This window comes from Homoserinimonas sp. A447 (assembly GCF_054489325.1).
Window position 1 is genome coordinate 454,982 of record NZ_JBTMWW010000001.1, and the last position, 53,431, is coordinate 508,412.

Here is a 53,431-nt window from a genome sequence, read left to right on the forward strand (position 1 = left end):
GGTTCGCAGCGGCGGATCCACCCCGACGCGTGCCGATACGGACGCCGACGTGGTCAACGAGGTGCGCCCGGGCGTCTACGTCTTCAATGACGCGCAGCAGGTGGAGCTCGGCAGCTGCTCGTGGGACGACGTCGCGCTGACCGCCCACATCACAGTGGTCAGCAGGCGCGGCCAGGACGTGATCGCGGATGCCGGCAGCAAGGTTCTGGGGGCCGACCAGCCTGCGTGGGCAACCGGTGGCGGTCGGCTGCCTGAGTTTCCGGATGCTCGAGTGGTGGCCCTCTCCGAACACCACGCGACCATCCGCTTCCCGGACGGCGCAGCGATTCCCGAACTCGGCAGCACCCTGCGAGTCGCGCCGAACCACGTCTGTGCGGCCGTGAACCTGGCCGATCAGCTCGTCGTCCTGCAAAATGGCGCCCTCATCGACACCTGGCGGGTCGCAGGCCGTGGCGCCAACACCTGACCGCTCCCTCACGGGTCGAGCGCCCATGTTGCTGGTTGAGTAGCCCGCGAGCGAAGCGAGCGGGCGTATCGAAACCCCGTCCGGGCAACCCAAGCCCGGATTTCGACAAGTTCAATCAGCGAGGCCCGCCGCAAGCCGACCGAGGGCGATGTGTCTCAGCTTTTCGAGCGCTCCTGAACTGTCGAAGTGGCCCAGGGTTACCCGAGCGCGATTTTGACGAGCTCAATCAGCGGGGGCGAGGTCAATCAGCGGAATTCAGCGTCTTGTACTGCGATCCAACTCAGCGTACCGTTTACATGTAAACATTCGGAGCAGACATGACAATTGCAGTGCGGCTTTCGCCCGAACAGGAACGCCGGCTCGATGCGCTCGCGGCACGCACCGGACGCACTCGCTCGTTCTACGTGAAGGAAGCGATCGAGACCCATCTTGATGAACTGGAGGAACGGTTCTGGGCCGACGAGGTCATCGACCGGTGGGAAGCGTCTGATCGAAAGACGCGACCGCTGAGCGACCTCAAGGCAGAACTCGGTCTATGAGCGAACGACGGCCATCGGGCTCCTGGCGAATCGAAACCACCGCCGAGTTCGACCGATCGATTCGAAAACTCGATCGGGCCGTCGCGCGCAGAATCATTGACTACCTTGAGGCAGTGCAGCAGCTCGATGATCCGCGTCAAAGAGGCAAAGCGCTGACGGGGGAGAAACGCGGGTACTGGCGATATCGAGTCGGAGATTTTCGGGTTCTTGTCAGTGTCGAAGATGAGCGGATGGTCGTTTTGGCCATCGGCGTCGGGCACCGTTCCGAGGTGTACCGCGACTCGAACTAGGGTTCGGCTGAAAACGTGATCAGGTGGGAGGCCGCAGCCGGCCTATCCCCGGCAGGAACCGGCCGACGCGCGCCGCGTACTCGCCATATTCCGGGTGCTCTCGCGCGAGCATCCGCTCCTCCCACCGGGTCTTGACCGACAGCACCACGACGAGGGCGCCCCAGGCGGCGACGTGCCAGACCGACCTGCCGAAGAGCGCGAGTCCGAGCCCACCGACCATGAGCCCGGTGTAGATCGGATTGCGGACGAGACCGTACACGCGATTTGTGACCAGCCCCGCCTGCGCTCGTGGGATCGGGCTCGGCGTCAGCACCGGCCCGAGGCCGAGCACGCCCAGGGTAACGAGGATCGCGCCGGCCGCGTCAAGCGCGATCGAGGTCGCAACGGTGGCCCCGTTGATAGGCCACAGCGAACCATGGGGAACAAAGACGAGTGCCGCGAGCAAGACCAACTGCGCGGAAACCAGTCCAAAAGCTAACGCACGTCTCATGGACTCAGGTGCTGCCATGCTCGGCCTCTGAAGGAAGTTCGACCGCTGACCTCAGGCGATTCGTCACTGAATCGTCCCGCCACGACACCTCGATTGCGCCGGGGTGCTGCCCCGTGCTGAACGTCGTCGCAGCTCCCGGTTCAACGAGTGAAGCCGCCGATCTCTCGCCGATCGTGACCTCGCGGGCCGGAAGCGAGCCCAGGTTCCGCAGCCGGTAACTGTTCGGCACCGTGCGGGCTTCGACCACCCAGTTCACCTCGCGGCGACCCAGCAACGCACTCAGTTCAGGTAACGATGACTCTGTGAGCAGGGTGTCGGCTGCCACGCCCCTGCGTCGCGCAATGAGCTCCACGGCTGCCGCAATTCGCTCGGTAGCGTCGGCGCTTTTCGCGAGAGCGGATGCTGCGTCCGCCTGCGCATCCGCCGCCATAGCCTCGGCGGCGCTCGACCGACGGTCGGCCCGGGCAGCACGGAAGAACCCGATCGCGCCACCGAGCAATCCCAGCGCGCCAAAGATCACGCTCACGATCTCGAACGCTGTCATGCCCGAATCGTAATGCCGTCACCTGTTCGGCGCAGAAAGTGTCTGCCGGCTTCCGCGGTGAACATCAGCCCGGCTCGACCTACCATGGGAACGGCTGGCAATGACATGAAGAAACTCTGCGCGGTACTCGTCGGCCTCGGCCTACTGGTGGGGGTTGCTGCGTGCGCTCCCGTGCCGGCCGCGCCCGAGGGCGACGGCCCGGTCGTCGCGTTCTACGGCGACTCGTACACCTCAGGGATGGGTGCCAGCGACCCATCGAAGCGCTGGTCGACGATCATCTGCGAGCAGCGCGGCTGGGCGGAGTTCAATCCGAGCGTTGCCGGGCTCGGATTCGTGAACTACCGCACGGTGGTGGGTGACGGAGATGTGCCCAGCCTCATCATCGAACAGCGCCCCAGCATCGTCATAGTGACGCTGGGTCTCAACGACACCTTCAGTTTCGAGTTCGCTGCTGCCGACATCAAGCACAACATCGAGGACGACTTCGAACGGCTCAGCACGGAGCTTCCGGATGCCCGCATCATCGTCGTCGAACCGTTCTGGCACGACGGTGAACCGCCAGACTCGCTCGACAAGATAGCCGGTTGGCTGAGGGACGCCGCCGCCGACATCGACGCGGACTACATTGCCGGCGCGTCTGGTTGGCTGCATGGGCATCCGGAATGGATTTCGTGGGACGGCCTGCATCCGAACGATGAGGGTTACGCCGAACTGGCCACCCGCATGGATGAGGAGCTGACGAGGCTGGGGATATCCAGCGACAGTGGGTAGGTTGGCTGGCAACAGCCCTGACCGTCAGAGAGGACGACATGGTTACCGTCGCCGAGAACATGGTTTCTACACTGCAGGCAAGCGGGATCAGGCGGGTCTACGGCATCGCCGGCGACTCCCTGAACGGATTCACGGATGCCCTGCGCACCAGCGACATCGAGTGGATCAACGTCAGGCACGAAGAAACCGCTGCATTCGCCGCGGCGGCTGAAGCCGGCCTGACCGGGGAGCTGGCGGTGTGTGCCGGCAGTGCCGGCCCAGGCAATCTGCACCTCATCAACGGCCTGTTCGACGCCCAACGATCCAGGGTTCCGGTGTTGGCGATCGCCGCCCACATTCCGAGCGACGAGATCGGCAGCGGCTACTTCCAGGAGACTCACCCGCAAGAGCTGTTCCGCGAATGCAGTGTCTACGTCGAGCACGTGTCGAACGTGGACCAGATGCCGCGGGTGCTGCGCATCGCCATGCGCGCGGCATTGGAGAAGCGCGGAGTGGCGGTAGTGGTGCTGTCCGGTGACATTGCCCTGGCCGAAGTGCCGGACAACCGGGTGGATACTGTCACGGCTACCGAATCCGAGGTTGTGCCCGTAGAACGGGAACTCTTGCGCGCCGCCGAACTGCTCAACGCCGGCAAGAAGGTGACGATCCTCGCGGGGGCCGGTGTGGCTGGTGCTCACGATCGACTGTTGGCCATCGCCGAAGCGCTGAAGGCTCCGGTGGTCCACGCGCTGCGCGGCAAGGAACACATCGAGTACGACAACGAGTTCGATGTCGGGATGACCGGCCTGCTCGGCTTCGCATCCGGTGCCCGCGCGATGGAGGGCTGCGACACTCTCCTCATGCTCGGCACCGACTTCCCGTACCAGCAGTTCTATCCGGATGCCACGACCATCCAGATCGACATCCGTGGCGAACAGCTGGGCCGGCGCACGCACCTGGATCACGCGATGGTCGGTGGTGTCAGGGAAACCATCGACGCCCTGCTGCCGCACCTGCAGACGAAAACCGATCGCACGCACCTCGATCAGATGCTCGACCACTACGACAAAACCCGCCGCCAGCTCGATGAACTGGCCACCCCGAGCCGGGACACCAGGCCGATCCACCCGCAATACCTGGCCAGGCTGGTCGACGAGACGGCGGCGGATGATGCCGTCTTCATCCCCGATGTCGGCTCACCGGTGATCTGGGCCGCCCGCTACCTGACCATGAACGGCAAGCGGCGGATGATCGGATCCTTCAATCACGGCTCGATGGCATCCGGCCTCATGCACGGCATCGGCGCCCAGGTGGCGTACCCGGGGCGGCAGGTCGTCGCGCTCGCCGGCGACGGCGGCCTGACCATGATGCTGGGTGAGCTGCTCACGCTCGTGCAGTACAAACTGCCCGTCAAGCTGGTGGTCTTCAACAATTCTTCGCTGAACTTCATCGAGTTGGAGATGAAGGCGGCCGGTTTCGTCACCTGGGGCACCGGCCTGGAGAATCCGAGTTTTGCCGCGCTCGCCCAGGCGATGGGCATCCATGCCGTTCGGGTGGAGGAGTCGTCGCAGCTTCCGGCGGCACTGAAGGAAGTACTCGATCACGACGGCCCGGCCCTCATCGATGTCGTCACCGAGCGTCACGAGCTGTCGATCCCGCCGTCGATCACGGCCGAGCAGGTCAAGGGTTTCGCCCTCTACGCCTTCCGCACCGTCATGTCTGGCCGCGGCGACGAGCTCATCGACCTGGCCCGCACCAACCTCCGGCAGATTTTCTGATCGAACCGGAAGCCTGTCCGGGCGCGTGCTAGAAGCCTCCGCAGAGGTGGCTCCACTGGTTGCCGGCACCCGGACCCCACTGAAGGAGGTCCACCGTCGACGAACCGCCGTTGAACCCGTAGACGTATTTGGAGTCGCTGTCGGGGTCATCGACGGTGATGGTGGCAATGTCGCCGGCTCCGAGATCCACCATGGAGCCGACCACGGCCGTGGGGAAGGCGGCTATCACCTCGGCGTGTGTACTGCCGAGGCCGACTCCCTCGGCGTTGCGCGGGTACGGCGCCGTGGAGGTGGTCATCCCCGGCATTGTGTAGAAGAACAGGGCGCCGACAGCGATGTTATCCGGGTCCATGAAGGCGAAGGTGTTGGCCACCTCGGTGCCCCACACCATGCCGTAATAGGGGCAGTCGGGAATTCCCGCCACCGGGTGCGACAGTTGGGCGCTCATCTCCTCCCAGGTACCGAGATCCGCCTCATAGAAATAGGTGAAACCGTAGTCGGCTCGCTCTTCGACCGGGTCGGCCGCCGGCGTCGGTGTGGGAGCTGCGGGAGCCGGAGGCAGCACTTCCGGGGGCGGAACCGGTGTGGGCGTGCAGCCGACCAGGAGAAGTGCGGTCGCTGCGGCCGCGATGCTGAGTTTGCCGAACCTGTTCATGGTGACTCCCTGATCATCGATGTGACTCTGATAGTGCGACGAAGGGAGTTGCGGGTTGGGTTGACAGCGGGCTGCTCAATCAGCGGAGCTGGGCGCGTTCCCTGAGATAGTCGCGCACAGTGGTATCCGTGGTCAGCGAGATTGCCTTCTCATAGGCGGCGGATGCTTCGCCGCGACGACCGGCGGACGCCAACAGGTGCGCGCGGGTCGCCCACGCCGGCTGGAAACGGTGCACGGCTGGGTCGTCGATGGAGTCCAGGTACGAGAGACCAGCCTCTGGCCCGTCGACCTGGCCGATCACGGCAGCGAGTGACACGTGTGCGCCGAGGGACGGGGCGATTGAAACCAGTGCCTCGTGCAGCTTACGCAGCGAGACCCAGTCGGTCACCCCGGACGCTGCACGGGCGCAATGCACTGACTGGATGGCCGCCTCCAGCTGGAAGCGGCCGATGCTGCCGAGCTCGTGGGCCCGCCGCAACCACGCCTCACCTTGGGCGATGAGCCCGGCGTTCCATTTCGTGGTGTCCTGTTCATCGAGGGGGACGTGCCTGCCGTTGACGACCCGCGCATCCGCCCGCGTCAGCGACAAGGCGATGAGCGCTGCCAGGCCGAACGCCTCGGCTTCATCACCGAGCAACTCGGCCAGGGTCGCAGCGAGGTGGAGCGCCTCCGCCGAGAGCGATTCTCGCATCGTCTCGCCGGAGACCAGCATCCAGTCGATGGAGTACGCGCCGTACACCGCCTCCAGCACGGCAGGCAGGCGAGCCGGCATGTCCTGCCGGGTGGGAACGCTGAATGGAATCCGGGCGTCACGGATGCGCCGCTTGGCCCGCACCAGGCGCTGCGCCATCGCCGACGGAGGCATCGCGAACGCCCTGGCGATCTGGGCTGCCTCGAACCCGAGCACCGTTTGCAGCATCAGGGGAGCGCGAACGCCGGCATCGATCGCCGGGTGGGCGCAGACGAACATCAGCTCGAGCCGCTTGTCGGGGATGGCGTCGAGATCGAACTCATCGAACACGGCGGGCTGCAGGTCACCCAGCACAGTCGACCTTCGCTGGGCCGCCGACTTGAAGACGTCGCGGATGCGGTTGCGGGCCACCGTGAGCAACCATCCTTCCGGGTTGGCGGGCGCACCGGAAACGGGCCAGGTTCTCAAGGCCTGCTCGAAGGCATCCGCCAAGGCGTCCTCGGCCAGCCGGATGTCACCGGTCGGCGCGGCAAGAAGCGCGAGCAGTCGCCCGTACGACGCACGGGCGACCCGCTCGACCTGCTCGTCAGCGATCAAACTCGCCCTGCCACTGGCCGTCCTCGAAGATCAGCGCAGACGGGCGCACCTCCACCACCCCGTACTGTGCCGCGGGGCACTTCTCCGCCCAGGCGAGTGCGGCATCCAGGTCCGGGACGTCGATGACGAACGTGCCGCCCAACTGCTCCTTGGTGTCGGCGAACGGGCCATCCTGAACCTTCAGGCTGCCATCACGCATGCTCACGGTGGTGCTCTTCGCAACCGACTGCAGCACCTCCGCCGAAATCAGCGCGCCGGACTCATTGAGGGACTTCGCGTAGGCGTCGAAGGCGGCCATGCCCTCGGCCAACGCCTCCGGGCCTAATTCGGCCTCGGTCATCTCGGGGTAGTTGAGCAGAAGCATGTAACGCATGGGATTTCCTTCCGTCGTAGGTAACGTACTCGGCCACAGTGGGTGGCCGACATACCCCAATGACGAATGAGCGGATGCCCGATCGACAGTTCCGCACAATGATTGCAACCGGGCAATAGGCTGACCGCATGATCATCGTCGCCACACTGGTCGTCTCCCTCGCCGCAGCGCTGCACGTGGGCATCTTCATCATGGAGAGCATCGCCTGGACGCGCCCCGCCATCTGGAAGCGCTTCGGCCTCGCCTCCCAGGCGGATGCCGAAACCACCAGGCCCCTCGCCTACAACCAGGGGTTCTACAACCTGTTCCTCGCCATCGGCGCGATCGTCGGCGTCGTGTTCTTCGGTGCTGGCTGGGAAGCTGCGGGTACGGCGCTCGTCGTGTTCACCATGGCCAGCATGGTGGCGGCGGCTGTCGTGCTGGTGAGCACAGGGCGACGGTACATCGGTGCCGCGTTCACCCAGGGGACGCTGCCGTTGATCGGGTTGGTGCTGATACTGCTGGCATGAGCGGTTTCGATACGCTCGCTGCGCGAGCTACTCAACCCACAGAACATCGTTTGCTGCGCGAGTCGCTCAACCCACCGATACCAATGCGGCGGAGAGTCGGCGGTCCAGCTCTATCGCGTCGGGGGCGGCGCTGGCTACGAGCACTGCCTCCTCGGCCAGTCTCATCACCGCGGTATCCGGAAACTGCTCTGAGACGGTGGTGGTCGGCGCCTCATCGTGCGCCGGATCCACGATCAGCACCGACCCGAGGGCCCGTCGCCCACCGGTGACCACCGAACTCTGCCATCCCGGCGCGCCCGCACCCACCGCGACCTCCTGGTCGTAGAGCGCCTCACCGCCAAGAGTCACCCGCAGACGCTGGCGGAGCGCTCCCGGCAGTTCAGCTTCCCGGCCGAGCAGCAACTCCTCCCGAGCGAACAACCGCGCCCCCGGCTCCAACTCGATGCGGGTGACGGATGCGTGCCGGCACCCCTCAGCCGCGATCTGCCGTCCCGGCATCCATACCAGCGTTCCCATGGCCGCCACCCTGATGGTGACCTCGCTGCTCGACTCCAGCCCGTGCGGTCCGGGGAGCAGCAGCGTCGCAGACACGGCCCTCACCATCAGCATCGCCCCGCCGCCTACGCGCACGTCGATGCGCAACTGGTCGCCACCGAGCGGACCGGCCGCGCCGGCCGCCAGCCTCACGCTCGCAACGCTGCGCGCATCCGCCCCCCACCGCGCGACAACGTCGGGAAACGGCTCGCGCGTCTGCCGGAACATCAACGGTGCCTGGGATCGCATCCAACTGATGCGGGTGCGCAGCAGGCCGTCCTCGTCGGCGAGACAGTCGGCAGCCACGCCCGCGTATGACCGCATCAGCGATGTTCGGCCAGGCGATCCCGAACCCAGTCGGCCACCGCCGCTGCAGATGGTTCCTCGGTGAGGGAGGTGAACAGCACCGGCAGCTCACCTCGCTTTGCCTTCGCGTCGCGGTCCATGACCCCCAGGTCGGCGCCAACGTACGGCGCCAGGTCGGTCTTGTTGATGACCAACAGGTCGGCGGATGTCACACCGGGGCCGCCCTTGCGCGGCACCTTGTCCCCACCGGCCACGTCGATGACGAAGATCTGGTGATGGATCAGCCCGCGACTGAAAGTGGCGGTCAGGTTATCGCCGCCGCTTTCGACCAGGATCAGGTCGAGCGGCGGCAGCTTCTCCTCGAGCTCCTCGATCGCCTCCAGGTTGGTGGAGATGTCGTCGCGGATGGCCGTGTGCGGGCACGCCCCGGTCTCGACTGCGGTGACCCGATCGGCCGGGAGCACACCGTTGCGCAGCAGGAAGTCGGCATCCTCCGTGGTGTAGATGTCATTGGTGACCACTGCGATCTGAAGATCCTGCAGGGTTCGGCAGAGTGCCGCCACCAGGGCGGTCTTACCCGACCCGACCGGCCCTCCGATCCCGATCCGCACCGCCTGCCGGGGGCCGGCCGCGAGCGGTTCCTCCTCGTCGACGTGAATGTGGTCCGGGGTGGCGCGGAGGGTATTCGCCCCCTCGTGGCTCTCCTCGAGCTGGATGATGCGGCCATCCGGATGCTCGTGGCCGTGACCATCGTTTTGCTCGTGCTCGTGCTCGTGCTCGTGCTCATGTGACGGATTAACTGGCAAAGAGACGCACCTCCCAGGTGGCATGGACTTCGGCGAAGATTTCGAGCAGGAACCCCGCGCGAGCGGGCAGCTCGGCGGGTGGAGCATCGCGATAGCCGGCGGCTTCGTCAGCCACCTCGGCAACCTGGGCACCCAGCCGGGCGAGGGCGGCATTCACCTGGAATGGATCCAGCCCGAGCAGACGGATGGCGGCTGTCGCCGGCCCGGCAATGGACTCGTACGCCGCCAGGTAGGCGGCATCCCTCGAGGTCAGGCCGGCTGCGGCGGCGACCGCGCCGAACGCGACCGGCTGGTGCAGGCCATTGCCCGGCAGCGACGCGATGCGCTGAAGCCCTGCGTGCGGCCACACGGTGCCGCCGACGCGCAGCACCGAGCGGCCGAGCCGACGGGAGACCGTGCGGAGCGTTGGGGATGGCGTGCGGGCGTTGAACTCCGTGTCGAGGGGGAGCAGTGCAGCCGTGACATCGGCGCCGTCCGTTGCCGTCTCCGCGAACATCCGGCAGGCAGCGCCGGCGAAGGCAGCCGCGACCAGGCCGACGGTCGTCAGGCGACCGCGCAGGAAGCCCTCCAGGGCTGGGACGTCACCCAGGGCATCCGTCACCGCCGCCGCCTCGAAACCCCCGGAGTGGGCGTGACCTCCCGTCGGGAAGCGCCCATCAGCCAGCAGCAACAGCGCGGCCAGGGCGCCCGGGCGGTCGTCGACAGGCTCCGTGCGGCCGGGGGTCGACGGTTCCGTCAGCGTCGTTCGCATCAGAACAGGAAGTATCTCTGCGCCATGGGCAGTTCGACGGCGGGTTCATGCTCGATCAGCTCGCCGTCGACCGTGACGCCGTAGGTGTTCGGGTTGACCTCGATGTGCGGCATCGCGGTGTTCTCCGGCAGGTCCTCCTTGCTGCGCCCGCGCACATTCTCCACCGCCACCAGCTTGCGGTTGATGTCCAGGCGATCGGCCAGCCCGTCCTCAATGGCGGCGGGGGCGACGAACGCGAACGACGTCGCCGCTGCGGCACGCGAGCCCACGCTGAAACCCAGCCGCTCCATGACCGGCTGCGGTGTGGGAATCGACGCGTTCGGGTCACCGAGGGCAGCAACAGCGGCGACCCCGCCCTTGAAGACAACGGTGGGGCGGATGCCGAACAGTGCCGGTTGCCACAGCACCAGGTCGGCCAGCTTTCCCGGTTCCACCGATCCGATCTCGCGCTCCAGCCCATGCGCGACCGCCGGGCAGATCGTGTACTTGGCAACGTACCGGCGGGCGCGCAGGTTGTCGGCGCGGTCGTCGCCGGGGAGCGGTCCACGCAGGGCTTTCATGCGGTGGGCGGTCTGCCAGGTGCGGATCACCACCTCGCCGATGCGTCCCATCGCCTGGGCATCCGACGACATGATCGAGATCGCGCCCATATCCTGCAAGACGTCCTCGGCGGCGATGGTGCCCTCACGCACACGGCTCTCGGCGAAGGCCAGGTCATTCGGCACCTGCGGGTTCAGGTGGTGGGCCACCATCACCATGTCGAGGTGCTCATCGATGGTGTTGTGGGTGAACGGCCGGGTCGGGTTCGTGGAGGCCGGCAGCACGTTCGGCTCACTGGCGATGCGGATGATGTCGGGGGCGTGCCCGCCTCCGGCACCCTCGGTGTGGAACGAGTGGAAGGTGCGACCGGCCACCGCCGCCAGCAGGTCCTCCACGAACCCGGACTCGTTCAGGGTGTCGCTGTGCACAGCGACCTGCACACCCGACTCGTCGGCCACCTGCAGGCAGGCGTCGATCACCGCCGGGGTGGCACCCCAATCCTCATGAACCTTGAAGCCACCGACCCCGCCGCGCAGCTGTTCCCACATCGACTCGTGCGAAGTGGTGTTGCCGCGCCCGAGGAACAGCACGTTCAGCGGCCATGGCTCCATGCTTTCGAGCATCCGCTGCATCCACCAGGAGCCGGGAGTCGCCAGAGTCGCCTTCGACCCTTCCGTCGGCCCTGTCCCGCCGCCGACCACGGTCGTGGTGCCGGCCTGCAGGGCGACGGCCAGCATTTGGGGCCCGACGAAGTGCACGTGGGTGTCGACGGTGCCCGCGGTGAGGATGAGGCCGTTTCCGGACATCACCTCGGTAGACGGGCCGATGACCAGGTTGGGGTGCACGCCCGACATCGTGTCCGGGTTGCCCGACTTGCCCAGGGCGACGATGCGTCCATCGCGCACACCGACATCCGCTTTGATCACGCCCCAGTAGTCGAGCACAACCGCACCGGTGATCACCAGGTCGGGGGTGCCCTCCGCGCGGGTGGCGTTGGATTGCCCCATCGACTCCCGAATCGACTTGCCGCCGCCGAAGACCATCTCCTCGCCGTACCCGCAGCGGTCCTCCTCGACCTCGATGATGATGTTCGTGTCGGCCAGGCGGATGCGGTCGCCGGTCGTCGGGCCGAACGACGCGATGTACTCAGCGCGGGGGATCTGTGGCATCGAGTTCTCCTGAACACAGTCCGCGCAGCCCCCGCACGATCCGCTTGCCCCCAATGGGAATGAGTTCAACTTCTTCCGCCGCCCCCGGCTCGAACCGCAGCGACCCGCCGGAGAGCACATTCAGCCGCTTGCCCCACGCGGCCTTCCGGTCGAACCTCAGGGCGGCGTTCACCTCGGCGAAGTGGTAGTGCGAACCGACCTGAACCGGTCGATCCGCCGGGTTCTCCACGCGGATCCTCGTCACCTCGGCGTCCACGTTGATCTCCACCGGATCCCGCCCGAAAAGGATCTCACCCGGGATGATGGGCTCGTAGGCGCTGATCTTGGCATCGAAGAGTCGGCGGGGTGACTGGCGTTCGTTCATTCCGGGCCGGCGCGGCTGGCTCGAGCTGCCGACGCCGGATGATGGATGCTTCACCTTGTGGTCGTACACAACCCCGCTGTCGTATCCCGGGTTGTCGCTGGGGTGCGAGGCATCCGTTTTCGGGCCGCGGTCGCCCGTCCGGTTCCTGCCGAACGGATTCTCGGTGACCCTCATGGGATCGGCCCCGTCACGGTGACCAGCTTGGTTCCGTCCGGAAACGTCGCCTCCACCTGAACCTGGGCCAACATCTCCGGAACGCCCTCCATCACGTCGTCCCGGGTGAGCACCTCCCGGCCGGACTCCATCAGGTCGGCCACAGTCTCGCCGTTGCGTGCGCCCTCCAGCAGGTAGGCGGTGACGATGGCGGTAGCTTCCGGAAGGTTCAGCTTCAACCCGCGGGCCTTTCGCTCCATGGCCAGCTTGGCCGCCAGATAGACCATCAGGCGCTCTTGCTCGTGCATGCTCAATAACATCTGCGTGCTCCAGAGTTTCAGCACAGCCGTCCTACGGCGGCGTGTGTTGGCGCGAGCGTACCCCCGGGATGGGGACGGGACAAGGAGTGCGAACCTCAGTTCGGTGCCGGAGAACGACCGTCGAGTTTGGCCAGCTTCCAGTAGGCGAGCGAACCCAGCCAGGTCAGCAGGAACAAGCCGACAATCATGAAACCGAAATATTCGAGCTGGAGCGAAGCGATCCAGGCGAGGGGTCCGGCATCCGCCCGGATGTTCACCGCCAGCAATCCGAGCAACGCCACCCCACCGACCAGGTAGGCGATGAGCACGGACAGCACGGTCACCGTCAGGTTGTAATACACCTTGCGCACCGGGCGGGCGTAGGCCCAGGCGTACGCCCGGTTCATGAAGATGCCGTCGATCGTGTCGAAGAGGGTCATGCCGGCAGCGAACAGGATGGGAAGCACCAGCACCACATACCATGGCGCGGCCAGCGCAGCACCACTTCCGATGACGAACAGCCCGATGGTGGTGGCCGTGTCGAAGCCGAGGCCGAACAACAACCCGACCGGGTACATCTTCCAGGGCTTGTCGATGCGTCGGGCCAGTGGGCCGAGCACCCGGTTGACCACTCCGCGGTCCTGCAGCTGCTCCTCGAGTTGCTCCTCACTGAAGTCGCCTGTGCTCAGCCGTCGGAAGGTACGCCAGATCCTGGTGAGGGAGAACAGGTTCACGGTGCCGATCAGCAACAGGAAGGCGCCGGAGACAATCAGCCCCCAGGTGCTGGTGACGGCCGCGAGGGCGGAGCCGTCGTCCGAGAGCTGTTCGGCGAGTCCGTTGAGCCCCGCCGCCAGCAGGCCGACGGCGACGAGTACCACGGTGGAGTGGCCGAGCGCGAACCAGAAGCCGACCGACATCGGCTGGCCACCCTCGCTCACCAGCTTGCGGGTGGTGTTGTCGATCGCGGCGATATGGTCGGCATCGAAAGCGTGTCTGGCACCCAGGGTGAAGGCGGTGAAGGCCAGTCCGAGACCGAAGGTCTGATTGTTGCCCAGCCCGAAGTCACCGGGCAGCACCACGATGAAAAACAACCCCCAGCCCAGCGAGAGCAGCAACGTGATGACCACGGCCATCCAGAGAACGCTCCGCCGGGCGGAGGAAGGAGATCGAACCGAACTGGGTGCGGACATTCCTGCTCCTCGAATTTCACCCCAGCATAGGTAGGCGATCTGTCGCGTCACACCCTCTCCGCGCACTTTGCCGTCTGGGTCAGCGGTGGTGAACAGCACGACGTCCACGCGCACCGATCGGAGGGTCGCTTGTGAAAATGCGTGGGCGCAGCTCCGATCGGCTAGCGTCTGGGTTCCTCGCGAGGCGGATCCGTACGCGCGCCAGCGAACCTTGCGCGTCATGCGACGAGTCGGTGCTGTCTGGGCAAGCTCGACTGGTTGCGACAAACTCAATCGTCTTTAAGTACTCGACCTGGCACGTCAACCAACTCCACATCACGGAGGGTGCCGGCATCCGCCACCGCGGTCAGGTAGGTGCAGGCCGGCTGGCGTCGCCGGTCGGTGGGGGAGCCGGGGTTCAGCAGTCGCAGCCCGCGTGGCGTCATGGTGTCCCACGGGATGTGGCTGTGCCCGAACACCAGCACGTCGGTGTCCGAAAATGCCGCATCGCACCGCGCCTCACGCCCGGCTGCCGAACCAGTCTCGTGCACCACAGCGAAGCGGATGCCGTCAATCACCGCGCGCGCGACCTCCGGCAGCCGTGCCCTCAGCTCCGGCCCGTCATTGTTGCCCCAGACCCCGACCAGCCGTGAGGCGCGCTGCTCCAACTCGTCCAGGAGCGTAAGGTGCACCCAGTCCCCGGCGTGGACAACCGCATCCGCGTCATCGACCGCCCGCCATACCTGCTCGGGCAGTTGCCGGGCACGCTTCGGCAGATGGGTGTCTGCGATCAGCAGCAGTCGGGTGGGCATGCGTCCATGCTCATCTCGTCGGGGGGCCAATGCAAGCGCGGCTAGGGTGTATGCGGCCCCCACTTGCAAGGACTCCCATGACTGCCACTGACCGCAACCGCGCCGAACACACCCGCTATAGGCCGGACCCCTCGGTACTGACCGCACTCCGCTCTCCACGGCTGCTGACCCGCGAAGTCCTGGCCGGCCTCGTGGTCGCGATGGCCCTCATCCCCGAAGCCATCTCCTTCTCCATCATTGCCGGCGTCGACCCGCGGTACGGCCTGTTCTCCTCGTTCGTCATGGCCGTCACCATCGCCTTCCTCGGCGGCAGGCCGGCCATGATCTCGGCGGCGACCGGCGCCGTCGCCCTGGTTATCGCGCCGGTCGCCCGCGAGCACGGCATCGAGTACTTCCTCGCCACAGTGATCCTCGCCGGCCTCTTCCAGATAATGCTCGGACTGGTCGGTGTCGCCAAGCTGATGCGGTTCATCCCGCGCAGCGTCATGGTCGGGTTCGTCAACTCGCTCGCCATCCTGATCTTCATCGCCCAACTGCCGCACCTGATCGGCGTACCGTGGCTGGTCTACCCGCTGGTGGCCGGCGGCATCCTGATCATGGTGGTCATGCCGCGCATCACCAAGGTGGTTCCGGCTCCGCTCATCGCGATCGTGGTGTTGACCGTCATCACGGTGACCATGGCCGCCGCCGTGCCGACGGTCGGCGACGAGGGTGAACTGCCGAAGAGCCTGCCCGAGTTCTTCATCCCCACGGTGCCGCTCACCTGGGACACCTTCGCCATCATCGCGCCCTACGCACTCGCCATGGCGCTGGTCGGCCTGATGGAGTCGCTGATGACGGCCAAACTGGTCGACGACATCACAGACACGCACTCGAACAAGACCCGGGAGTCGTGGGCCCAGGGCGTCGCCAACGTGCTTTCCGGCCTCTTCGGCGGTATGGGCGGCTGCGCCATGATCGGCCAGACCATGATCAACGTGAAGGCGTCCGGTGCCCGCACCCGCATCTCCACCTTCCTGGCCGGCGTCTTCCTGCTGATCCTCGTGGTCGGTCTCGGCGACCTGGTCGCCATCATCCCGATGGCCGCCCTGGTGGCCGTCATGGTGATGGTGTCGGTTCTCACCTTCGACTGGCACAGCATCCGCTGGTCCACGTTGAAGCGGATGCCGAAAAGCGAGACCACGGTCATGGTCGCCACCGTCGCGGTGGTCGTTGCCACCAACAATCTCGCGATCGGCGTGATCGTTGGTGTGCTTGTGGCGATGGTCGCCTTCGCGCGTCGGGTCGCCCACTTCGTCACCGTCACGCGAACCCTGCCCGACGACGAGGTCGTACCGACCGCGTACTACACGGTCAGCGGCGAACTCTTCTTCGCCTCCAGCAACGACCTGACCACCCTGTTCGAGTACGCGGATGACCCGGAGCGCGTCGTGATCGACATGTCGCAGTCCCACGTGTGGGACGCCTCGACGGTGGCAGCCCTCGACGCGATAACCAACAAGTACGAACGCCACGGCAAGCGTGTGGTCCTGGTCGGGATGAACGAGGCGAGCACCTCGATGCACGGTCGTCTGGCCGGCAACCTCGGCGGGGAGAATTAGGCCCGAACTCAGGCCGAAGTTACGCCCGGTTTCGCCGTGTGACGTAGTGTTCCGACGCCGTCTGGGCACGTTCGGTAGCGTCGCCGCATGACACTTCTCGAAACCTCCACAAACCCATCCACCGTTCCAACAGTTGCCGCCGCCGAGCGTGCCGACAGGCTCACCGATGCGGGTGCCGCGTGGGCGAACCGGATTTCCGCCGACCCGAAAACGGCCCTGCTCACCTACCGGGTGAACGGCTCCGGCGTCGGCTCAGTGGCGACAGCGATTACCGCGGGCAAGCATGCCTTCCTCGTCGATGAGCCGGATGCCCTCGCCGGCGACGACGTTGCCGCCAGCCCGGTCGAGTTCGCACTCGGCGCGCTCATCTCCTGCCAGGTCGTCGTCTACCGGCTCTACGCCCAAGCACTCGGCATCCAGGTGGACGACATCGATGTGAAAGCCGAGGGAGACCTCGACGCCAGGCGCCTCTTCGGCATCGACAACTCTGTTCGCCCGGGCTTCAGCGCCGTGCGGTTGGCCGTGACGATCACCGGGCCGGAAACGGATGCGCGCTACCAGGAGCTCCGCGAAGTCGTCGACGCCCACTGCCCGGTCTTCGACCTGTTCGCGAACCCGACACCGGTCAGCGTCACCGTCGCCAAGGGCTGAGCCCCCGCGCGGCCCCGGTCCAGCCCCGGTGGCGGAGGTTAGGTTGGACTAATGCCGAGCACCCAGCATCCGCTCCCGGTCTGGGCCGGCCGCTCGGTAGTGCTGGTCGGCATCATCCTGGTCGCGCTCAGCCTTCGCCCCGCGGTCGGAGCCCTGTCGCCCATCTTCGGCGAGATCGACGCGGACCTGCCGCTTACCAGCATCCGCATCGGACTGCTCGGCACACTGCCTCCGCTGCTCTTCGCCATTTTCGGCCTCCTGACACCGCTGCTGAGACGGCGGATGCGCCTGGAGACACTGCTTCTCGTCGCCCTGGTGGTGATGACGCTCACGCATGTCTGGCGGGGGACATCCGGCAGCTACCTGAGTCTTGCGGTGGCAAGCGGCGTCGCCTTCGCCGCCGTCGGCGTCGCCAACGTCGTACTGCCGCCCATCGTGAAGAAGTATTTTCCTGACCGCATCGGCGGAGTGACGTCACTGTATGTCACTTGCATGACGTTCTTCAGCATGGTTCCGGCGCTGGTGGCGGTGCCCGTCGCCGACGCGTTCGGCTGGAGGGTGTCCGTCGGCATGTGGGCCGCCCTGGCGGCCGTGGCCGTCATCCCGTGGATCGCGCTGGTCCGCCGCCGCGAACCGCGGAGTGCGGACTCCGCCGAACGTGACGACGTCGCCACCCCGGCTCTGGTGGGAAGCGTCTGGAGTTCCCGATTGGCCTGGGCGCTCGCGGTGTTCTTCGGCATGACCTCGATCAACATCTTCGGCATGTTCGCGTGGCTCCCGGAGATCCTGCTGGACGTGACCGACGTCACCCCGGCAACCGCCGGCGCGCTGCTCGCGGTGTACGCCGGCATGGGTGTTCCGCTGGCGGTAGTCGTTCCGGTTCTGGCGGTGCGGCGAGGCAGCGCCGGTCCGTTGACCGTTGCCGGGTGCCTCCTCTACGCCGGCGGGTATCTCGGGCTGCTCCTCGCCCCTGGTGCGCTGACCGTGCTGTGGGTGGTGGTCGCCGGCCTGGGTGCGATGCACTTCCCGCTCGCGCTGGTGCTCATCAACCTGCGCACTCGCACCCACCAGGGCGCGATCGCGTTGAGCGGATTCACGCAGGGAATGGGCTACCTCATCGGTGCCCTGGGCCCGGTGATGCTGGGTATCCTGCGCGACCTGACCGGAGGGTGGACTGTTCCGATCCTCTTCCTGATCAGCACTGTCGTGGGGATGGCGATCTCCGGCGCAGTCCTGCTGCGTCCGCGGATGTTCGAAGACGAGTGGGCCATCTTCAAGAACCGAGGCGGCACGTCTTAACGCTGTAGGTTCAGCGCGACCGCCAGCACGACCAGCACCAGGCTGCCGAGCCCGAGAGCGCCACGCAGCACGGCAGCCGAGCGCGAACCGCGAAGCACAGCGGATGCTTTCGCCGCATCATCCGGAGCGGCAAGGGCTTCGCGTCGCAGTCTTCCCATTCGCCCTGCCTGGGCGATCGCCGGGATGCTGGCGGCGATGAGCGCCACGGCTACCGCAAGTGCGGCAATGACAGTGGTGTTCGGCTCGAGAATGGTGAGCACAGTGGCTGGGACGAGGATCAACGCCATCGCGATGGCCGCCACCACCGCATACCGTCGGCCCAGATCGCGGAACAGGGCCACCCGCCCGGCCGCCTGGAGAGCCGCTTTGCTGCTGCGCGACACGACGAATACCGTGGCGAAGCCGCCCACCCAGGCACCAACGCCCAGCGTCAGCACCGAAATCAGGAGTTGCTCCACGCGCCCAGTGTATTGCGGCGCTCCGGGTCAGCCGGCCAGCTCATCAGGAGACTGGATGTTCTGCCGCGCCTTACACCCATGCCGCCCCCGCGTCTTTATCAAGCGTGTTGTTGTCGAGCCGATCACGACGTTAGCCAGCGCATCTGAGTGCTCCATGGAATCCTCGCGTAGCCGCCATCGCCACGCGTACACTCGCCCGCGAGTGAAGGGATGACGGCATGTGGGTTGGGGCGATCGAGTTCGACATCCTGCTCGGCGACGTGCACTCGCTTAAGGAGAAACGCTCCGTGGTGCGGCCGGTGATCGCGGAGGTGCGCCGACGGTTTGAGGTGAGTGTCTCCGAGGTGGGCAGTCTCGACCTGCACCGTCGAGCAGCGATCGGTGTCGCCGTTGTCGCCGCTGACGGCTCGCGCGTGGTGGAGGTGCTCGACCAGGTTGAACGGATGATCGCCGAACGGCCCGAGATCGACCTGCTGTCGGCGCGGCGCACCATCCACTCCAGCGACGACTGAATCTGGTCGGGGTATTGACCGCTGGCCGGTGGAGGCGTATCTTCTTGTTATCAACCAATTGGTTGATAAAGCGATAGGTTGATAATGACTGAGACGGACGCCTCTGAGGCCCAGCTGGACCGGGCCTTCCTGGCGCTTGCCGACCCGGTACGACGCAAGATCGTCGCCCGGCTGTCGACCGGTCCCGCGACGGTGAACGAGCTCGCCGAGCCGTTCCAGATCACCAAGCAGGGTGTTTCCAAGCACATCCAGGTGCTCGAGGCAGCCGGGCTGATCAGCAGGAGTCGTGACGCGCAGACCCGCCCGTGCCACCTCGAGCCGCTTGCGCTGGAGGCACTCACCGAGTGGATCGACACCTATCGCCTCGTCGCCGAGGGCCGATTCCGGCGCCTCGACAGCCTGCTCGAAACGATGAAGGAGAAGGAAAGATGACAAGCACCAACCCCACCACCATCACCATTCCCGACGGACTGCCGTTCATCGACATCGTGCGTGAGTTCGATGCGCCGAAGGATGCCGTGCGCCGCGCCTACCTGGACCGGGACCTCATCGCCCAATGGCTTGGCCCACGCGGCTACGAAATGGAAGTCAATGAGTGGAATGGTGAGACCGGCGGACGCTACCAGTACACGCACCGCGACCCGGAGGGCAACGCCTACGGATTCAGCGGCGTCTTCCACTCGGTTTCCGGCGACACGCTGGTTCAGACCTTCGAGTTCGACGGATGGCCGGGGCACGTGAGCCTCGAATCCGTCACGTTTGAAGACCTGGGCGACGGGCGCACGCGCATCGTCAACCACTCCGCCTACCAGTCGGTCGAAGACCGGGACGGGATGGCGGAGTCCGGCATGGAGAAGGGCATCAACGAAGGGTACGAGCGCCTCGACGAGTTGTTGAAGAGCAGCTAGCCGGCGTCTTCGGATGCGATCGCCCGTTCGATCGCATCCACTGACGCCGCCACGTCGTCGGCATCCGTCGACCAGTTGCTGACCGAGATCCGCAGCACATCGCGGCCGGCCCAGTGCGAGCCGGACATCCAGGTGGTGCCGTCGGCCAGCAGCCGCGCGGTGATGCTGCGGGTTCTCTCGTCGGAGCCGAAGCTCAGGCACACCTGGGTGAAGACGACGTCGTTGAGGACCTCGACCCCGGGAAGCCGGCCGAGCGTTTCCGCGAACTCCTGGGCGATCTCCACCATGCGGTCCACCATGCCGACCACCCCGGTGCGTCCGAGAGCGCGCAACGCCGCCCAGACCGGCACGCCGCGAGCCCGCCGGGAGAACTCCGGCACCTTCTCGAACGGGTCGCCGGGGCCGCTGTCGTCGGTCACCAGGTAGCTGGTGTGCGTGGTGAAAACCGACCGAACGACATCCGGACGCGCCACGATCGCCACGCCGCAGTCGTACGGGACGTTCAGCGTCTTGTGTGCGTCGGTCGCCCAGGAGTCGCAGGACTCCAGCCCGGACAGCTGCGCCCGGTGGGTGGGGCTGGCGGCAGCCCACAGCCCGAAAGCGCCGTCCACGTGGACCCACGCGCCATGCTCGTGAGCAAGCGCTGTCGCTTCGGCAATCGGGTCGAACGCGCCGGAGTGCAGGTTGCCGGCCTGCAGGCAGACAATGCTCGGCCCGTCCGCCTTGCTGAGCGCCTCGGCCAGCGCGTCGACGACCAGCCGCCCCTGCGCATCCGCCGCCACCACGGTCGGCTTGCCGAGCCCCAGGTACTTCAGGGCGAGGTCGACGGATGCGTGACGGTCGGCACCCACGAGAACGGTCACCCTGGGTGCGCCGGTCAGACCGTTCGTGGTGAGGTCCCAGGCCGCACGGTCGAGCACATCCTGTCGCGCCGCTGCCAGGCCGACGAAGTTGGCCATCGTGGCACCGGTGGTGAAGCCGACATCGCAGCCGGCTGGGAGCCCGAGCAGGTCGAGCAGCCAGTCGCCGGCATTCTGTTCCACGGCTGCCACACCTGGAGTGGCAAACCGGAGTGCCGTGTTCTGGTCCCACGCACTCACCAGCCAGTCGGCGCCGAGTGCGGCAGGCAGGGTGCCGCCGATCACCCAGCCGAAGAACCGGCCGGAGGGCATGGCCATCAGTCCTGGCTCAACCCGCCGGACCAGCTCATCGACCACATCGACAGGGTCTGCGCCATCCTCGTGGAACGGTTCGTCGAATTGCGTCGCCAGTTGGTCGGCGGTCAGCTGCGGCCGAACCTCTCGCGACGGCATCGACGTAAGCCATTGTTCAGCGTGGTGGTGCGCTTGATTCAGGGCCCGGGAATAGTCATCCGGTTCGGCCGACATGGCTCATAGCGTAGACCCGTGCATCCCGTGACAACAGGGTCGACTTCTAGTCGCCCCCCGCCAGTTCGCGTGCCTGCCTCAGCCAGTCGTCGAGCACTTCACCGTCGAACCCGTCGCTGTCGGCGATCTTGAGCGTCGCCATGTCGGCTGAACCGCTCGGCACCAGCGTCTCGGTGTCGTCGTTGATCGATTGCCCTCGCCACAGCATGAAGGTCACATAGTTCGGGAACGCCTTGAAGCCCGCCACTGGCGTCGTGCCCATCATCCACACCGGATGCCCGTGCCAGACCTGGCCGACCGCATCCGGCAGCCCGGTGTCGAGGTGCGCCCGCAGTGCCGCCGCAATGACGTCGTTGGGGGCGTCAAGCCCCGCGATGTACTCGTCGATTGTCGCCATTGTGTGCCTCCCGAAAGTAGTCCTGCCATCCTCACGCACAATGCCGTCGGTGCCAACCGTGTTCGTGCAGCCGTGGCTGCGGCGATAGGTTTGCCTCGTGAATACGAACAGCACGACCTGGCAGCAGCGAGCGGATGCGCTCTGGGCACTCATCGACAGCTACGAGCCGGACGCCTTCGTGCTGGAGATGACTCGCCTGGTCTCGGAGCGACCGGCGGATGATGCGGTCGCGGCCCACGAACTCGGTGGCGCTTACGACTCCACCGGTCACAGCGACCTCGCCGTGCCCCACTACCGTCGTGCTCTGCAGCTGGGACTCGACGGGAGCAGGCATCGCCAGGCGGTGATCCAGCTGGCCAGTTCCCTGCGGAACCTCGGCCAGGCATCCGAAAGCGTCTCGCTGCTGGAGGAAGAGCGCGACGCCCGCACCGACGAACTGGATGATGCCGTTCGTGCGTTCCTCGCGTTCGCGCTCATCGACGTCGGCCGCGAACGGGAGGCTGCCGCCATGGCGCTTGCCGCGCTGGCCCCCCACCTGCCCCGCTACCAGCGCTCCGTGACCAACTACGCGCAAGCACTGCTGCCGGAGTAGCCGAAAAGCAGGAGAAACCGCACGCCACTCGCAAAAAACTCCCTCATACCGTGCGAGTCGCACAAAAGGTCCCTCAAAGTGGCGGGCAAGCGAGCGGATGTGGGCTCAGGCGGCGACCACCCGAACGGGCAGCGACGCCACGCCCTTCAGCGTGTTGTGGAGGTACGGAACCGGCTCACCCAGGCGCTCGATGCTCCTCACGCGAGTCGCGAGGGTCGTCAGCACGACGTCCATCTCCAGTCGCGAGATGGGCTGGCCGACGCATTGGTGGATACCCATCCCGAAAGCCAGGTGCCCGCCGGCCTGCCGGTCGATGCGGTAGCTGTCGGCATCCGCCCCCCACTGCTCGGTGTCGCGGTTCGCCGCACCCGGGAACACCATGACCTTCTGATCCTCTTCAAGGCGGATGCCGTGGAACTCGACCGCGCGCGAGGTGGTGCGGAAGAACGACTGGAACGGCGATTCGAAGCGCAGCGCCTCATCAATCGCGAACTTCATCATCGACGGCTTCTCGTGCACGGTGCGCCAGGCGCCGTCGGTTCCGGTGAGGCTTCGCAGGGTGTTGCCGATCGCCAGCGCGGTCGTGTCGAGCCCGGCGGAGAGCAGGGCGCGCACCAGCAGTGCCGCCTGGTCTGCGGTGATGGCGCCGGCGTCCGCATGCTCCCAGATCTTCGCGCCCAGTCCGTCCGGATCGAGGTTGTCGCGTGCACAATTCGCCATCACCCAGTCCCTGGTGCCTTCGCCCTTCTCGAAGTAGTGGCGGTAGCGATCGTCTTCGGGCCCGAAAGCGCTGAAGTTCATCGCGCCGTGGGGGAGCAGGTTCTCCATCCGCCCCTCGCGCGGGATGCCGACCGCGTCGCCGAAAGCCCGGATGGGGAACACTTCGGCGAGTTCGGTGACCGCGTCGAACTCGCCCTGGGCTACCAGGCGGTCCACCAACTCGTCGGCGAACTCCTGGAACTGCGCGCGCAGGGCACGAACGCCACGCGGCGAGATCACGTCGACCATTGCCGTGCGCATCTGCCCGTGGATGGGCGGGTCCGACTCCAGGATGCCCTGGGGTCGCCAAGCAGCCTCATGATGCAGGTTCTTCGGCCCGACGCCCGCGCCATTGATGAACGTTTCATGGTCGACCAGGATGTCGCGCACCAGCTGGTGCCGGGTGAAGGCGAGCACCTTGTAACGCTCCAGCCAGACGGCCGGGCCGGCCGCGCGCATCCGCTCGAACAGCGGATAGGGGTCGGCAAGATTGGCGTCGGAGTACGGGTCATCGGGGAACGAGGGGAGATCCGTCATCGCTGGTCCTTTGCCTTGGGAAGGGCCTTCACCGTATCGAGCGACGGGAAATCGACGCGACCCAGGTTCTTGCTCTGTGAGAATGACGGTTGGATGCTGCCCGCTGAGTGGCGGACCATGTGGCTAGCAACAACGCGGCTGGCGACATGTGGCTAGGACAATGAACCTGGAGGTGCCCGGTGGACTCATCCCTTGAGCGCGGACTGGCGCTGCTCACCGAGATCGCCGCATCGGGCGAACACACGGCGGCGTCGCTCGCACTCGCGGTCGGCCTGCCCGTCAGCACGACCTACCGCTACCTGCGGGTGCTGCGCGACGGCCAGTTCGTCCGCGAACACCGCGGGCGCTACGAGGCCGGCACCGCGCTGGTCGGGCTCAGCGGGCGCCATTCCGCACAGTCCTACCTTGCCGAGGTCGGGCCGGCAGTTCTTGCCGCGCTCGTCGAAGAGATCGGGGAGACCGCGGTGATGATCGTCCGGGTCGGCACCCGTGCGCTCTGCCTGCGGCGCGCGGAGCCCGACAAATCGCTCAAGTACACCTTCGCGATCAACCAATTGCTGCCCCTTCACGCCGGCGCCGGCCAGCGCACGCTGCTCGCCTGGGCACCGGATGCGGTGATCAAGCAAGTCCTCGGTCGCGAGCTGGAGCGCTTCACCGACCGCACCCCGACTGCCGAGCAGTTGAGGCAGAGCATCCCCACCATCCGCCGTGTCGGCTGGGCCCTGTCCCGTGGTGAGTTCGACGCCGGGGCGGTATCCGTTGCCGTGCCGGTGCTTTTCGGCGGGGAAGCGGTCTGTTCGCTCAACGTTGCCGGGCCGGAGGCGCGGTGCGGCTCGCGTGAATGGGTGAAGAACACCGTGCAGGTGCTGCACTCTGCTGCTGCCGACCTCACCGACGCGCTCGGCGTGTGGGCGCCAGCCAGTCAGGTCGGCTTACAGGCGCCACGTGAACAATCAAGCGTCCAGAACAAGGAGATCGCATGACCCAGCAACCCGTCCTCTTGATCGGCGATGACGACGCAAGCCTCGGCGATCTCGTTGATGTCGCCCGCCACCGCCGGCGGGTCGCGCTTGCTCCAGGCGTTGCCGAGCGGATGGCGCCGAGCCGGGAGTGGATCGACGGAATCATCGACGGGATGGCCGCGGGCAAGGAGACGGCGCCGATCTACAGCATCAACACCGGCTTCGGCTCACTCGCCGGCCGCCGGGCATTCGACAACCCGGGGGATGCGGCTGAACTCAGCCGCCGCCTGATCCTCGCCGACGCGTCCGGCGTCGGCCGCAACGTCGACGAAGAGGTCGTGCGCGCCACCATCTTCATTCGGATCGTCAGCCTCACCCGCGGTTACTCCGGCATCCGACCCTCGCTGGTGCAGGGGCTGATCGACATGCTCAACCACGATGTGTTCCCGGCGGTGCCGGAGTACGGTTCGCTGGGCGCCAGCGGCGACCTCATCCCGTTGGCCCACATCGCCATCGTGCTGACCGGCCCGCCCAGCGGCGAGGACGACCCGCTCGACTCCGGCGAAGCCTTCGTTGACGGTCGCATTGTCTCTGGCGTCGAGGCGATGGCGCACGCCGGGATCGCCCGCATCCCGATCTCCGCGAAGGACGGCCTTGCCCTGCTGAACGGCACGTCGTTCTCGGCCGCGCAGGCAGGGCTGGCACTCTGGGACGCCCGGATGCTGCTGGAGACCGCGACCATCACAGCAGCCATGTCGATCGAAGCCCTTCGCGGTTTCGGCGACGCCTTCATCGACGAACTGCACCAGGCCCGGGGACAGCAGGGGCAGATCGCGGTGGCCACCCGCATCCGCCAGCTGCTGGAAGACAGCCAATTGGTGACCGGTGATCGCGACACCGACCCCGACCGCCAGCCGCCGCAGGACGCCTACTCGCTGCGCTGTGTTCCGCAGGTGTTCGGCCCGGTGAAAGACACCCTCGACTTCGTCACCGGCATCATCGAGACCGAGATCAACGCGGCAACCGACAACCCGCTGATCTTCCCGGACCTGCCGAGCACTCGCACGCTCAAGGCGGTCTCCGGCGGCAACTTCCACGCCGAGTACGTGGCATTCGCGGCCGACTTCATCTCCATCGTCGTCACCGAGATCGGCAACATCACCGAGCGGAGGCTGTTCCGCCTCGATGACGGAACGCTGAACCGTGGGCTTCCGGACATGCTCATCGCCAGCGAGCAGGTCGGCCTGGACTGCGGGTTCATGCTGCCGCAATACCTGGCGGCCGCGCTCGTCTCCGACTGCAAGACGCTCGCCCACCCCGACAGCGTCGACTCGATCCCGACCAGCGCCAACCAGGAGGACCACGTCTCGATGGCGAACAACGCCGGTCGGCACGCGCGCACCATTGTCAGCAACATCCAGCAGGTCGTCGCCATCGAGTACCTGATGGCAGCGCAGGCGCTGGAATTGCGGCTGATCGAACGCGGAGTGGGTGCGGATGCGATCGGTACGGCTAGCCGCGCGGCGCTGCGGCTGCTGCGCAGCACCCCGTCGAGTGACGGCCGGCCGAACGGGCATCTGGTTCGCGATGCGGTGCTCTACCCGCGCATCCGCGCTGCGGCGACGCTGGTGATCGATGGCGCTGTCGTGCGTGAAGTCGACCGGGCGATTGCTGCGGTGCAGGCGTGAGCATCCAGCTGCGGGTGTTGCGGCGTGAAGCAATCGCCGACCGGGTTCTCGCGCTGACACTGGAAAGTGCTGACCGCACCCCGCTGCCCGAGTGGACGCCCGGTTCGCATATCGACCTCACGTTTCCCGGTGGGATGATCCGGCAGTATTCGCTCTGCTCCGACCCGGCTGATCGCAGCAGCTGGCGCATTGGGGTGCTGAGGGAACTGGCGGGCCGCGGCGGCTCGGACACCGTCCATGACTCGGTACAGGTCGGCGACACCCTCAGTGCAACCGGTCCCAAGCACAGCTTCAGGTACAGCGCCCCGGCATCTGATGTGCTGTTCATCGCCGGTGGTATCGGCGTCACGCCGATACTCCCCATGGTGAAGGCGGCAGAGCAGGCGGGGATCACGTGGCGGATGCTCTACCTCGGGCGCAATCGGGAGTCGATGGGTTTCCTGGATGAGCTGGAGCCGTATGGCGACCGGGTCACCGTGCACACCAGCGACAGCGGCGGGAGGCTTCCGCTGGGCGCAGGCATCGCCGCCTTCGGGCTGATCGATCCGGAGATCTACGCCTGTGGCCCGGCCCCATTGCTGGATGCGTTGGGGGAGTGCTGGCCGGCAGCGCGCCTGCACGTCGAACGGTTCACCGGCGACGGGAACGGCGCCGAGGACTCCGATACGGCGTTCATCGTCGAGACCAGCGACGGAACCGAGATCGAGGTGGCCGCGGATGAGTCGATCCTGGCCGCGATGATGCGCTGCGGCGTTCCGGCCCTCAACTCCTGCCAGGAAGGCATCTGCGGCACCTGCGAGACGGTCGTTGTCGAGGGAACGCCACTCCACCGGGACAGCCTGCTGAGCGACGAGGAGCGGGCCAGCAACGAGACCATGATGATCTGCGTCTCGCGGTGCATCGGAGACCGTCTGGTGTTGGAGCTCTAGGGCGCTTTAACGAAAGAAGAAGGGCGTTTTCACACCCTTCCATTCTTAATTTATAGCTGACAGGGGGGCTTGTGGCAAGGCCCCCCTAGTACCGCAGAATTGTCCGTCGACGCCGGAATCGGGCAATTGGAGTGGTGAGATGCGTGCAGGTGTAAACCCCATGATCGATAGGGTCTTCGAGCTTCCGGAACGCCTCGCAGCGAAAGATGACCCGAAGCTGATTGCCGCCGACGAGCAGCATTTCGTGGCCATCGCCACGAGCCTCGAGCAGGCGATCGCCGAGCTATCCGACCGCCTGGGCGACGTGCGTAAGCAGCCGGGAGGTACCGGCCAGGCAGCGCTTGAGCGGGACCTGGACATCCACCGGATGACGGCCAGGCTCCGAGCGCTGCGCCGCTTCGGCCTGGACCTGTGCCTCGGGCGCATCGTCGATGCAGCCGGCTCCGAGCCTGTGTATGTGGGGCGACTCGGACTCACCGACCGCGATGGCCGCCGATTGCTGCTCGACTGGCGTTCCCCAGCGGCCGAACCGTTCTTCGGGGCGACGCACGCCAACCCGATGGGGCTCGCGAGCCGCCGCCGGTATCGCTGGACGGCTGGCCGGATCACCGACTATTGGGACGAGGTGTACACGCCGGACGGGCTCGGCGGCAACGCCGCACTGGACGACCAGTCCGCCTTCATCGCGAGCCTCGGAAGCAACCGGTCGGATCGGATGCGGGATGTGCTCGGCACCATCCAGGCAGACCAGGATGCGATCATCCGCGCCGGGTCCCGTGGTGCTCTCGTCGTCGATGGGGGCCCCGGAACAGGAAAGACTGTGGTCGCGCTGCACCGCACCGCCTACCTGCTGTATTCGGATCCGCGCCTCGGGCACCGCCGGGGCGGGGTTCTCTTCGTCGGACCGCACCAGCCGTACGTCGACTATGTCTCCGATGTGCTGCCCGGGCTGGGCGAGGAAGGAGTGGAGACCTGCACGTTGCGAGACCTGGTGCCTGGAGGCGCCACCGCAACGGTCGAAACCAACCCCGAGGTGAGCCGCCTCAAAGCATCGGCGGCCATGGTGGGGGCGATCGGGGCGGCCGTCAGGTTCTACGAGCAGCCGCCGACCCAGGGGATGACTGTCGAGACGCCGTGGTCGGATGTCTGGCTCAGTACTGAGGAGTGGGCCGAGGCGTTCGACGCGCCAGAAGGCGGTACTCCGCACAACGAGGCGCGCGAGCAGGTCTGGGAAGCGCTCATCGACATCGCCGCCGACCGGTTCGATGAAAATGAGGTACCGCCGCACCTGCTGCGCCGGGCCCTCGCGCAGAACGAGGAGTTGAGCCGGGCATTCACCCGCGCGTGGCCGCTGCTCGACCCGGCCGGTGTGGTCACAGACCTCTGGTCGGTGCCCGCCTACCTCCGGCATTGCGCCCCGTGGCTCACCGCCGAGGAAGTTGGGCAGCTGCAGCGTCGTGACGGAAAAGCGTGGACGGTGTCCGACCTGCCGCTGCTGGATGCGGCACGGCAACGGATTGGCGATCCGGGCGCCTCCCGTCGCAAACGGCAACTCGAGGCGGTGGTCGCGGCCGAGCGGGAACGGATGGACAGGGTCGTCGACGAGCTGATCGCTGCGGAGGCGCACGACGACGGTGAAGGGTTGATGACGATGCTGCGCGGTGAGGACCTCCGCAACACCCTGGACGACGAAGCCGCGCTGCCCGCCACCGACCCTGACCTGCTCGCCGGACCATTCGCGCACGTCGTCGTCGACGAGGCGCAGGAGTTGACCGACGCGGAGTGGCAGATGCTGATCATCCGCTGCCCGTCACGGAGTTTCACCATTGTCGGTGACCGGGCGCAGGCACGGCACGGGTTCACCGAGTCGTGGGAGGAGCGGCTGGGGCGGATTGGGCTCGACCAGTTCACCGTGGCTTCGCTGAGCATCAACTACCGCACGCCAGAGGAGGTCATGGCAGAGGCGGAGCCGGTGATCCGGGCGGTGCTGCCGGATGCCAACGTGCCCACCTCCATCCGCAGCAGCGGAGTTCCCGTCAGGCACGGGTCGGTTTCCGAGTTGGGTATCATCCTCGACGCGTGGCTGGCCGAGCACGCCGAGGGTGTGGCCTGCGTGATCGCCGCCGGCGACCCGCTGCACGACACGCTCCCATCGCGCGTTCGCATGCTCACTCCGGAGCTGTCGAAGGGGCTCGAATTCGACCTGGTCATCCTGATCGACCCGGAATCGTTCGGCGACGGCATCGAAGGGGCAGTCGATCGCTATGTCGCGATGACCCGGGCGACCCAGCAACTGGTCATTCTGACCTGATGGCGGGTTACCCTGTACCCATGAGTTGGCTCAGGCAACGACTCGTCATCATCATGACGCTGTCGTTCCTCGCGCTCGTCATCGCGCAGGCGGAACCTTCCGGACTGCTGGCGGCCGGCCTCGCTACCATCCTGGTTGCGGCAGCATTGAGCGCTCGCCACGCCGCCGTCGCGGTGCGATCCCTGGAGCTCACCGTTGGTTCACGCGCGCGGGAGCACCGCGAGGTGCTCAGCGTCATGCCGGAACCACGGCACCCGAACACGGCGGGCCGACCCCGCACCCGAGCACCCGCGCAGCCGCCTCCGGCCGCGTAGAACCCACCGCTCACCCAGTCTCCACAAGACGGAGAGTCTCCACAGACGGGAGCGGATGCTTCGCGGCCAGCAGGCCACCAACATCCGCTTCGACTGCAAGGACTTCTCCCGTGGATTTCTATTCGTTCGCCCCGATCGCTGCCGTGCTCGACACGGCATATAACGCCGTCACCGCGCTCATCACGCTGCTGGACCCGATCACCGGTGCCGCCAGTGCGACGGCCGCCATCGTGCTCATCACCCTCCTCGTTCGCACCGCGCTGATCCCAGTCGGCGTGTCTCAGGTGCGCGCCGAGTTCACCCGCAAGCGGCTCGCTCCCCTGCTGCAGGAGTTGCAGCGCAAGTACAAGAAGAAGCCGGAGGTGCTGCAGCGCAAGACGATGGAGTTGTACGCGGCCGAGAAGGCCTCGCCGCTGGCCGGATGCCTGCCGACGCTCCTGCAGGCGCCGGTGCTGTCCACGGTCTACGGCCTGTTCATCCTCGGCAGCATCAATGGCCACACGAACGCGCTGCTCAGTGAGCGGCTGCTCGGCGTTCCCCTGGGTGCGTCGCTCATCTCGGGGCCGGGGTGGCCCGGCGCACTAGTCTTCGCCGGGATCATGGTGGTGCTGGCTGTTGTCGCCTGGTTGTCGCGGCGCATCGCAGTGAAGAACGCACCGACTATGACGGATGCCGCTCCGCCCGCCCTGCAGAACCTCGCCGGCCCGCTCAGCTGGTTGCCATTCCTCACGGTGGTGTTCGCGGCGGTGGTGCCCCTTGCCGCCACGCTCTACCTCGCGTTGACAACTGCCTGGACCCTGGTGGAGCGGATCATCCTGAGGCGCCTGCTCGCGCCTTGAACCGTTCGGCCCACGGCGCTTCGAGCTGCGTGTGGCGCTCGTCCCAGTCCATGCCCGGAGTGCGTGTCGGGTCGGTGACCGATGACGGTGCTGCGCCCACCAGGTCATCGAGCTGTTCGAGGTAGGTCTGCCAGCCGGCCCCGTACCGCTCGTCGCGAACGCCTTCGTGCCGCAACACCAGGCGCGTACCATCGGCGACCGTGTCGAGGGTGACTCGCAGGGTGGTGGGCTCATCGCCGACGACGTGCCAGGAGGTGACAAAAGCGTGCGGAGGAGTGCATTCGGACACGGTTCCCGTGCAATACAGGTCGCCGGTGCTACGGAACACCCGCCAGGTGCCGCCGAGCTTCAGGTCGCCGACGTATGTCTCCATCCACCGCGCGATGCGGTCCGGGTCGGTTACCGCCGACCAGGCATCGTCGATGTCGGTGGCGAGTACGCGCTCGAATTCGAGGTCGACACCGTTGTCACGCGGCGTGATGCTGCCGAAGATTGTGGTCACGATCGTTCTTCCTTTCGATTCCTCTTGCCTCGAGCTATCTCGGTGTCGAGGGCGTCGAGGCGCTGGTTCCAGAGGGAGCGGTAGCGGTCGACCTGCCCCTGGAGCTGGTCGATCACCGCCTCCTCCAACCGGTAGATGCGACGGGCCCCAGCGGGGCGGGCACTGACGAACCCGGCCTCGCGCAGCACCCGCAGGTGCCGGGCGACAGCAGGTTGGCTGATGCCGAACTCCTGCTCGACCACCCGCGAGACGTCGCCCGCCGGCTGATCCTGTGCCGCGAGCAACTCGACCAGTCGGCGCCGAACCGGATCTCCGAGGATGTCGAGTGCGTGCATGCGAGAATCATATAACACGTAGGTTATAGCCACAAGTGTTTAGGCTGGGCGGATGATCACCGAGCACGCACTACTGCCCGTCAAGCCGGGCCTCGAAACGGAGTTCGAGGAGGCGTTCGCATCCGCTCGCCTCATCATCTCCTCGATGCCCGGATTCCGCGGTCTGACCCTGTCGCGGGGCGTTGAGAGCCCGAGCAGCTACCTGCTGCTGGTCACCTGGGACAGCATCGAGGCGCACGAGGTCGGCTTTCGCGGCTCGGGCGAATACCAGGAGTGGAAGCGGATGCTGCACCACTTCTACGACCCGTTCCCGGTTGTCGAGCACTACCGCCGGGTGGCCAGCGCGTAGGGGGGTCGAAGCTAGGGCATGATGAGGCTGTGCCACGTCATGTCATGTTCGGTCTCGGTGCCGGCGCTCTGTGGGGGCTGACCTTCATCGCCCCGGTGTTCCTCGGCCCGTTCACGACCCTCGACCTCACGGTCGTGCGCTACCTGATCTTCGGGATCGTCTCGGTCGCCGCGCTGATGGTGCTCCGGTTCAACCCGTTCAAGCGCCTGGATGCTCGGGGCTGGTGGCGCATCATCGGGCTCGGCCTCGCCGGCAACACCCTCTTCTACCTGGCACTGTCGAGCGGCGTCGCGTTCGCCGGCTCGGCGCCGGTCGCGTTGATCATCGGCACCCTGCCGATCGCCATGATCGTGGCGGGCAACATCCGCCGGAAGACGGTTTCCTGGGGCCGCCTCGCCGGACCGATCGCCGTGCTGGCTGCCGGCCTCGGGTTGACCGGACTGGCGGCGATGGAGGGCGAGGGCGGGGCGCCCGGTTCGCTCGTTCCGCTGGGGATCGTCCTGGGGCTGGTTGCCGTGTTCTCCTGGCTGGCCTACGGCATCGTGAACGCCGAATACCTGGTCGACAACCCGGAAACCGGCGTCATCCTGTGGACCAGTCTCACCGGGATAGGCACGCTGATCACGGTGCCTCCACTGGTCATCGCAGCGATCGTGGTGGGTCGCGTCGAACCGGTCGTCGCCGGCGATGTGCCGGTGCTCCTGTTCTGGGGACTATTGCTCGGACTCGGCTCCACCTGCGTGGCAACCTGGCTCTGGAACAAGGCCAGCTCCGGCCTGTCCACGACGGTGCTGGGGCTGCTGGTGGTGTCGCAGACAGTGTTCGCGATGATCTTCGTCTGCCTGCTCGAAAGCCGCCTTCCGACCCTGGCCGAAGCCGCGAGCATCCTGCTCATCGTGATCGGTGTCGGCTGGGGGCTCCGCGCTACGTCAGGGGCTGGGGTCAGCAGCGACGCTGCTTTCCGCTAGAACGACGGTGAAGGAAGAGCCCGTGGCCCGGGCCCTGCGGCCTAGCGCCGTTACGACTGCGGGAATCGAGGAGAAATCGGCGGCAAGCGCTCGAGAAGTCCTCGAATCCATGCGGATGCCGGATTCCTCCTGCCGTAGCGCTACGGGCGGAGCAGCACCTTGGTGGCCCGGCGCTCATCCATGGCGGCGTACGCCTCGGCCACCTCTGACAGTGGCAACTCGAGGTCGAAGACGCGCCCAGGGTTGATGGCCCCGGTGAGCACCTCTGGCAGCAACTCCTCGATGTAGCCGCGCACCGGGGCGACGCCGCCGTTCACACCGACGTTGTTGTTGAAGAGTCGACGTACGGGAAGCTCCGGTCCGCCGTTCGGCACACCGACGTAGCCGACCATGCCGCCGGGCCGGGCGCTGCGAATGGCCTGGTCCATCGACTCTTTCGTGCCGACGCACTCGAGTACGCAGTCGGCGCCGACACCGTCGAGCATGTCGTTGATCCGCTCGACACCCTCGTCGCCGCGCTCCTCCACGATGTCGGTTGCCCCGAACTCGCGGGCGATGACCTGGCGATCGGCGTGACGTGACATGGCGATGATGCGCGACGCCCCGAGCCGCTTGGCGGCGAGCACCGCGCACAGCCCGACCGCACCATCACCCACAACCACGACGGTGCTGCCGGTGGTGACGCCAGCGGAGACGGCCGCGTGGTGACCGGTGCCCATGACATCCGCCAGCGCCAGCACGCCTGGAACCTGGTCGTCGTCAGGCATGGTCGGCGTGGCGACAAGCGTGCCGTTGGCGTTGGGGACGCGGATGCGCTCGCCCTGGGCGCCATCGGCGAAGGCCCCGGACTGGTCATCCGACCCCCACCAGCCGCCGTTCAGGCATGATGTGGTGACGCCATTCCGGCAATTGATGCAGGTGTTGTCGCAGTGGTAGAACGGCGCTATCACGAAATCGCCGACCTGCACGGCCGTGACGTCGACACCGACCCGCTCGACGACACCGACGAACTCGTGACCGATTCGCCTCGGCGCGTGGACGGGCGTCACACCGCGATAGGGCCACAGGTCGGAACCGCAGACACAGGCCGCGACCACCCGCACGATCGCGTCACTGCCGGTGGCCAGCTCCGGATCGGGTACTTCTTCCAGGCGGATGTCCCGTTCACCATGAATCACCGTTGCACGCATGCACCCCAGCGTATTGCGGCAGCCCGTTGTGTGCTGGGGGCACGGCACAGGGACACCGCGCGGGCGCACGGCACCGGATGCCGCCAGCGGGCCAGCGGCATCCGGTGTCAGGTCGGCGGAGAACTAGCCGATCGCGTACCCCGTGCGCTTGGCGGCAACCAGCGCAAGACCGGTTCCCAGCATGAGCGCGATCCCCCCGATGAGCGGCAGGGTCTCAACCCCTGTTGCCGCGAGCATCATCGCCGGAGTCAGTGCTGCCGTCGCCATGAGCGGGGTGAAGCCACTCATGGCGATGTCGGTACCGGCATCCGTCACCGTACCTTCGTTGTCGACCGCGGAGTCAACTTCGACCGGGGCGAAGGCGTCCAGGGCGATGGCCCTGACCACCGGGCCTTCAACAGTCGGCTCACTCAGCAGGCCATCGTCAACGACGGGAGTTGCCAGCAGCCCGTCATTGATGAATCCCATCCGCACGATTGGTTCGCCGATCATGCCGTCATCGAGCAGCCCGTCGAACAGTCCGACTTCCACGAGGCCGTCATCAAGCAGGCCATCTTTGAGCAGACCATCCTCGAACAGGCCATCCTCGAACAGGCCATCATTGAGGATGTCCTCATCGAGGAAGCCGCCACTGAGGATTCCTCCATCGATAGGCGAGTCATCGCGGATTACCGCGACGTCATTGCCACCGACCATGATCGGCACATCGACGTCTGGTGCTACCTGATTGCCGCTGGCAATGCCGTCGTCACCCGTGGTGGTGGCGGCGGCGCCCTCGGTGTCCCCTTCGGAGGTGGCGCTTGTCTGCGTCCCGTCCGTGGAACTGTCGCCGAGGACGCTGATGGCATTTCCGCTGGCGACGATCGGCGCGACAACCTCCGGCATCACCTGGTTGCCACCGAGGATGGCGTCTTCACCGCTGGTCGTGCTGGTGGTCGCGGCAGCGTCGCTACCGCTTGGCGCCATCGTGGTGTCCGAACTCTCGCTGTCACCGAGAATCGAGATGGCGTTCCCGCCGATGGTCACCGGCAACTCGCCGAGGATCCCGACTTGGTTTCCGGATGCGACGCCGTTCTCACCTGAGGTGTCGGCAGCGTTCGCTGCCCCGGCGCCGAGGACGGTCAGGCCGCCCACGAAGAACGCTCCCCAGAGCGCTCGAGAAACTGCTTTATGCATGATTTCACTCCTTGAGACTGATGTGGTCATGCCCTCGCACGGCCTGCAGCCGTCGAGAGCGAGGTTCGTTTCCTGCGCCAGAAGGGCAGGGCGAACCCCATCAGCCAGGGGAGGTGTCGCTGTCGAAGGTGGGGGAGGAGGGCAGGGTGAAGTTCTCCCAGGCAGCGGATGCGCCGGCCGGCGTCAACGAGTCGACCGCCGTCGGCATCGCGGCGACCAGGGTTGGTGCACCGGTGCCCTGGTTCGGCGTGGACGGCGGAGCCGGCACGGGCTGCGTCGGCACCATCGGTTGCGGTGGAGCGTGATGGGAGCCAGCCGCGGGAACGTGTGCGGCCCCGGTATCGAGGGCAACAGACGTCAATGCCACCGCGACTGGCTCCGGCTGGTCCGCGACAACGGCTGAAGGCGCCGCCGCGGCGGGAATAGTGATGGATTCGCTGAGCTGGCTGGTGAGGCCGAGTGAGTCCGCCGAGTCGGCCACGACGCCGTTCAGTAGCTGCATCGTCTTCGCCACGATCGGAACCTCAAGAACCGGGGTGGCAACATCCGTCACCACTGGGGCGACAACATCCGCCGCAACGGGCTCGACTTCGTGCTCAGGTCCGATGAGCCCGGCCGGCAGAACCACCTCGTTGACCGTGGCGGCGAGCGTTCCGAGCAGCGAGCCCGTGTCCATGTCGTCGTTCGCGGCGGCCGGGGTGCTGCCGGCGAAGATGGAGAGCACAAGCCACACGAACGCGGCCAGCACGGAGAGGAGCAGGATTCGCCCGGCGGAGAGCACAGGCTGCCCAAGGTCCGGTTCCACGCTCGTCACCCCCTGCGCTTCGTCAACTGCGCCGATGCACCTGACCGTAGGCCGGGTAGACGGATCAGTCTATGATTTACAGGTTTTACTCAGTAAGGTTCGCCCAGTGAAACGAGGTGGCCTGCGCGGGCTTGGGGTATCACTGCTTACTGCTCCGGAATCCAGCTGGCGGCACGCACCCCCGCGCCGGTGAAGTTGTCGCAGCGCACGTACTGGTCGCCCACCCGCATGAGCAGGCAATTACCGGAACCGAGCGACGGCTGCGACTGAGTCGGTGATCCGGGGTGTTCAGCGGCGGCAACGGGTGCAGCGCTGCCGCCGACGATGAGGATGGCGCAAAGAACGGATGCTGTCCAATGGCCCTGCTTCGAGTGGTACATGATCGTGGCCTTCCGATAATTGAAAATTTGATCAGTTCAGGCTCCATCCGGTCGGGACCTGTTCACATCAGGCATTCCCCCTCAGATCCAGCGGGAGAACCCTCAGGTTGACCCGCCATACGCCCGGAACGGTGCAACACTGGATTGGTGGCCGCCCGTCCTGGCACAACCGGCCCTCTTCTGGTGGGGCGCTCCGAGGAGCTGGCCACTATCCGTGCCCTTGTGGACCGTGCCACCGCAGGAGAAGCCGGCGCGCTGCTGGTCTCGGGCGATCCCGGGGTGGGAAAGACCGCCTTGGTTCAGCAGGCGTGCGCACAGCTGCAGCCGGACACGATTGTGCTTTCCGGCGCAGCGTTGCCGTTGACGACCATGTCGGTTCCGTTTCTCGCCCTGCGGTCAGCGCTCCGTAATCGCGCGAGAAGTGATGGCTGGTCCTTTTTCCAGCCGGGCCAATCCTTGGTCGATGTTCCGATCCTGTTCGACGAATGGTTGGAGGATCGGTGCCGGGAACACCCTGTCGTTCTCGTTATCGATGACCTGCACTGGGCTGACCAAAGCACTCTGGACGTGTTGATGTACGTGCTGGCCGGACTAGAACATCGACGGTTGGCGGTGATCACCACCATGCGCGGCAGCGAGATGTTGGGTGACGGCCATCCGCTGCAGCGTTGGCTGGCCGACATCCACCGCCTTCCCCGCATCCAGCACCTGATGCTGGAACCCCTCGATCGGGTCGCGACCGATGCTCAGTTGACCGCACTCCTCGGCGTTCCGCACCGGTCGCTGGTGGAGGAGGTGTTCAGGCACACGCTCGGAAACGCCTACCTCAATCGCCTGCTTGTTGTCGGCGTCTCCCCGAGCGCGCGCCACCTGCCCCCTGGCCTGCCGGCAGACCTCAAGTCGGCGATGCTGCAGTCATGGCGCCGGCTGTCCGCCCCGTCGAGGGAAATTTCTCGGGTGCTGGCGGTTGGCGGACGACCATTGCACGCGAGTGAACTTGGCGACGTTGTTGGCCCGGCGGTCCATGGGGATGTTGTGGGGATGTTGCGCGAGGCAGCCGAGAACGGCATTCTCGATGTCGCGCCGGATGGCGCCTACTGGTTCCATCACCCGTTGAACGCCGAAGTGCTCGAACAGGGCTTGCCGGACGAGGAGCGCCAGCGATTGCATTCGGCATTCGCGGAGTATTCCGAGAGGCGGCTGACGACCGCCCCGGAACCGACCGTTGAGCTCATGGTGGCGCTCGCCGACCACCACGACCAGGCGCGGCACCCTGCCGAAGCGTATCGGTGGGCCTTAGCCGCATCCGCTGCCGCAGGCCGAGCGGGTGGGGTTGCAGAAATGCTCCGGCTGCTGAGGCGGGCGGTCGCGCTGAGGGACCAATTGCCGGAGGCGGCAGAAAGCAGACAGGAGCTCCTGCTCCGGTTGCGCGCGGCCGCCGCAAGAACCGGTGAGCATGTGGAAGAACTCAAGGCAATCGAGTCATTGCTGGATGGCCTTGACCGTGACGCACAGCCACTCCTGGCCGCCGAGCTGTTGGTCCGGCGGATGCAGCTTCGCTTTCTGAGCGGGCTCGCCTTCCTGGCACCGGATGAGATGCGCGAAGCTGTTCGGCTGGCCGCAACGGAGCCGCACAGCTGGCAGCACGCGCTGGCGCTGGCCGAATTGGCGCACGCCGAAAGCTGGGAGGACAACCCGGATGTGACAGCTCACGCCGAACAAGCGCTCGCCCTGGCCAGGGCCGCAGGCGATTCGCGCGCGTTGAGCTATGCGCTGACAACCAAGTCCGTGGTTGCGATACGACGCGGGCGAAGGCAGGAGGGACGCGCTCTCGCGATCGAGGCCCAGGATGCGGCTTTGCTGGTGGGCGAATATTGGGCATACTGCCACGCGGCAATCTGGGAAGCCAACGCTGCCGAGATGTGGCCGAGTCGTCTGTACTCCAACATGTTGCGCGGGCATCGCGAAGAGTTGATGGCGTTGGGTGCGCCACACACGTACATTGCCTTTCTCTCAGCCGCGGAAGCGGGCAGCTGGTTCAGCATCGGCGAATGGCGTGAATGTCTGCATCGCATCCGGGTCGTGCTTGGCTCCGATCCCGGGCCGCTTGCCGATGTCGCCGCTCGGCTGGCGGCGGCGCACCTGGCCGCATGGCAAGGACGAACGGTCGAGGCCGAAGCCCACTTGGCGCGCGCCGATGAGATTTTTGCCGAGAGCTCCTCCTTCGTCAATCTGGAGTTTGCCGCTTGCCGTGCGGAGGTCTGCCTGGCCGCGGGCAAGTCGGCGGAAGCCTTCGACGCCGCGATGGCCGGCGCAACATCGCCTGGGGTTGCACCGACCATGTGCGAATGGCTGATGCCCCTCGCAGCGCGCGCCATTGCCGATCAGGTGCAGACGGCCAATGACAATCGGCGTGATCCGGCCCCGCTGCTGGCACAGCTGGAGGACCTGCAGCGACGTTTCCCGTCGGTCATCCGGGATAACGATCGGACCACCGAGCTGGGGGAACGCCACATAGACGCGCTGAACCAGCTGTACGATGCCGAGGCTGGCCGTGCGCGTCACGATCCTGACAACGGCGCCCATTGGATTCGAGTTGCGGACGCCTGCCGGGTGGCGACGCTCGCCTGGGAGGAGGTTTACTCGTGTTGGCGGGCGGCCGAATCCGCGCTGGTCCATGGGCGAAATCGCCGTGAGCAGGCGGCATCCGTTCTCCGCAGGGGACTTGACCTTGCCGAGAAGCTACAAGCACGGGCGATTCAGTTCGAACTCGAGAACCTTGCCGGTACCGCCCGGATTCGCATCGATCGTGTGGCCTCGCTTCCGGTGCCACCGAACCAGCGCACAGAGCTTGCCGGGCTGACCACTCGCGAACGCGAAATCCTGGTCTACATCGTCGCCGGCCGTACCTACGGTGAGATCGCACGCGCGCTGGTGATCAGCGAGAAGACCGTCAGCTCGCACGTGTCCAACCTCCTGAGGAAGACCGGGGCATCCAACCGAGTGGATCTGTCCCGGCTGGCCTCCATCGGCAGCAGCAGGTCGACGAGAGACGCTGAGGCGGAGTGATGACCGGCCCTGTTCGGGTGGGGCGCTCCGAGGAGCTGGCCACTGTCCGTGCGCTTGTGGACCGTGCGATCGCGGGAGAAGCCGGCGCGCTGCTGGTCTCGGGTGACCCTGGGGTCGGAAAAACCGCATTGGTGCAGCAGGCGTGCGCGAGCCTCGACGCCGACGTTCTCGTCCTCCTCGGCGCAGCGTTGCCCATGACCTCCATGGCTGTGCCCTTCCTGGCCATTCGCTCCGCCGTTCGAAGCGCAGGCGGCGCGGGGAACTCGTTGTTCGGGGTGTCACAGTCCACATCCGACATTCCCGATTCCTTCGATTCCTGGCTGAGCAACCAGTCCCTTGAGCGCCTCGTAGTTTTGGTCGTCGACGACCTGCAGTGGGCAGACCAGAGCACTCTGGACGTGCTGATGTACGTGCTGGCTGGCCCCGCCGATCGCCGGTTGGCGGTCATCGCGACCATCCGTAGTAGTGAGGTAGGGGACAGCCATCCGCTGCAGCACTGGCTGGCCGACATCCGGCGCCTGCCTCGGATTGAGCAGCTGGCGCTCGGGCCGCTCGACCGTGCCGGAACGGATGCCCAGCTGACCGCCCTGCTCGGGGCACCCCACCAGTCGCTGGTGGAGGAAGTTTTCACGCATACGCGCGGCAACCCTTACCTCAGTCGCCTGGTAGTAGCCGGCCTTCCGCCCGGCGCGCGCCACCTGCCGTTTCCCTTGCCGCCAGATCTGAAATCCGCGGTCTTACAGTCGTGGCGTCGGCTGTCCGCACCAACCAGGGAACTTACTCGTCTTCTGGCGGTTGCTGGACGACCCTTGCGCGCGAACGAACTGGACGACGTCGCTGGCTCGGCTGCAGGCATTCGACGCGTATCGAGCATGCTCAGCGAGGGAGCGGAAAATGGCCTCCTCGATGCCGGTCCGGATGGAGCGTACTGGTTCCGACACCCGCTGAGCGCCGAGGTGCTCGAACACGGCCTTCCGGAAGACGAACGACAGCGCCTCCATTCCGTCTTCGCGGACTTCTACGAAAGGCGGCTGGCGGTAGCTCCGGAACCAACCGTCGAGTTGCTGGTGGCGCTCGCCGACCACCACGACCAGGCAGGGCACCTTGCTGAGGCCTACCGGTGGACGCTGCGGGCATCCGAGGCTGTGGGGCAAGTGGGCGGTGTGAGCGAGATGCTGCGCCTTTTGCGACGAGCCGTTGCCTTGAGGAAGGAGCTTCCGGAGGCGACCCCGAGCGAGCAGGAGCTGTTACTCAGGTGGAGGACGGCCGCCGCCGATGCAGGAGTGCATGAAGAGGAGCTTCAGGCGATCGAGTCGCTGATTGATGGTCTCAGCCCGGAGAAGCATCCGCTGGTTGTGGCCGAACTGCTGGTGCGGCGGATGCACCTGCGCTTTGTCACCGGGAGAGCGTTCATGAACCCGGATGAAATGAGTGAGGCAGTGCGTCTCGCGTCGGCGGTGCCACGCAGTTGGCAGCTCGCTCTGGCCCTGGCCGAACTTGCCCACGCCGAAAGCTGGAGCGGCGCCCCTGGTATGGCGGCGCACGCAGAGCAGGCGCTGGCCCTGGCCAGGACTGCGGGAAACCCTCGCGCACTGAGCTACGCGCTGTCTGCCAATGCTGTCGCGGCGATCCACCGCGAGCATGGAGCGGAAGCGCGCGCTTTCGCTGTCGAAGCACGAGACGCGGCCGTGCAGGCCCGTGACTACTTCGCCTATTGCAACGCCGTAATGTGGGAAGCCAACGGGCTGGAGACGTGGACCAGCCACCTCTACGCCGAGCTGCTGCGTGGGCATCGTGAAGAACTGACGACCCTGGGAGCGCCACACACCTATGTCGCGCTTCTCTCGGCGAACGAGGCGGCCAGTTGGCTCAGCGTCGGCGAATGGCAGGAATGCCTGCGTCGTCTTCGCGTCGTATTCGGCTCAGATCCCGGGCCTTTCGCCGATGTCAGTGCCCGGTTGGCTGCGGCACGGCTGGCGGCCTGGCAAGGGCGACTTGGAGAGGCTGAAGCCCACCTGGCGAGGGCGGACGAGATTTTCGCGGGGAGTTCCGCGTTCCTCAACTTCGACTTCGACGCGTGCCGCGCCGAGGTGTGCCTCGCCGCTGGCAAGCCGGAGGCCGCCGTCGAGGCGGCGATGGCCGGGGCAACCTCGCCGGGGGTCCCGCCGACGATGTGCGAGTGGCTGATGCCTCTCGCGGCGCGCGCCATCGCCGACCAGGTTCAGATCGTCAGGGATGCGGGAAGCGACCCCGCCCTCTTGCTTGCGCAACTGGACGACATCCTGGAGCGCTTCCCCTCCGTGATGCGGGATATCGGCGAGTCAACGGAGCTGTGGGATCGTCAGATCGCGGCACTTAATGACGTGTACGCTGCCGAGGCCGGTCGAGCGCGCCAGGATCCAGGCAACGGTGAGGGGTGGGTGCGCGCGGCAGAAGCCTGTCATGCCGCAACATTGGCGTGGGAGGAGCTGTACTCGTGTTGGCGTGCGGCCGAGTCTCTGCTGACCCGTGGACACCACGATCGTGAGCTGGCGGCATCCGCTGTTCGCAGGGGCCTGGACCTTTCTGAAGAGTTGCAGGCCCGGCCGATCCGAACGGCGCTCGAAGACCTGGCCATAAGCGCAAGAATTCGGATCGATCGGGTCGACTCGAACCTGAGAGTGGAATCGGGAACTGCCCTCGCGGGATTGACCCGGCGCGAACATGAGATTCTCGATCACATCGTCGCCGGCCGTACCTACGGCGAGATCGCACGCGCGCTGGTGATCAGCGAGAAGACCGTCAGCTCGCACGTGTCGAACCTGCTGAGGAAGACCGGGACGTCCAATCGAGTGGATCTGTCCCGGCTGGTCATGGCTGCCAGCCACCGCTCCGGGCGAACCTGAGGGTGCCGTCCGTCCGGGAATAATTGGGAAATGCAGCCCGTTGCACAGCTAGATGCAAACGCATTGAGTTGAACGGATGGAAGGCCGGGCATGGCACACCTCGAACTGGGACTCGACACCTTCGGCGACGTGACCGTCGACGCCGAGGGCAAGAAGATCTCGCACGCGCAATCAATCCGCAACATCGTTGACCAGGCGATTCTCGCCGACCAGCTCGGTGTGGACTTCATCGGAGTCGGCGAACATCACCGCGACGATTTCGCGGTGTCGGCTCCCGAAGTCGTGCTGGCCGCGATCGCCAGCCGCACCGAGCGCATCCGCTTGGGCTCAGCCGTCACCGTGCTGAGCTCTGACGACCCGGTGCGCGTGTTCGAACGGTTCTCGACGGTTGACGCCGTTTCCAACGGCCGCGCAGAGGTCATCATCGGTCGGGGCTCGTTCACCGAGTCCTTCCCGCTCTTCGGATTCGAACTGAGCGACTACCAGCAGCTGTTCGAAGAGAAGATCGAGCTGTTCAGTGAACTACTGAAGGGCGAGCCGGTCACCTGGACTGGCAAACTGCGTGCCGGTCTCACCGACCAGTCCGTATATCCGCCGATCGAAAACGGCAGCCTCAAGACCTGGGTCGGAGTCGGCGGCAGCCCGGAGTCGGTGGTGCGCGCTGCCCATTTCGGCCTCCCGCTCATGCTCGCCATCATCGGCGGCGACCCACTGCGATTCGCGCCGTACGTCGACCTCTACAAGCGGGCGCTCGGCCAGTTCGGGCGTGACCTGCTGCCCATCGGCGCCCACTCGCCCGGCCACATTGCCGCGACGGATGAGCAGGCGAAAGAGGAGTTGTGGCCGCACTTCAAGGCGAATCGCGATCGCATCGGGGCTGAGCGCGGATGGGGACCGATGTCCCGCGAGGAATACGAGAACGAGGCAACCAACGGTGCCCTCTTCGTCGGGTCACCCGCTACTGTCGCCGCCAAGATCGTGCGCGCGGCGCAAGGGCTCGGGCTCGACCGCTTCGACCTGAAGTACTCCAACGGCACCATGCCGCACGAGCAGCTGATGTCGTCCATCGAGCTCTACGGCCGCGAGGTCATTCCGCTGGTTCGCGAGCAGCTCGCCCGGTAGCCGGCGTCGGCGGGTACACGGTCTCTCCTCGCTCCAGCATGGCGACGAAGCCGGCGATCTTCTTCGCCCTGGTCTCGGCACGTTTCACGCTGTTGGTGCGGAAAATGATCGCAAAGCGGTTCTGGCTGTTCAGGGTCAGGAAGAAGGCGGATGCGGCCGGGCTCGCATCGATGGCGGCCTGCAGGTCATCCGGAACAGCATCGCCCTGGCCGTAGGCGGCGTCCCAGCGGCCGTCCGCCTTCGCCGCGTCGACCTGCGCGAGTCCGGCAGGCTGCATCCGCCCCTCTGAAACCAGGCGGGCCACGTACTCGCGATTCCGTTTCGACCAGACACTTCGCGGCTTGCGGGGAGTGAACGACTGGATGAAGAAGTCGTCATCGAGTGAGCTCGTCTGGCCGTCGATCCAGCCGAAGCAGAGCGCTTCGTCCAGGGCTTGGGCGTAGGAGATCCCGGGGAGGGCAGACGACTTCTTGACCAGTTGCAGTCGAACGCCGACCGAGTCCTGGCCCGCGTTCGCCAGCCAATCACGCCACTCCGCCGGCGTCTGGCAATAGAGCAGGGGCTTGTCGTTGTGGGCTACCACGGTACTGGCCTCTCGTCATTTGGCCGGTAGCTCTTGGAGCGCCCAGCCGTTGCCGTCCGGGTCGCTGAAGAATACGAATCGACCCCACGGGAACTCTTCCACTTCTCCCGCCGCGACGCCCTGTGACAATAGCTGCTCGCGCGCCGAATCTGCACTCGCAACCACCACCTGGATGCCTTGCTGGGTGCCGGGCGACATGGTGGTCATGTTGGTGTCGAGAACGATCGAGCAGGCCGAACCGGGGGGAGTGAGTTGCACGAAACGCAGGTTCTCGTCGACCGTTATGTCGTGGTCTGCGTTGAAGCCGAGCTTGCCGACATAGAAGTCCTTCGCCCGGTCGATGTCGGTGACCGGCACTGCGAGCAATTCGATTTTCCAGTCCATGATGGTTCTCCTTGTCTCTGTACCTTCACGGTACGGAGCGATGCGGACTGGATGTGTCCTCAATGGGAGACTGCTGGTTCGCTCGGTGAGACCTCGGAGAAAGCCTGTTCACGGGAGATCTGGAGCCCCGCGATACCGAAAGCGAACATGATCGGAAGGGCCGCGCTGCCCATAGACGTGACCTGGAGGATGCCGACCGCGAGCGGCAACTGCAGCGCGAGCAGCCAGGCGGTCGCGCGCGGGTGGAACCCCTTGAACAGAAGGGTGATCCCGAGAATCGTCGTGCCGAGGAGGATCACCAGGAAGCTGGGAATCGTCAAAGCGAAGGACACGTCGCCGATCAGGTTGTACGAGGTCCATTGCCCGAAGTATTGCCCGAAGGTCGCTACGGTGCCAACGGCGTAACCGGCGAGCACGATCCGCCACATGACCTTCTCGAAGCCGCGCGGGTGCCGGCGACGGTACACGACGACGGCGCACAGCGTGAACGCGATGAACGCGAACACCCAGATCTTGCCGTAGGTCAGGTATACCGTGTCGGCGGGGGCCCAGGTGAGCAACGGTGCCAATGCTGAAGACAGCGGCTCCGACCAGGCACTGATCAGCGGCGACTCCAGGTCTTCCTGGCCGTCCGCCGTGGCGTGACGGGCCAACGAATGCAACTGCCCGACCACGAGCCCGACCCACGCCATTATCCAGGCGGACCGGCCGATCGCCTTCTGTGCGTTCCGTGATGCAAACATCAGATTCCTCTCGTCGGACCGCCCACCACGGTCGGTGCCACTCACGCTAGGGAAGCGGCGGCCAGGAGTCGTCCACTCCACGGTCGAACACGTCTCCACCCCAGGGTTGACTCCCCTCCGTAGCGAAGGCAGTAGCCTCAAGCAATGACGAGGGCCGGCCTGCTGCGTGACGCTGCGCTCCCGGCTGCGATAGCCGTGCTCGGTGCGCTCGAGCTCGCCTACCTGAGAACGGATGGCTGGGCCTTCGGCATTGCGCTCGAAGTGGCTGCCTGCGTGCTGCTGGTGTGGCGGCTCAGCCACCCACTCGTCGCGTGCACTCTGGCCGCCGTGCTGGTGCTGCTGATGCCCTGGGTCGGGCCACAATTGAACGACCCGGCCACCCCCGTGATCATCGCAGCGGTCGTCGGCTACTCGCTGGCCCGAAGAGTGCGCGACTTGCGCGGCCTGATCGGCATCGGCGTGATGGCGTTGATGCTGGTGGTCGACTACGGCCTGGTCGACTCCCGGGAGCATGGCCCGTCCGATGCGATCTTCATCGCGGCACTCCTGCTGCCGCCTTATATTCTCGGTCGTCTCACGCGAAGGCTGGCGGACCAGGCCGAGCAACTGAAGCGCCAGCAGGAGCTGATCCGTGACGAGGCGGTGCGGGCCGAACGGGCCCGGATCGCCCGCGAGTTGCACGATGTGATCGCCCATTCGGTGAGCGCGATGGTGGTGCAGACGGCGGCGGCCCAGGACCTGGTGCACAGTGAGCCCGACCGGGCGGGCATCCTGCTTCAGGATGTCGCGGACACCGGCCGACGCGCGCTTTCGGAGACCGGCCGGCTGTTGCACGTGATCCGTGACGAAGCCGACGAGCTCGGGCTGGAACCGGCTCCCAGCCTGTCCAGACTCCCGGAACTGGTGGAACGCTTCCGCGACAACGGGCTGGCAATCGAGTGGGAGCTCGATGGCCCGATTCGCGACCTCCCCGCCGGCGTCGACCTGTCCGGCTACCGCATCGTGCAGGAGGCGTTGACCAACGCGTTGAAGTACGCGGCCGACCAGAAGGCCCGGCTGCGGGTGACGAGCACGCCGACTGTCCTCCGCATCCGCTCCTCGAACCTGGGAGGCGAGGGCTCCATCGGCGGCAGCGGATTGGGCCTGGTCGGCATGGCCGAGCGGGTGTCCCTGTTCGGTGGAACACTCAGCCACGGTGTGACAGGCGACGGACGGTTCGAACTCGACGCGACCCTCCGACTGTCGATTGGCGAGGAGACATGACCAGCGTGGTGATCGCCGACGATCAGGAACTGATTCGTTCCGGTCTCGCGCTGGTCTTGCAGACTCGCGGTTGCGAGGTGGTCGGGCAGGCATCCGACGGGCGTGAAGCGGTCGACGTGGTGCGCCGCACCCGACCAGATGTGGTGCTGATGGACATCCGGATGCCCGTTCTCGACGGCATCGCGGCGACCCGCGAGCTGACCGCGAGTGGCGATACCGCACGGGTGCTCGTGCTCACCACCTATGACCTCGACCGCTACGTCTACGGCGCCCTGGAGGCGGGGGCCGCCGGGTTCCTGCTCAAGGCGACGCCTCCCGACCGGCTCGTGGCCGGTATCGAGACGGTGGCGGCGGGAGAATCCCTGCTCGCCCCATCGCTGACCAGGCGCCTGATCGAGGAGCACGTACGTCGCCCGGCGCCGGTCGACGGCGTGCCGACGACGTTGAGCGGATTGACCGAACGCGAACTCGAAGTGTTCGAGCTGATTGCGCAGGGGCTCTCCAACGGGGAGATCGCTGCGGCCCTGGTGGTGGCGGAGGCCACCGTGAAAACCCACCTGAATCGCATCCTGGCCAAGCTCGGGCTTCGTTCGCGGGTGCAGGTCGTGGTGCTCGCCTACGAGAGCGGCCTGGTTCGTCCCGGCCGGTGACCCGGGTACTACAGGCCGCGGTCGACCATGTCCAGAAGGCGCTCGGTGGCGTGGGTCACCATGGCGTCGGTGAAGCCCCGCAGGGGTCCGTCGATCACCAGCATGCCGAGCCCGTGGACGGACGACCAGGCGTGCAGTTCCGCGTTCTCGCGGCGTTCGACGGGAAGCACGCCCGCCTCAACCAGTCGATCGAGGGCGTCAGCCAGGATCTGGAACGGCGTGCGTCCGTGTTTGCCCGCCTTGTCCGGGGTCGTCGCCTCGGTCAAGTCGTGCGGAACGGTGAACGCGGCGCGGAACAACCCCGGCTGCTCCCGCGCGAACGCCAGGTAGCCGGCGCCTGCCGCGCGAAGGTACCGGCGGGCATCCGCCTGGTCATCGCCGGTCAGGGGTGCGGATGCGATCGCCTCCTCCATGCGGTCTGCCGCCATCCCCTGCGCTGCAGCGGAAACCGCGTCGAGCAGGCCCTGCCGGTCGGCGAAGTGCCGGTAGGCCGCGTTCGGCGAGACCGAGCTTCGTCGGGTCGCCTCCCGCAGCACGACCGCGTCAGGGCCGCCCTCCCGCGCCATCTCGATGGCGGCATAGATGAGCGCCTCGCGGAGGCCTCCGTGATGGTAATGGTCCCGACTACCTGACAATGACAACTCCCCTCTGGACAGCATCCAATCATCGTGTCATTGTGGACAGCGTACACATGGAGGCAAGACTACAGAGAGAAGCACCCCGTGTTCACGACAACAAACGCTTTCAGCTCGTTCTCGGTGGACGACCTGGATGCGGCCAGGCAGTTTTACGGCGAGACCCTCGGACTGAAGGTGACCGACAGCGAGATGGGCACCATCGACCTCACGCTCGGCAACGGCGCCAGAGTGTTCGTCTACCCCAAACCGAACCACGAACCGGCGAGTTTCACCGTGCTCAACTTCGATGTCGACGACATCGACAAGGCGGTCGACGAGCTCAACGGGCGAGGTGTGACGACCAAGATCTACGCGGACGATGAGATACCCGACATGCCGAACGACGCCAAGGGCATCACGCGTGACGAGGAGAACTCGATGGCGATCGCGTGGTTCAAGGACCCGGCCGGCAACGTGCTCGCCGTGATGAAGACCAGCTGAGCCATCCGCACCCTGAATCGGAAATCGGGGGATACCCCGATTGCGATGACGGATGCGCCGTAGCAGGCTCGGAGCATGAACCTTTCACGACCCAGGACCGGCCGCGTCATCGCGGGCGTCTGCGCCGCAGTGGCACGCCGTTTCGGATGGAGCGTCACGGTGGTGCGGTTGCTGACCGTGCTCAGCATCCTGATCCCCGGCCCGCAGGTGATTATCTACATCGTGTTGTGGATCCTGATCCCTCAGGACCCCGCCTAGTCCCTCAGGACGCTCAGCGCGACGAATCGTCCCGGCGGATGGCGTCGAAGTCGATGTCGTCCGGGTCCACGTCGACGTCGCCTGAATCATCCGGCCCGCCGGTGCCCGGCAGCACCTTCACCTCGGCGTCATCGACCTCCGGGTCGGCTGTCGCCGGGCTGTCGGCCGGGTGCTTCTGACGCTCGCGCGTCTCGGTGTCGCTGGCCGGGCTGTAGGTGGTGTCCCGCTCGATGGATTCGTCTTCGCTGGGGTGCTCTTTCATGGACATGCCGCGAAGGTACGCCCGCCACCCGTGAAATGGCAGGGTTCACGGGTGGCGGTTGCAGCTTCGGTTTTCAGGCGCTAGTTACTGCGCTTGATCGAGCGGATGCCCACCGCCAGTCCGATGGCGGCCAGCCCGATGGCGGCGACGAACCCCCAGACCACGTCGATCGACCCGAGGTCGCCGGCGAACAGCGCCCGCTCTGCGGACACCACATAGGTGATTGGGTTGAGGGAGGCAGCAACCTGAATCCACTGCGGTCCGTCCTCGAGGGGGAGCAGCATGCCCGAGAGGATGAGCAGCGGAAAAATGGTGGCCTGCTGCACTGCCCAGAACATCCAGTCGCGGTTGCGGCTGGCCAGGGCCAGCGCGTAGCTGAGCGCACCGAAGCCCATGCCGAACAGTGCGATCAGGATGAGTCCGACCAGCATTCCCAGCGGGTGGACCGAGAATCCGAACGGGATGGTTGCCAGCGCGATCACCGCAGCCTGCACCATGATCGGCGCCATCTCCTTGAGCGCCCGCCCGATCAGCAGGGAAGAGCGGGAGATCGGCGCGACCAGGGTGCGTTCATGCGACCCGGTCTGCATCTCCATGAGCAGGTTCGACCCGGTCACGCCGGTGCCGAACAGCGCGATCATGACCAGGATGCCCGGCACGAACCATTGCAGCACTTCGCTGGCCGGCGCATCGGATCCGCCGATCAGCAACGGCCCGAACAGCCCGAGGAAGACCAGCGGTTGCAGCAGGCTGAAGATCAGGGAGAACGGGTCGCGCACGACCGGGCGCAGTTCACGCACGAGCACGTTGCGCGAGTCGCGGATGACGCTGGGTCGCGTGGTTGTTGTGGTGGTCATGCTGGCACCTCTTCTGTGAGCTGGGACTGGATGTGGGTCGAGTTGTCTCGGCCGCTGTCGTCCCGCAGGCTGCGTCCGGTGAGGGCGAGGAACACGTCATCGAGCGTCGGTTGCCTGAGCGCTGCCGTGGCCGCCGCCCGGCCGTCCGCGTCGAGAGCCCGAAGCAGGCTGGGCAGAAGCGCGTCGCCGTGGTCCACCGTGAGCTCGAGCTTGTTGCCGCTGTGGGTGACGGATGCGCCCGCAACACGGCTGGTCCCCTCGATGGCTGCCGCAGCATCCGCTTCGCTGGCGAAGCCGAGGGTGATCACGTCGCCGGCGAGCGTCGTCTTCAGCGCGGACGCGGTGTCGTCGGCGATGACGCGGCCGTGGTCCATCACCATGACCCGCTCGGCAAACCGGTCGGCCTCATCCAGGTAATGAGTGGTGACGAAGATGGTGGTGCCGTGGGTGCGGCGCAACTGGAGGATGTGCTGCCACAGGTTCTCGCGGCTCTGCGGGTCCAGCCCGGTGGACGGCTCGTCGAGAAAGAGAAGCTCGGGGGAGTGCAGCAACCCGAGCGCAATGTCGAGGCGGCGTTTCTGGCCGCCGCTGAGGCTGAGCACGCCTCTCTTGGCGAGTGGGGCAAGGTCGAGGGATTCGAGCAACTCGTCGGTGCGCTTGCGGGTCTCCGCCCGGCCCATCCCGTAGAAGGCGCCCTGGCTGATCATCTCGTCGCGCACCCGCTGGTAGTGGCTGGCGCTGTTGCCCTGGCCGATGTAGCCGATGCGGCGGCGCACCTCATCCGGTGCGGTGCGCACGTCGTGGCCGGCGACCGTTGCGGTGCCGGAGGTGGGTGGAAGCAGGGTCGTGAGCATGCGGACGCTGGTGGACTTGCCGGCGCCGTTCGGTCCGAGGAAAGCCACCAGTTCGCCGCGTTGCACGTCGAGGTCCAGGTCGCTGACGGCTTCGACGAGTTCCCGCTTGACGGTGAACTTCTTCGACAGGCCGCGTGCGGTGATGATGTTGTCGTTTGTCATGGGCGACAGGTTATTCGGCGATGAGGACAGCATCTGTCCTCAACGCGAGGAGAATATGCAACATGTCCGACACCACCACAACCTCCCGGGTGCTCGCGTTGCTGAACCTGTTGCAGACGCACCGGCACTGGTCGGGAACCGAGCTGGCCGCCAGGCTGGGCGTCACCTCCCGAACATTGAGGCGCGATGTCGATCGCCTGCGAGAACTGGGCTACCGAGTCGGGTCGGCGCCGGGGTCGGGTGGTGGGTACCAGCTGGAAGCCGGCGCGGCGCTCCCGCCCCTGTTGCTCACCGACGATGAGGCGGTCACAATGGCGATCGGGCTCCGCGTCGCCGCGACGCAGGGGTTGACCGATGGCCGGCTGACGACCCTCACGGCGCTGGCGAAACTGGAGCAGGTGCTGCCGTCCGCGCTCCGCTCGCGGGTGAACGCGCTGGCCGCCCACGTACAGCCGATGGTTCCCGACCAGCCGGCCGTCTCGCCGGAAGTCCTCGGCCAGCTGGCCCTCGCCTGCCGGGACCGCGATCGCATCCGCTTCCACTACACGGCCGGTTCCGGCGAGGAGAGTGACCGGCTGGTTGAGCCGCATTCGCTGGTCGCCTCGCAGCGGTACTGGTTCCTGGTCTGCTGGGACCTCCACCGCGACGATTGGCGCACGTTCCGGGTCGACCGCCTGGCCCGGTTCTTCAACACGCGCGTGCGCTTCGAGCCCAGGGAGCTGCCGGCAGCGGATGCCGCGGAGTTCGTGGCCGTCGCCGTGGCATCCGTCAGGCAGCCCTTGGAAGCCGATGTCGTCATGCGGCTGCCGATCGAGCAGATGACCGGCTGCTTCGGCCCATGGACGAGGGGTGCCGAGCCCGTCGACGAGCACCGCACCCGCTGGCCGATCGGCGGCCGCACGCCGCAGGAACTCATCGCCGCCCTGGCGTGGATTCCGGAGGATGTCGAGTACGAACTGATCGCAGGCGACACCACGCGGGCCTTCGTCGCAGAAGCGGCGAAGCGGATGCTTAATGCCTCCGCCTGATGTTACGATTGCCCGTCCGTGTTGACGCTGTACACATCGGTGGACGGCTTCACTAGCGGCTTCACCAAGAAGTGGGAAAACTCGTGCAAGACCAGCAACAACCCAGCGCCGCCATGCGCAGCCAGAGAGTACCGCGTGCGGTGCGACCGTTCCTCCAGCGGCAGTATCGCCTGCTGGTCGGAGCCCTGTCGTTCTCGCTGTTCGGCGGAGGAGTGTGGCTGGTAGCCGTCGTCTTCCAGGTGATCCGCCTCGACGGAGGGCCGACCGAGCTGTCTTTCGTCGCGCTCGCGGCCAGCCTGGGCCTGGTCGGAGCCGTGCTGATCGGCGGCGTCGTGGCCGACCGCGTCCCGCAGCGCAACGTGATGCTGGTCGTCGAGGCGGTGAAGGCGGTGAGCATCGGCGCCGCGGCGACACTCGCCATGCTGGGCGTGGTGCAGGTGTGGCACCTGGCCGTCGTCGCATTGGTCCTCGGCATCGTCGACGGGTTCTTCTACCCGGCGTACTCCGCCCTGCTCCCGTCGATCCTCCCGGCCGACGACCTGCTGGCCGCGAACGGCGTCGAGGGCGTTCTCCGCCCGGCCGTCATGCAGGCGGCGGGTCCCGCCGCTGCCAGCCTGGCCATCGGCTTTCACTCTCCAGCGCTGGCTTTCGTGGTTGTCGCCATCGCCAGCGCCTGCGCCGTCGTGTGGCTCGCCGTCATGAAACCGACCCCGGTGCGCCGGGAGCCGGATGCCGAGAAGCAGCATCCGCTTCGGGTGCTGTTCACCGACCTCCGCGGCGGATTCCTCTACATGGTGGGAACCCCGTGGCTGCTGGGAAGTCTGCTGTTCGCGTGCCTGCTCATCCTGGTGATCATGGGGCCGATCGAGGTGTTGCTGCCCTTCGCGGTCACCAACCAGACCGGGGGAGGAGCCGGAGCGTTCGCGCTCGCCCTGGCGGCATTCGGTGTCGGCGGGGCCGTCGGCTCGATGGCGGTGGCATCGCTGCCGCTACCGCGTCGCTACCTGACGATCATGCTTCTCGCCTGGGGAGCCGGGTCCATTCCGCTCGCCATCATCGGATTCACCTCCCTGCTCTGGGTAATGGTGATCGCCTTGTTCATCGTCGGTTTCACCTTCTCGGCTGGAAGCGTGATCTGGGGGACGCTGCTGCAACGCCGAGTACCACCGGCGTTGCTCGGCCGGGTATCCAGCCTCGACTTCTTCGTCTCTCTCGCCCTGATGCCGGTCTCGATGGCGCTGGCCGGGCCGGTCGGTGAAGGCGTGGGGATTCCGATCACCTTCGCGGTGGCCGGACTGGTACCGGTCGTGCTGGCGGTGCTCGCGATCGTCATCTTCCGCATGCCGCAGGACGAACTCGATCACCCGCTCGACCCCGAGATCGAGCCGGGGCCGCCGGCGCAGCCCGGAGCGCCGTTCACCGGATAGCCGCTACGTCCGTTCACTAGGATTCGGGCATGGTGAATACAGAGCATCCTGCTGTCCTCCGTGTGCGCGGTGCGCTCGCCGATCACGGGCTGGCGCCGCAGATCCGCTGGTTCGATGATGCGGCCACGACCGCGCAGGCTGCGGCGGATGCACTCGGTATCGAGGTCGGGGCGATCGCGAATTCGCTGATCTTCGCGCTCGATGGTGAGGCCGTGCTGGTGCTGACCTCGGGTGCGCATCGAGTGGACACGGAGTGGCTCGGACAGAAACTCGGCGGAACGCTCGGGAGGGCGTCCAAGGAGCTGGTGAAGGAGGCAACCGGTCAAGTCAT

The 53,431-nt window shown here is 66.3% G+C and carries 61 protein-coding genes (2 of these 61 cut by a window edge); 31 read left to right on the forward strand and 30 right to left on the reverse strand.

Translation table 11 applies throughout. From position 1 onward, the window contains the following. The 3 genes from ACX3O0_RS02170 to ACX3O0_RS02180 all read left to right on the forward strand — a co-directional run. Window positions 1-466, forward strand: the 3' portion of a protein-coding gene (locus ACX3O0_RS02170) for an alanine racemase (protein WP_459106642.1). Its footprint begins 608 nt before the window's first position; 466 of the gene's 1,074 nt are visible here — the last part of the coding sequence; the start codon falls outside the window, past its left edge; it ends in the stop codon at window positions 464-466. Between the two features lie 317 nt (window positions 467-783). Then, window positions 784-1,005: a type II toxin-antitoxin system RelB family antitoxin gene (gene relB, locus ACX3O0_RS02175; RefSeq protein WP_459106643.1), complete on the forward strand. Its 222-nt coding sequence runs from the start codon at window positions 784-786 to the stop codon at window positions 1,003-1,005. Next, entirely contained in the window at window positions 1,002-1,295 is a 294-nt protein-coding gene (locus tag ACX3O0_RS02180) for a type II toxin-antitoxin system RelE family toxin (protein ID WP_459106644.1), read from the forward strand. Before relB ends, ACX3O0_RS02180 begins: the two co-directional genes overlap by 4 nt. Window positions 1,296-1,314: 19 nt before the next feature. Here the strand turns inward: ACX3O0_RS02180 and ACX3O0_RS02185 are convergent, their stop codons facing one another. Together ACX3O0_RS02185 and ACX3O0_RS02190 are read right to left on the reverse strand one after the other, a co-directional pair. Then, complete coding sequence (locus ACX3O0_RS02185; protein WP_459106645.1) at window positions 1,315-1,785, reverse strand: methyltransferase family protein; 471 nt, start codon at window positions 1,783-1,785, stop codon at window positions 1,315-1,317. 4 nt (window positions 1,786-1,789) lie between these two features. Further along, window positions 1,790-2,329 (reverse strand): hypothetical protein, encoded by a 540-nt coding sequence (locus ACX3O0_RS02190; RefSeq protein WP_459106646.1) that lies wholly within the window; start codon window positions 2,327-2,329, stop codon window positions 1,790-1,792. Window positions 2,330-2,434: 105 nt separating this feature from the next. Between ACX3O0_RS02190 and ACX3O0_RS02195 the strand changes: the two genes are divergently transcribed. Continuing rightward, window positions 2,435-3,100: an SGNH/GDSL hydrolase family protein gene (locus tag ACX3O0_RS02195; RefSeq protein WP_459106647.1), complete on the forward strand. Its 666-nt coding sequence runs from the start codon at window positions 2,435-2,437 to the stop codon at window positions 3,098-3,100. A gap of 38 nt (window positions 3,101-3,138) precedes the next feature. Beyond that, window positions 3,139-4,857, forward strand: a complete 1,719-nt coding sequence (gene poxB, locus ACX3O0_RS02200) for a ubiquinone-dependent pyruvate dehydrogenase (protein ID WP_459106648.1) — start codon at window positions 3,139-3,141, stop codon at window positions 4,855-4,857. 28 nt (window positions 4,858-4,885) lie between these two features. Here poxB and ACX3O0_RS02205 read toward each other — a convergent pair whose 3' ends face one another. The 3 genes from ACX3O0_RS02205 to ACX3O0_RS02215 form a co-directional block, all read right to left on the reverse strand. After that, on the reverse strand, window positions 4,886-5,512 hold the full coding sequence (locus tag ACX3O0_RS02205) for a hypothetical protein (RefSeq protein ID WP_459106649.1): 627 nt from the start codon (window positions 5,510-5,512) through the stop codon (window positions 4,886-4,888). A 79-nt stretch (window positions 5,513-5,591) separates the two neighbouring features. After that, the gene (locus ACX3O0_RS02210) at window positions 5,592-6,800 is read right to left on the reverse strand and encodes an RNA polymerase sigma factor (protein ID WP_459106650.1); all 1,209 of its coding nucleotides are present in this window, start codon (window positions 6,798-6,800) and stop codon (window positions 5,592-5,594) included. Further along, window positions 6,790-7,173 (reverse strand): YciI family protein, encoded by a 384-nt coding sequence (locus ACX3O0_RS02215; RefSeq protein WP_459090597.1) that lies wholly within the window; start codon window positions 7,171-7,173, stop codon window positions 6,790-6,792. The genes ACX3O0_RS02210 and ACX3O0_RS02215 overlap by 11 nt, the downstream gene beginning before the upstream one ends. 128 nt (window positions 7,174-7,301) lie before the next feature. Here ACX3O0_RS02215 and ACX3O0_RS02220 point away from each other — a divergent pair, with 128 nt between their 5' ends. Continuing rightward, window positions 7,302-7,682 carry a DUF1304 domain-containing protein gene (locus ACX3O0_RS02220; RefSeq protein WP_459090599.1) on the forward strand — a complete coding sequence of 127 codons (381 nt, stop codon included), beginning with the start codon at window positions 7,302-7,304 and terminating at the stop codon, window positions 7,680-7,682. Between the two features lie 66 nt (window positions 7,683-7,748). Here ACX3O0_RS02220 and ACX3O0_RS02225 read toward each other — a convergent pair whose 3' ends face one another. The 8 genes from ACX3O0_RS02225 to ACX3O0_RS02260 form a co-directional block, all read right to left on the reverse strand. Continuing rightward, complete coding sequence (locus ACX3O0_RS02225) at window positions 7,749-8,540, reverse strand: urease accessory protein UreD (protein WP_459106651.1); 792 nt, start codon at window positions 8,538-8,540, stop codon at window positions 7,749-7,751. Beyond that, window positions 8,540-9,328 (reverse strand): urease accessory protein UreG, encoded by a 789-nt coding sequence (ureG, locus tag ACX3O0_RS02230; protein ID WP_459106652.1) that lies wholly within the window; start codon window positions 9,326-9,328, stop codon window positions 8,540-8,542. Before ureG ends, ACX3O0_RS02225 begins: the two co-directional genes overlap by 1 nt. Then, on the reverse strand, window positions 9,318-10,079 hold the full coding sequence (locus ACX3O0_RS02235) for an urease accessory protein UreF (RefSeq protein ID WP_459106653.1): 762 nt from the start codon (window positions 10,077-10,079) through the stop codon (window positions 9,318-9,320). Before ACX3O0_RS02235 ends, ureG begins: the two co-directional genes overlap by 11 nt. Continuing rightward, a complete protein-coding gene (locus ACX3O0_RS02240) occupies window positions 10,079-11,788 on the reverse strand; it encodes an urease subunit alpha (RefSeq protein WP_459106654.1) in 1,710 nt (569 codons plus the stop codon). The genes ACX3O0_RS02235 and ACX3O0_RS02240 overlap by 1 nt, the downstream gene beginning before the upstream one ends. Continuing rightward, window positions 11,766-12,326 (reverse strand): urease subunit beta, encoded by a 561-nt coding sequence (locus ACX3O0_RS02245; protein ID WP_459090609.1) that lies wholly within the window; start codon window positions 12,324-12,326, stop codon window positions 11,766-11,768. Before ACX3O0_RS02245 ends, ACX3O0_RS02240 begins: the two co-directional genes overlap by 23 nt. Further along, the gene (locus ACX3O0_RS02250; RefSeq protein WP_459108434.1) at window positions 12,323-12,625 is read right to left on the reverse strand and encodes an urease subunit gamma; all 303 of its coding nucleotides are present in this window, start codon (window positions 12,623-12,625) and stop codon (window positions 12,323-12,325) included. Before ACX3O0_RS02250 ends, ACX3O0_RS02245 begins: the two co-directional genes overlap by 4 nt. 95 nt (window positions 12,626-12,720) lie before the next feature. After that, window positions 12,721-13,737, reverse strand: a complete 1,017-nt coding sequence (locus tag ACX3O0_RS02255) for a HoxN/HupN/NixA family nickel/cobalt transporter (protein ID WP_459106655.1) — start codon at window positions 13,735-13,737, stop codon at window positions 12,721-12,723. Between the two features lie 326 nt (window positions 13,738-14,063). After that, on the reverse strand, window positions 14,064-14,585 hold the full coding sequence (locus ACX3O0_RS02260; protein ID WP_459106656.1) for a metallophosphoesterase family protein: 522 nt from the start codon (window positions 14,583-14,585) through the stop codon (window positions 14,064-14,066). A gap of 77 nt (window positions 14,586-14,662) precedes the next feature. On the opposite strand from ACX3O0_RS02260, the gene ACX3O0_RS02265 reads away from it, so the two are divergent. From ACX3O0_RS02265 to ACX3O0_RS02275, 3 genes are all read left to right on the forward strand, one after another. Further along, a complete protein-coding gene (locus tag ACX3O0_RS02265; RefSeq protein ID WP_459106657.1) occupies window positions 14,663-16,186 on the forward strand; it encodes a SulP family inorganic anion transporter in 1,524 nt (507 codons plus the stop codon). An 87-nt stretch (window positions 16,187-16,273) separates the two neighbouring features. Continuing rightward, window positions 16,274-16,837: an OsmC family protein gene (locus tag ACX3O0_RS02270; protein ID WP_459090619.1), complete on the forward strand. Its 564-nt coding sequence runs from the start codon at window positions 16,274-16,276 to the stop codon at window positions 16,835-16,837. Between the two features lie 51 nt (window positions 16,838-16,888). After that, on the forward strand, window positions 16,889-18,136 hold the full coding sequence (locus tag ACX3O0_RS02275; RefSeq protein ID WP_459106658.1) for an MFS transporter: 1,248 nt from the start codon (window positions 16,889-16,891) through the stop codon (window positions 18,134-18,136). On the opposite strand, the gene ACX3O0_RS02280 is transcribed toward ACX3O0_RS02275, so the two are convergent. Then, entirely contained in the window at window positions 18,133-18,594 is a 462-nt protein-coding gene (locus tag ACX3O0_RS02280) for a hypothetical protein (protein ID WP_459090623.1), read from the reverse strand. The genes ACX3O0_RS02275 and ACX3O0_RS02280 overlap by 4 nt on opposite strands. A gap of 218 nt (window positions 18,595-18,812) precedes the next feature. Here ACX3O0_RS02280 and ACX3O0_RS02285 point away from each other — a divergent pair, with 218 nt between their 5' ends. From ACX3O0_RS02285 to ACX3O0_RS02295, 3 genes are all read left to right on the forward strand, one after another. After that, window positions 18,813-19,106, forward strand: a complete 294-nt coding sequence (locus tag ACX3O0_RS02285) for a DUF503 domain-containing protein (protein ID WP_459090625.1) — start codon at window positions 18,813-18,815, stop codon at window positions 19,104-19,106. A gap of 84 nt (window positions 19,107-19,190) precedes the next feature. Further along, the gene (locus ACX3O0_RS02290; RefSeq protein WP_459106659.1) at window positions 19,191-19,538 is read left to right on the forward strand and encodes an ArsR/SmtB family transcription factor; all 348 of its coding nucleotides are present in this window, start codon (window positions 19,191-19,193) and stop codon (window positions 19,536-19,538) included. Beyond that, a complete protein-coding gene (locus ACX3O0_RS02295) occupies window positions 19,535-20,014 on the forward strand; it encodes an SRPBCC family protein (protein ID WP_459090629.1) in 480 nt (159 codons plus the stop codon). The genes ACX3O0_RS02290 and ACX3O0_RS02295 overlap by 4 nt, the downstream gene beginning before the upstream one ends. On the opposite strand, the gene ACX3O0_RS02300 is transcribed toward ACX3O0_RS02295, so the two are convergent. Continuing rightward, complete coding sequence (locus ACX3O0_RS02300; RefSeq protein ID WP_459106660.1) at window positions 20,011-21,402, reverse strand: pyridoxal phosphate-dependent decarboxylase family protein; 1,392 nt, start codon at window positions 21,400-21,402, stop codon at window positions 20,011-20,013. The two genes, ACX3O0_RS02295 and ACX3O0_RS02300, sit on opposite strands and share 4 nt — an antisense overlap. A gap of 46 nt (window positions 21,403-21,448) precedes the next feature. Next, on the reverse strand, window positions 21,449-21,799 hold the full coding sequence (locus tag ACX3O0_RS02305; RefSeq protein WP_459090633.1) for a DUF1801 domain-containing protein: 351 nt from the start codon (window positions 21,797-21,799) through the stop codon (window positions 21,449-21,451). A 97-nt stretch (window positions 21,800-21,896) separates the two neighbouring features. On the opposite strand from ACX3O0_RS02305, the gene ACX3O0_RS02310 reads away from it, so the two are divergent. After that, window positions 21,897-22,391: a tetratricopeptide repeat protein gene (locus ACX3O0_RS02310; RefSeq protein WP_459106661.1), complete on the forward strand. Its 495-nt coding sequence runs from the start codon at window positions 21,897-21,899 to the stop codon at window positions 22,389-22,391. 105 nt (window positions 22,392-22,496) lie between these two features. Here ACX3O0_RS02310 and ACX3O0_RS02315 read toward each other — a convergent pair whose 3' ends face one another. Further along, entirely contained in the window at window positions 22,497-23,687 is a 1,191-nt protein-coding gene (locus tag ACX3O0_RS02315; protein WP_459106662.1) for a cytochrome P450, read from the reverse strand. A 179-nt stretch (window positions 23,688-23,866) separates the two neighbouring features. Here ACX3O0_RS02315 and ACX3O0_RS02320 point away from each other — a divergent pair, with 179 nt between their 5' ends. The 6 genes from ACX3O0_RS02320 (at window position 23,867) to ACX3O0_RS02345 (ending at window position 30,730) form a co-directional block, all read left to right on the forward strand. Next, window positions 23,867-24,670, forward strand: coding sequence for an IclR family transcriptional regulator (locus tag ACX3O0_RS02320; protein ID WP_459090639.1), 804 nt, complete (start codon window positions 23,867-23,869; stop codon window positions 24,668-24,670). Further along, window positions 24,667-26,337: an HAL/PAL/TAL family ammonia-lyase gene (locus tag ACX3O0_RS02325; RefSeq protein WP_459106663.1), complete on the forward strand. Its 1,671-nt coding sequence runs from the start codon at window positions 24,667-24,669 to the stop codon at window positions 26,335-26,337. The genes ACX3O0_RS02320 and ACX3O0_RS02325 overlap by 4 nt, the downstream gene beginning before the upstream one ends. Continuing rightward, complete coding sequence (locus ACX3O0_RS02330; protein WP_459106664.1) at window positions 26,334-27,266, forward strand: PDR/VanB family oxidoreductase; 933 nt, start codon at window positions 26,334-26,336, stop codon at window positions 27,264-27,266. Before ACX3O0_RS02325 ends, ACX3O0_RS02330 begins: the two co-directional genes overlap by 4 nt. 160 nt (window positions 27,267-27,426) lie before the next feature. Next, window positions 27,427-29,577 (forward strand): RNA polymerase recycling motor ATPase HelR, encoded by a 2,151-nt coding sequence (gene helR / locus ACX3O0_RS02335; RefSeq protein WP_459106665.1) that lies wholly within the window; start codon window positions 27,427-27,429, stop codon window positions 29,575-29,577. A 20-nt stretch (window positions 29,578-29,597) separates the two neighbouring features. Next, a complete protein-coding gene (locus tag ACX3O0_RS02340; protein ID WP_459106666.1) occupies window positions 29,598-29,891 on the forward strand; it encodes a hypothetical protein in 294 nt (97 codons plus the stop codon). A 110-nt stretch (window positions 29,892-30,001) separates the two neighbouring features. Continuing rightward, a complete protein-coding gene (locus tag ACX3O0_RS02345) occupies window positions 30,002-30,730 on the forward strand; it encodes a YidC/Oxa1 family membrane protein insertase (protein ID WP_459106667.1) in 729 nt (242 codons plus the stop codon). On the opposite strand, the gene ACX3O0_RS02350 is transcribed toward ACX3O0_RS02345, so the two are convergent. Beyond that, the gene (locus tag ACX3O0_RS02350) at window positions 30,702-31,232 is read right to left on the reverse strand and encodes an SRPBCC domain-containing protein (protein WP_459106668.1); all 531 of its coding nucleotides are present in this window, start codon (window positions 31,230-31,232) and stop codon (window positions 30,702-30,704) included. The two genes, ACX3O0_RS02345 and ACX3O0_RS02350, sit on opposite strands and share 29 nt — an antisense overlap. Next, complete coding sequence (locus tag ACX3O0_RS02355) at window positions 31,229-31,567, reverse strand: ArsR/SmtB family transcription factor (RefSeq protein WP_459106669.1); 339 nt, start codon at window positions 31,565-31,567, stop codon at window positions 31,229-31,231. The genes ACX3O0_RS02350 and ACX3O0_RS02355 overlap by 4 nt, the downstream gene beginning before the upstream one ends. Window positions 31,568-31,619: 52 nt before the next feature. Here ACX3O0_RS02355 and ACX3O0_RS02360 point away from each other — a divergent pair, with 52 nt between their 5' ends. Together ACX3O0_RS02360 and ACX3O0_RS02365 are read left to right on the forward strand one after the other, a co-directional pair. Next, window positions 31,620-31,916, forward strand: a complete 297-nt coding sequence (locus ACX3O0_RS02360; RefSeq protein WP_459090651.1) for an antibiotic biosynthesis monooxygenase family protein — start codon at window positions 31,620-31,622, stop codon at window positions 31,914-31,916. A gap of 29 nt (window positions 31,917-31,945) precedes the next feature. Then, window positions 31,946-32,884 (forward strand): DMT family transporter, encoded by a 939-nt coding sequence (locus tag ACX3O0_RS02365; protein WP_459106670.1) that lies wholly within the window; start codon window positions 31,946-31,948, stop codon window positions 32,882-32,884. 140 nt (window positions 32,885-33,024) lie between these two features. Here ACX3O0_RS02365 and ACX3O0_RS02370 read toward each other — a convergent pair whose 3' ends face one another. From ACX3O0_RS02370 to ACX3O0_RS02385, 4 genes are all read right to left on the reverse strand, one after another. Then, entirely contained in the window at window positions 33,025-34,074 is a 1,050-nt protein-coding gene (locus ACX3O0_RS02370) for a zinc-dependent alcohol dehydrogenase family protein (protein WP_459106671.1), read from the reverse strand. 123 nt (window positions 34,075-34,197) lie between these two features. After that, window positions 34,198-35,250, reverse strand: coding sequence for a chaplin family protein (locus tag ACX3O0_RS02375; protein ID WP_459106672.1), 1,053 nt, complete (start codon window positions 35,248-35,250; stop codon window positions 34,198-34,200). 100 nt (window positions 35,251-35,350) lie between these two features. Then, window positions 35,351-36,055: a hypothetical protein gene (locus ACX3O0_RS02380; RefSeq protein ID WP_459106673.1), complete on the reverse strand. Its 705-nt coding sequence runs from the start codon at window positions 36,053-36,055 to the stop codon at window positions 35,351-35,353. Between the two features lie 146 nt (window positions 36,056-36,201). Further along, complete coding sequence (locus tag ACX3O0_RS02385) at window positions 36,202-36,435, reverse strand: hypothetical protein (protein WP_459090660.1); 234 nt, start codon at window positions 36,433-36,435, stop codon at window positions 36,202-36,204. Between the two features lie 147 nt (window positions 36,436-36,582). Here ACX3O0_RS02385 and ACX3O0_RS02390 point away from each other — a divergent pair, with 147 nt between their 5' ends. The 3 genes from ACX3O0_RS02390 to ACX3O0_RS02400 all read left to right on the forward strand — a co-directional run bounded on the left by ACX3O0_RS02390 (window position 36,583) and on the right by ACX3O0_RS02400 (window position 43,511). Then, window positions 36,583-39,504, forward strand: a complete 2,922-nt coding sequence (locus ACX3O0_RS02390) for a helix-turn-helix transcriptional regulator (RefSeq protein ID WP_459106674.1) — start codon at window positions 36,583-36,585, stop codon at window positions 39,502-39,504. Further along, the gene (locus tag ACX3O0_RS02395; RefSeq protein WP_459106675.1) at window positions 39,504-42,389 is read left to right on the forward strand and encodes a helix-turn-helix transcriptional regulator; all 2,886 of its coding nucleotides are present in this window, start codon (window positions 39,504-39,506) and stop codon (window positions 42,387-42,389) included. Before ACX3O0_RS02390 ends, ACX3O0_RS02395 begins: the two co-directional genes overlap by 1 nt. Before the next feature lie 90 nt (window positions 42,390-42,479). Next, entirely contained in the window at window positions 42,480-43,511 is a 1,032-nt protein-coding gene (locus ACX3O0_RS02400; protein ID WP_459090666.1) for an LLM class flavin-dependent oxidoreductase, read from the forward strand. Here ACX3O0_RS02400 and ACX3O0_RS02405 read toward each other — a convergent pair. Genes ACX3O0_RS02405 through ACX3O0_RS02415 form a run of 3 tightly spaced genes read right to left on the reverse strand, consistent with a single transcriptional unit; the run spans window position 43,477 to window position 45,221 of the window. Beyond that, on the reverse strand, window positions 43,477-44,094 hold the full coding sequence (locus ACX3O0_RS02405) for a YdeI/OmpD-associated family protein (RefSeq protein ID WP_459090668.1): 618 nt from the start codon (window positions 44,092-44,094) through the stop codon (window positions 43,477-43,479). The genes ACX3O0_RS02400 and ACX3O0_RS02405 overlap by 35 nt on opposite strands. 15 nt (window positions 44,095-44,109) lie before the next feature. Continuing rightward, a complete protein-coding gene (locus tag ACX3O0_RS02410; protein WP_459106676.1) occupies window positions 44,110-44,478 on the reverse strand; it encodes a VOC family protein in 369 nt (122 codons plus the stop codon). Window positions 44,479-44,537: 59 nt separating this feature from the next. Further along, window positions 44,538-45,221 carry a hypothetical protein gene (locus tag ACX3O0_RS02415; RefSeq protein ID WP_459090672.1) on the reverse strand — a complete coding sequence of 228 codons (684 nt, stop codon included), beginning with the start codon at window positions 45,219-45,221 and terminating at the stop codon, window positions 44,538-44,540. 144 nt (window positions 45,222-45,365) lie between these two features. Between ACX3O0_RS02415 and ACX3O0_RS02420 the strand changes: the two genes are divergently transcribed. Beyond that, on the forward strand, window positions 45,366-46,484 hold the full coding sequence (locus ACX3O0_RS02420; RefSeq protein WP_459106677.1) for a sensor histidine kinase: 1,119 nt from the start codon (window positions 45,366-45,368) through the stop codon (window positions 46,482-46,484). Next, window positions 46,481-47,134, forward strand: coding sequence for a response regulator (locus ACX3O0_RS02425; protein ID WP_459090676.1), 654 nt, complete (start codon window positions 46,481-46,483; stop codon window positions 47,132-47,134). The genes ACX3O0_RS02420 and ACX3O0_RS02425 overlap by 4 nt, the downstream gene beginning before the upstream one ends. Before the next feature lie 8 nt (window positions 47,135-47,142). On the opposite strand, the gene ACX3O0_RS02430 is transcribed toward ACX3O0_RS02425, so the two are convergent. Further along, on the reverse strand, window positions 47,143-47,769 hold the full coding sequence (locus ACX3O0_RS02430; protein ID WP_459106678.1) for a TetR/AcrR family transcriptional regulator: 627 nt from the start codon (window positions 47,767-47,769) through the stop codon (window positions 47,143-47,145). An 87-nt stretch (window positions 47,770-47,856) separates the two neighbouring features. Between ACX3O0_RS02430 and ACX3O0_RS02435 the strand changes: the two genes are divergently transcribed. After that, window positions 47,857-48,252, forward strand: a complete 396-nt coding sequence (locus ACX3O0_RS02435) for a VOC family protein (protein ID WP_459106679.1) — start codon at window positions 47,857-47,859, stop codon at window positions 48,250-48,252. Window positions 48,253-48,327: 75 nt separating this feature from the next. Continuing rightward, complete coding sequence (locus ACX3O0_RS02440; RefSeq protein WP_459090682.1) at window positions 48,328-48,510, forward strand: PspC domain-containing protein; 183 nt, start codon at window positions 48,328-48,330, stop codon at window positions 48,508-48,510. Window positions 48,511-48,523: 13 nt separating this feature from the next. Here ACX3O0_RS02440 and ACX3O0_RS02445 read toward each other — a convergent pair whose 3' ends face one another. The 3 genes from ACX3O0_RS02445 to ACX3O0_RS02455 all read right to left on the reverse strand — a co-directional run bounded on the left by ACX3O0_RS02445 (window position 48,524) and on the right by ACX3O0_RS02455 (window position 50,645). After that, window positions 48,524-48,778, reverse strand: coding sequence for a hypothetical protein (locus tag ACX3O0_RS02445; RefSeq protein WP_459106680.1), 255 nt, complete (start codon window positions 48,776-48,778; stop codon window positions 48,524-48,526). 74 nt (window positions 48,779-48,852) lie between these two features. Continuing rightward, the gene (locus ACX3O0_RS02450) at window positions 48,853-49,629 is read right to left on the reverse strand and encodes an ABC transporter permease (protein WP_459106681.1); all 777 of its coding nucleotides are present in this window, start codon (window positions 49,627-49,629) and stop codon (window positions 48,853-48,855) included. Further along, window positions 49,626-50,645 carry an ABC transporter ATP-binding protein gene (locus ACX3O0_RS02455; protein WP_459106682.1) on the reverse strand — a complete coding sequence of 340 codons (1,020 nt, stop codon included), beginning with the start codon at window positions 50,643-50,645 and terminating at the stop codon, window positions 49,626-49,628. Before ACX3O0_RS02455 ends, ACX3O0_RS02450 begins: the two co-directional genes overlap by 4 nt. A gap of 62 nt (window positions 50,646-50,707) precedes the next feature. Here ACX3O0_RS02455 and ACX3O0_RS02460 point away from each other — a divergent pair, with 62 nt between their 5' ends. The 3 genes from ACX3O0_RS02460 to ACX3O0_RS02470 all read left to right on the forward strand — a co-directional run. Further along, a complete protein-coding gene (locus ACX3O0_RS02460) occupies window positions 50,708-51,673 on the forward strand; it encodes a helix-turn-helix transcriptional regulator (RefSeq protein WP_459106683.1) in 966 nt (321 codons plus the stop codon). Window positions 51,674-51,786: 113 nt separating this feature from the next. Continuing rightward, on the forward strand, window positions 51,787-53,100 hold the full coding sequence (locus ACX3O0_RS02465; protein WP_459108435.1) for an MFS transporter: 1,314 nt from the start codon (window positions 51,787-51,789) through the stop codon (window positions 53,098-53,100). A gap of 29 nt (window positions 53,101-53,129) precedes the next feature. Then, a protein-coding gene (locus ACX3O0_RS02470; RefSeq protein WP_459106684.1) for a YbaK/EbsC family protein crosses the window boundary here: on the forward strand, window positions 53,130-53,431 show its 5' portion. 190 nt of this gene lie beyond the right edge of the window; 302 of the gene's 492 nt are visible here — the first part of the coding sequence; its start codon is at window positions 53,130-53,132; its stop codon lies beyond the right edge, outside the window.

Bases quoted from the DNA above. Each gene is read 5' to 3' on its own strand.
- ACX3O0_RS02275 (WP_459106658.1), top strand. From the start codon at position 16,889: ATGCCGAGCACCCAGCATCCGCTCCCGGTCTGGGCCGGCCGCTCGGTA.
- ACX3O0_RS02225 (WP_459106651.1), bottom strand. From the start codon at position 8,540: ATGCGGTCATACGCGGGCGTGGCTGCCGACTGTCTCGCCGACGAGGAC.
- ACX3O0_RS02465 (WP_459108435.1), top strand. From the start codon at position 51,787: ATGCGCAGCCAGAGAGTACCGCGTGCGGTGCGACCGTTCCTCCAGCGG.
- ACX3O0_RS02260 (WP_459106656.1), bottom strand. From the start codon at position 14,585: ATGCCCACCCGACTGCTGCTGATCGCAGACACCCATCTGCCGAAGCGT.
- ACX3O0_RS02215 (WP_459090597.1), bottom strand. From the start codon at position 7,173: ATGCGTTACATGCTTCTGCTCAACTACCCCGAGATGACCGAGGCCGAA.
- ACX3O0_RS02245 (WP_459090609.1), bottom strand. From the start codon at position 12,326: ATGAGGGTCACCGAGAATCCGTTCGGCAGGAACCGGACGGGCGACCGC.
- ACX3O0_RS02355 (WP_459106669.1), bottom strand. From the start codon at position 31,567: ATGCACGCACTCGACATCCTCGGAGATCCGGTTCGGCGCCGACTGGTC.
- ACX3O0_RS02370 (WP_459106671.1), bottom strand. From the start codon at position 34,074: ATGCGTGCAACGGTGATTCATGGTGAACGGGACATCCGCCTGGAAGAA.
- ACX3O0_RS02440 (WP_459090682.1), top strand. From the start codon at position 48,328: ATGAACCTTTCACGACCCAGGACCGGCCGCGTCATCGCGGGCGTCTGC.
- ACX3O0_RS02315 (WP_459106662.1), bottom strand. From the start codon at position 23,687: ATGACGGATCTCCCCTCGTTCCCCGATGACCCGTACTCCGACGCCAAT.
- ACX3O0_RS02325 (WP_459106663.1), top strand. From the start codon at position 24,667: ATGACCCAGCAACCCGTCCTCTTGATCGGCGATGACGACGCAAGCCTC.
- ACX3O0_RS02255 (WP_459106655.1), bottom strand. From the start codon at position 13,737: ATGGCCGTGGTCATCACGTTGCTGCTCTCGCTGGGCTGGGGGTTGTTT.
- ACX3O0_RS02420 (WP_459106677.1), top strand. From the start codon at position 45,366: ATGACGAGGGCCGGCCTGCTGCGTGACGCTGCGCTCCCGGCTGCGATA.
- ACX3O0_RS02265 (WP_459106657.1), top strand. From the start codon at position 14,663: ATGACTGCCACTGACCGCAACCGCGCCGAACACACCCGCTATAGGCCG.
- ACX3O0_RS02360 (WP_459090651.1), top strand. From the start codon at position 31,620: ATGATCACCGAGCACGCACTACTGCCCGTCAAGCCGGGCCTCGAAACG.
- ACX3O0_RS02425 (WP_459090676.1), top strand. From the start codon at position 46,481: ATGACCAGCGTGGTGATCGCCGACGATCAGGAACTGATTCGTTCCGGT.
- ACX3O0_RS02295 (WP_459090629.1), top strand. From the start codon at position 19,535: ATGACAAGCACCAACCCCACCACCATCACCATTCCCGACGGACTGCCG.
- ACX3O0_RS02305 (WP_459090633.1), bottom strand. From the start codon at position 21,799: ATGGCGACAATCGACGAGTACATCGCGGGGCTTGACGCCCCCAACGAC.
- ACX3O0_RS02375 (WP_459106672.1), bottom strand. From the start codon at position 35,250: ATGCATAAAGCAGTTTCTCGAGCGCTCTGGGGAGCGTTCTTCGTGGGC.
- ACX3O0_RS02270 (WP_459090619.1), top strand. From the start codon at position 16,274: ATGACACTTCTCGAAACCTCCACAAACCCATCCACCGTTCCAACAGTT.
- helR (WP_459106665.1), top strand. From the start codon at position 27,427: ATGATCGATAGGGTCTTCGAGCTTCCGGAACGCCTCGCAGCGAAAGAT.
- ACX3O0_RS02455 (WP_459106682.1), bottom strand. From the start codon at position 50,645: ATGACAAACGACAACATCATCACCGCACGCGGCCTGTCGAAGAAGTTC.
- ACX3O0_RS02250 (WP_459108434.1), bottom strand. From the start codon at position 12,625: ATGTTATTGAGCATGCACGAGCAAGAGCGCCTGATGGTCTATCTGGCG.
- ACX3O0_RS02235 (WP_459106653.1), bottom strand. From the start codon at position 10,079: ATGCGAACGACGCTGACGGAACCGTCGACCCCCGGCCGCACGGAGCCT.
- ACX3O0_RS02400 (WP_459090666.1), top strand. From the start codon at position 42,480: ATGGCACACCTCGAACTGGGACTCGACACCTTCGGCGACGTGACCGTC.
- ACX3O0_RS02180 (WP_459106644.1), top strand. From the start codon at position 1,002: ATGAGCGAACGACGGCCATCGGGCTCCTGGCGAATCGAAACCACCGCC.
- ACX3O0_RS02220 (WP_459090599.1), top strand. From the start codon at position 7,302: ATGATCATCGTCGCCACACTGGTCGTCTCCCTCGCCGCAGCGCTGCAC.
- relB (WP_459106643.1), top strand. From the start codon at position 784: ATGACAATTGCAGTGCGGCTTTCGCCCGAACAGGAACGCCGGCTCGAT.
- ACX3O0_RS02450 (WP_459106681.1), bottom strand. From the start codon at position 49,629: ATGACCACCACAACAACCACGCGACCCAGCGTCATCCGCGACTCGCGC.
- ACX3O0_RS02395 (WP_459106675.1), top strand. From the start codon at position 39,504: ATGACCGGCCCTGTTCGGGTGGGGCGCTCCGAGGAGCTGGCCACTGTC.
- ACX3O0_RS02205 (WP_459106649.1), bottom strand. From the start codon at position 5,512: ATGAACAGGTTCGGCAAACTCAGCATCGCGGCCGCAGCGACCGCACTT.
- ACX3O0_RS02445 (WP_459106680.1), bottom strand. From the start codon at position 48,778: ATGTCCATGAAAGAGCACCCCAGCGAAGACGAATCCATCGAGCGGGAC.
- ACX3O0_RS02415 (WP_459090672.1), bottom strand. From the start codon at position 45,221: ATGTTTGCATCACGGAACGCACAGAAGGCGATCGGCCGGTCCGCCTGG.
- ACX3O0_RS02410 (WP_459106676.1), bottom strand. From the start codon at position 44,478: ATGGACTGGAAAATCGAATTGCTCGCAGTGCCGGTCACCGACATCGAC.
- ACX3O0_RS02190 (WP_459106646.1), bottom strand. From the start codon at position 2,329: ATGACAGCGTTCGAGATCGTGAGCGTGATCTTTGGCGCGCTGGGATTG.
- ACX3O0_RS02300 (WP_459106660.1), bottom strand. From the start codon at position 21,402: ATGTCGGCCGAACCGGATGACTATTCCCGGGCCCTGAATCAAGCGCAC.
- ACX3O0_RS02285 (WP_459090625.1), top strand. From the start codon at position 18,813: ATGTGGGTTGGGGCGATCGAGTTCGACATCCTGCTCGGCGACGTGCAC.
- poxB (WP_459106648.1), top strand. From the start codon at position 3,139: ATGGTTACCGTCGCCGAGAACATGGTTTCTACACTGCAGGCAAGCGGG.
- ACX3O0_RS02290 (WP_459106659.1), top strand. From the start codon at position 19,191: ATGACTGAGACGGACGCCTCTGAGGCCCAGCTGGACCGGGCCTTCCTG.
- ACX3O0_RS02460 (WP_459106683.1), top strand. From the start codon at position 50,708: ATGTCCGACACCACCACAACCTCCCGGGTGCTCGCGTTGCTGAACCTG.
- ACX3O0_RS02240 (WP_459106654.1), bottom strand. From the start codon at position 11,788: ATGCCACAGATCCCCCGCGCTGAGTACATCGCGTCGTTCGGCCCGACG.
- ACX3O0_RS02340 (WP_459106666.1), top strand. From the start codon at position 29,598: ATGAGTTGGCTCAGGCAACGACTCGTCATCATCATGACGCTGTCGTTC.
- ACX3O0_RS02195 (WP_459106647.1), top strand. From the start codon at position 2,435: ATGAAGAAACTCTGCGCGGTACTCGTCGGCCTCGGCCTACTGGTGGGG.
- ACX3O0_RS02185 (WP_459106645.1), bottom strand. From the start codon at position 1,785: ATGAGACGTGCGTTAGCTTTTGGACTGGTTTCCGCGCAGTTGGTCTTG.
- ACX3O0_RS02385 (WP_459090660.1), bottom strand. From the start codon at position 36,435: ATGTACCACTCGAAGCAGGGCCATTGGACAGCATCCGTTCTTTGCGCC.